The 57,671-nt window shown below is 34.4% G+C and carries 47 protein-coding genes and 1 tRNA gene (2 of these 48 running past the window's edge); 30 read left to right on the plus strand and 18 right to left on the minus strand.

Features of this window, described 5'->3' with window-relative positions; genetic code table 11:
- The 3 genes from AC6CHH_RS08700 to AC6CHH_RS08710 form a co-directional block, all read left to right on the plus strand.
- On the plus strand, nucleotides 1–1,821 hold the 3' portion of the coding sequence (locus AC6CHH_RS08700) for a DUF3858 domain-containing protein (protein ID WP_498281856.1). 150 nt of this gene lie to the left of the window's left edge; 1,821 of the gene's 1,971 nt are visible here — the last part of the coding sequence; its start codon lies off the left edge, out of view; it ends in the stop codon at nucleotides 1,819–1,821.
- Nucleotides 1,818–3,725 (plus strand): DUF3857 domain-containing protein, encoded by a 1,908-nt coding sequence (locus tag AC6CHH_RS08705; protein ID WP_498281858.1) that lies wholly within the window; start codon nucleotides 1,818–1,820, stop codon nucleotides 3,723–3,725. The genes AC6CHH_RS08700 and AC6CHH_RS08705 overlap by 4 nt, the downstream gene beginning before the upstream one ends.
- 31 nt (nucleotides 3,726–3,756) lie before the next feature.
- A tRNA-Ala gene (locus tag AC6CHH_RS08710) sits at nucleotides 3,757–3,830 on the plus strand.
- A gap of 432 nt (nucleotides 3,831–4,262) precedes the next feature.
- Here AC6CHH_RS08710 and rpmA read toward each other — a convergent pair.
- From rpmA to glmM, 3 genes are all read right to left on the minus strand, one after another.
- Complete coding sequence (gene rpmA / locus AC6CHH_RS08715) at nucleotides 4,263–4,529, minus strand: 50S ribosomal protein L27 (RefSeq protein WP_498281860.1); 267 nt, start codon at nucleotides 4,527–4,529, stop codon at nucleotides 4,263–4,265.
- Nucleotides 4,530–4,572: 43 nt separating this feature from the next.
- A complete protein-coding gene (rplU, locus tag AC6CHH_RS08720; protein ID WP_498281862.1) occupies nucleotides 4,573–4,884 on the minus strand; it encodes a 50S ribosomal protein L21 in 312 nt (103 codons plus the stop codon).
- 346 nt (nucleotides 4,885–5,230) lie between these two features.
- A complete protein-coding gene (gene glmM, locus AC6CHH_RS08725; protein WP_498281864.1) occupies nucleotides 5,231–6,613 on the minus strand; it encodes a phosphoglucosamine mutase in 1,383 nt (460 codons plus the stop codon).
- Nucleotides 6,614–6,798: 185 nt separating this feature from the next.
- Here glmM and AC6CHH_RS08730 point away from each other — a divergent pair, with 185 nt between their 5' ends.
- Together AC6CHH_RS08730 and AC6CHH_RS08735 are read left to right on the plus strand one after the other, a co-directional pair.
- Complete coding sequence (locus AC6CHH_RS08730; protein ID WP_498281866.1) at nucleotides 6,799–7,398, plus strand: phosphatase PAP2 family protein; 600 nt, start codon at nucleotides 6,799–6,801, stop codon at nucleotides 7,396–7,398.
- A complete protein-coding gene (locus AC6CHH_RS08735; protein WP_498281868.1) occupies nucleotides 7,395–8,216 on the plus strand; it encodes a ZIP family metal transporter in 822 nt (273 codons plus the stop codon). The genes AC6CHH_RS08730 and AC6CHH_RS08735 overlap by 4 nt, the downstream gene beginning before the upstream one ends.
- A 6-nt stretch (nucleotides 8,217–8,222) precedes the next feature.
- Here AC6CHH_RS08735 and AC6CHH_RS08740 read toward each other — a convergent pair whose 3' ends face one another.
- On the minus strand, nucleotides 8,223–8,693 hold the full coding sequence (locus tag AC6CHH_RS08740; protein ID WP_498281870.1) for a MarR family winged helix-turn-helix transcriptional regulator: 471 nt from the start codon (nucleotides 8,691–8,693) through the stop codon (nucleotides 8,223–8,225).
- Nucleotides 8,694–8,800: 107 nt separating this feature from the next.
- Here AC6CHH_RS08740 and AC6CHH_RS08745 point away from each other — a divergent pair, with 107 nt between their 5' ends.
- From AC6CHH_RS08745 to AC6CHH_RS08760, 4 genes are all read left to right on the plus strand, one after another.
- A complete protein-coding gene (locus AC6CHH_RS08745; protein ID WP_498281872.1) occupies nucleotides 8,801–9,040 on the plus strand; it encodes a FeoA family protein in 240 nt (79 codons plus the stop codon).
- Entirely contained in the window at nucleotides 9,040–11,142 is a 2,103-nt protein-coding gene (gene feoB, locus AC6CHH_RS08750; protein ID WP_498281874.1) for a ferrous iron transport protein B, read from the plus strand. Before AC6CHH_RS08745 ends, feoB begins: the two co-directional genes overlap by 1 nt.
- Nucleotides 11,142–11,288 carry a FeoB-associated Cys-rich membrane protein gene (locus AC6CHH_RS08755; RefSeq protein ID WP_498281876.1) on the plus strand — a complete coding sequence of 49 codons (147 nt, stop codon included), beginning with the start codon at nucleotides 11,142–11,144 and terminating at the stop codon, nucleotides 11,286–11,288. The genes feoB and AC6CHH_RS08755 overlap by 1 nt, the downstream gene beginning before the upstream one ends.
- A 264-nt stretch (nucleotides 11,289–11,552) precedes the next feature.
- The gene (locus AC6CHH_RS08760) at nucleotides 11,553–12,977 is read left to right on the plus strand and encodes an amino acid permease (RefSeq protein WP_498281878.1); all 1,425 of its coding nucleotides are present in this window, start codon (nucleotides 11,553–11,555) and stop codon (nucleotides 12,975–12,977) included.
- Between the two features lie 299 nt (nucleotides 12,978–13,276).
- On the opposite strand, the gene asnB is transcribed toward AC6CHH_RS08760, so the two are convergent.
- The 3 genes from asnB to AC6CHH_RS08775 all read right to left on the minus strand — a co-directional run bounded on the left by asnB (nucleotide 13,277) and on the right by AC6CHH_RS08775 (nucleotide 18,294).
- Nucleotides 13,277–14,971, minus strand: coding sequence for an asparagine synthase B (gene asnB, locus AC6CHH_RS08765; RefSeq protein WP_498281880.1), 1,695 nt, complete (start codon nucleotides 14,969–14,971; stop codon nucleotides 13,277–13,279).
- A 553-nt stretch (nucleotides 14,972–15,524) separates the two neighbouring features.
- Nucleotides 15,525–17,363 (minus strand): UbiD family decarboxylase, encoded by a 1,839-nt coding sequence (locus tag AC6CHH_RS08770; RefSeq protein WP_498281882.1) that lies wholly within the window; start codon nucleotides 17,361–17,363, stop codon nucleotides 15,525–15,527.
- 58 nt (nucleotides 17,364–17,421) lie between these two features.
- Nucleotides 17,422–18,294 carry an SDR family oxidoreductase gene (locus AC6CHH_RS08775; RefSeq protein ID WP_498281884.1) on the minus strand — a complete coding sequence of 291 codons (873 nt, stop codon included), beginning with the start codon at nucleotides 18,292–18,294 and terminating at the stop codon, nucleotides 17,422–17,424.
- A gap of 210 nt (nucleotides 18,295–18,504) precedes the next feature.
- Here AC6CHH_RS08775 and AC6CHH_RS08780 point away from each other — a divergent pair, with 210 nt between their 5' ends.
- From AC6CHH_RS08780 to AC6CHH_RS08795, 4 genes are all read left to right on the plus strand, one after another.
- Nucleotides 18,505–19,743, plus strand: coding sequence for a deoxyribodipyrimidine photo-lyase (locus tag AC6CHH_RS08780; protein WP_498281886.1), 1,239 nt, complete (start codon nucleotides 18,505–18,507; stop codon nucleotides 19,741–19,743).
- Between the two features lie 183 nt (nucleotides 19,744–19,926).
- The gene (locus AC6CHH_RS08785; RefSeq protein ID WP_498281888.1) at nucleotides 19,927–22,665 is read left to right on the plus strand and encodes a 2-oxoglutarate dehydrogenase E1 component; all 2,739 of its coding nucleotides are present in this window, start codon (nucleotides 19,927–19,929) and stop codon (nucleotides 22,663–22,665) included.
- 64 nt (nucleotides 22,666–22,729) lie between these two features.
- Nucleotides 22,730–23,959, plus strand: coding sequence for a 2-oxoglutarate dehydrogenase complex dihydrolipoyllysine-residue succinyltransferase (gene odhB, locus AC6CHH_RS08790; RefSeq protein ID WP_498281890.1), 1,230 nt, complete (start codon nucleotides 22,730–22,732; stop codon nucleotides 23,957–23,959).
- 99 nt (nucleotides 23,960–24,058) lie between these two features.
- Entirely contained in the window at nucleotides 24,059–25,078 is a 1,020-nt protein-coding gene (locus AC6CHH_RS08795; RefSeq protein ID WP_498281892.1) for a lipid A deacylase, read from the plus strand.
- Between the two features lie 2 nt (nucleotides 25,079–25,080).
- Here AC6CHH_RS08795 and AC6CHH_RS08800 read toward each other — a convergent pair whose 3' ends face one another.
- Together AC6CHH_RS08800 and AC6CHH_RS08805 are read right to left on the minus strand one after the other, a co-directional pair.
- Nucleotides 25,081–27,003, minus strand: coding sequence for an LTA synthase family protein (locus AC6CHH_RS08800; protein WP_498281894.1), 1,923 nt, complete (start codon nucleotides 27,001–27,003; stop codon nucleotides 25,081–25,083).
- An 11-nt stretch (nucleotides 27,004–27,014) separates the two neighbouring features.
- Nucleotides 27,015–28,895, minus strand: a complete 1,881-nt coding sequence (locus AC6CHH_RS08805; protein WP_498281896.1) for an LTA synthase family protein — start codon at nucleotides 28,893–28,895, stop codon at nucleotides 27,015–27,017.
- 167 nt (nucleotides 28,896–29,062) lie between these two features.
- On the opposite strand from AC6CHH_RS08805, the gene AC6CHH_RS08810 reads away from it, so the two are divergent.
- Nucleotides 29,063–31,678: a valine--tRNA ligase gene (locus tag AC6CHH_RS08810; protein WP_498281956.1), complete on the plus strand. Its 2,616-nt coding sequence runs from the start codon at nucleotides 29,063–29,065 to the stop codon at nucleotides 31,676–31,678.
- A gap of 77 nt (nucleotides 31,679–31,755) precedes the next feature.
- Here AC6CHH_RS08810 and AC6CHH_RS08815 read toward each other — a convergent pair whose 3' ends face one another.
- Both AC6CHH_RS08815 and folB read right to left on the minus strand, forming a co-directional pair.
- Nucleotides 31,756–32,199, minus strand: coding sequence for an Hsp20/alpha crystallin family protein (locus AC6CHH_RS08815; RefSeq protein ID WP_498281898.1), 444 nt, complete (start codon nucleotides 32,197–32,199; stop codon nucleotides 31,756–31,758).
- Between the two features lie 167 nt (nucleotides 32,200–32,366).
- Nucleotides 32,367–32,741: a dihydroneopterin aldolase gene (folB, locus tag AC6CHH_RS08820; protein WP_498281900.1), complete on the minus strand. Its 375-nt coding sequence runs from the start codon at nucleotides 32,739–32,741 to the stop codon at nucleotides 32,367–32,369.
- 76 nt (nucleotides 32,742–32,817) lie between these two features.
- On the opposite strand from folB, the gene AC6CHH_RS08825 reads away from it, so the two are divergent.
- On the plus strand, nucleotides 32,818–33,552 hold the full coding sequence (locus AC6CHH_RS08825; RefSeq protein WP_498281902.1) for a 3-keto-disaccharide hydrolase: 735 nt from the start codon (nucleotides 32,818–32,820) through the stop codon (nucleotides 33,550–33,552).
- A 53-nt stretch (nucleotides 33,553–33,605) separates the two neighbouring features.
- On the opposite strand, the gene AC6CHH_RS08830 is transcribed toward AC6CHH_RS08825, so the two are convergent.
- The 3 genes from AC6CHH_RS08830 to AC6CHH_RS08840 all read right to left on the minus strand — a co-directional run bounded on the left by AC6CHH_RS08830 (nucleotide 33,606) and on the right by AC6CHH_RS08840 (nucleotide 36,631).
- Nucleotides 33,606–35,114 (minus strand): GNAT family N-acetyltransferase, encoded by a 1,509-nt coding sequence (locus tag AC6CHH_RS08830; RefSeq protein ID WP_498281904.1) that lies wholly within the window; start codon nucleotides 35,112–35,114, stop codon nucleotides 33,606–33,608.
- Between the two features lie 72 nt (nucleotides 35,115–35,186).
- The gene (locus tag AC6CHH_RS08835) at nucleotides 35,187–35,504 is read right to left on the minus strand and encodes a DUF3467 domain-containing protein (RefSeq protein WP_498281906.1); all 318 of its coding nucleotides are present in this window, start codon (nucleotides 35,502–35,504) and stop codon (nucleotides 35,187–35,189) included.
- 11 nt (nucleotides 35,505–35,515) lie between these two features.
- Nucleotides 35,516–36,631, minus strand: coding sequence for a M42 family metallopeptidase (locus AC6CHH_RS08840; protein ID WP_498281908.1), 1,116 nt, complete (start codon nucleotides 36,629–36,631; stop codon nucleotides 35,516–35,518).
- Between the two features lie 93 nt (nucleotides 36,632–36,724).
- Here AC6CHH_RS08840 and lgt point away from each other — a divergent pair, with 93 nt between their 5' ends.
- Nucleotides 36,725–37,549, plus strand: a complete 825-nt coding sequence (lgt, locus tag AC6CHH_RS08845; RefSeq protein ID WP_498281910.1) for a prolipoprotein diacylglyceryl transferase — start codon at nucleotides 36,725–36,727, stop codon at nucleotides 37,547–37,549.
- A gap of 46 nt (nucleotides 37,550–37,595) precedes the next feature.
- Complete coding sequence (locus AC6CHH_RS08850; RefSeq protein ID WP_498281912.1) at nucleotides 37,596–38,792, plus strand: multidrug effflux MFS transporter; 1,197 nt, start codon at nucleotides 37,596–37,598, stop codon at nucleotides 38,790–38,792.
- 147 nt (nucleotides 38,793–38,939) lie between these two features.
- On the opposite strand, the gene aroQ is transcribed toward AC6CHH_RS08850, so the two are convergent.
- Both aroQ and AC6CHH_RS08860 read right to left on the minus strand, forming a co-directional pair.
- On the minus strand, nucleotides 38,940–39,368 hold the full coding sequence (aroQ, locus tag AC6CHH_RS08855; RefSeq protein WP_498281914.1) for a type II 3-dehydroquinate dehydratase: 429 nt from the start codon (nucleotides 39,366–39,368) through the stop codon (nucleotides 38,940–38,942).
- A gap of 33 nt (nucleotides 39,369–39,401) precedes the next feature.
- A complete protein-coding gene (locus AC6CHH_RS08860) occupies nucleotides 39,402–41,042 on the minus strand; it encodes a gliding motility protein RemB (RefSeq protein ID WP_498281916.1) in 1,641 nt (546 codons plus the stop codon).
- Between the two features lie 196 nt (nucleotides 41,043–41,238).
- Here AC6CHH_RS08860 and AC6CHH_RS08865 point away from each other — a divergent pair, with 196 nt between their 5' ends.
- Both AC6CHH_RS08865 and murI read left to right on the plus strand, forming a co-directional pair.
- Entirely contained in the window at nucleotides 41,239–42,657 is a 1,419-nt protein-coding gene (locus AC6CHH_RS08865) for a glycoside hydrolase family 125 protein (protein WP_498281918.1), read from the plus strand.
- 57 nt (nucleotides 42,658–42,714) lie between these two features.
- Complete coding sequence (gene murI / locus AC6CHH_RS08870; protein WP_498281920.1) at nucleotides 42,715–43,539, plus strand: glutamate racemase; 825 nt, start codon at nucleotides 42,715–42,717, stop codon at nucleotides 43,537–43,539.
- Between the two features lie 68 nt (nucleotides 43,540–43,607).
- On the opposite strand, the gene AC6CHH_RS08875 is transcribed toward murI, so the two are convergent.
- Entirely contained in the window at nucleotides 43,608–44,030 is a 423-nt protein-coding gene (locus tag AC6CHH_RS08875; RefSeq protein WP_498281922.1) for a SufE family protein, read from the minus strand.
- 10 nt (nucleotides 44,031–44,040) lie between these two features.
- Nucleotides 44,041–45,264 carry an aminotransferase class V-fold PLP-dependent enzyme gene (locus tag AC6CHH_RS08880; RefSeq protein ID WP_498281924.1) on the minus strand — a complete coding sequence of 408 codons (1,224 nt, stop codon included), beginning with the start codon at nucleotides 45,262–45,264 and terminating at the stop codon, nucleotides 44,041–44,043.
- A gap of 204 nt (nucleotides 45,265–45,468) precedes the next feature.
- On the opposite strand from AC6CHH_RS08880, the gene AC6CHH_RS08885 reads away from it, so the two are divergent.
- From AC6CHH_RS08885 to mrdA, 11 genes are all read left to right on the plus strand, one after another.
- Nucleotides 45,469–46,464, plus strand: a complete 996-nt coding sequence (locus AC6CHH_RS08885; protein ID WP_498281926.1) for an acyl-ACP desaturase — start codon at nucleotides 45,469–45,471, stop codon at nucleotides 46,462–46,464.
- Nucleotides 46,465–46,582: 118 nt separating this feature from the next.
- A complete protein-coding gene (locus AC6CHH_RS08890) occupies nucleotides 46,583–47,023 on the plus strand; it encodes a MarR family winged helix-turn-helix transcriptional regulator (RefSeq protein WP_498281928.1) in 441 nt (146 codons plus the stop codon).
- Nucleotides 47,023–48,027, plus strand: a complete 1,005-nt coding sequence (locus AC6CHH_RS08895; RefSeq protein WP_498281958.1) for an NAD(P)/FAD-dependent oxidoreductase — start codon at nucleotides 47,023–47,025, stop codon at nucleotides 48,025–48,027. Before AC6CHH_RS08890 ends, AC6CHH_RS08895 begins: the two co-directional genes overlap by 1 nt.
- 3 nt (nucleotides 48,028–48,030) lie before the next feature.
- A complete protein-coding gene (locus AC6CHH_RS08900; protein WP_498281930.1) occupies nucleotides 48,031–48,360 on the plus strand; it encodes a 2Fe-2S iron-sulfur cluster-binding protein in 330 nt (109 codons plus the stop codon).
- 187 nt (nucleotides 48,361–48,547) lie between these two features.
- Entirely contained in the window at nucleotides 48,548–49,864 is a 1,317-nt protein-coding gene (locus AC6CHH_RS08905; RefSeq protein WP_498281932.1) for an NAD(P)/FAD-dependent oxidoreductase, read from the plus strand.
- Between the two features lie 402 nt (nucleotides 49,865–50,266).
- Complete coding sequence (locus AC6CHH_RS08910) at nucleotides 50,267–51,946, plus strand: helix-hairpin-helix domain-containing protein (RefSeq protein WP_498281934.1); 1,680 nt, start codon at nucleotides 50,267–50,269, stop codon at nucleotides 51,944–51,946.
- 36 nt (nucleotides 51,947–51,982) lie between these two features.
- Nucleotides 51,983–53,635 (plus strand): M1 family metallopeptidase, encoded by a 1,653-nt coding sequence (locus AC6CHH_RS08915; protein ID WP_498281936.1) that lies wholly within the window; start codon nucleotides 51,983–51,985, stop codon nucleotides 53,633–53,635.
- Between the two features lie 147 nt (nucleotides 53,636–53,782).
- Complete coding sequence (locus AC6CHH_RS08920; RefSeq protein WP_498281938.1) at nucleotides 53,783–54,805, plus strand: rod shape-determining protein; 1,023 nt, start codon at nucleotides 53,783–53,785, stop codon at nucleotides 54,803–54,805.
- Nucleotides 54,806–54,888: 83 nt separating this feature from the next.
- Nucleotides 54,889–55,725, plus strand: coding sequence for a rod shape-determining protein MreC (gene mreC, locus AC6CHH_RS08925; RefSeq protein WP_498281940.1), 837 nt, complete (start codon nucleotides 54,889–54,891; stop codon nucleotides 55,723–55,725).
- Nucleotides 55,718–56,245: a rod shape-determining protein MreD gene (locus AC6CHH_RS08930; RefSeq protein ID WP_498281942.1), complete on the plus strand. Its 528-nt coding sequence runs from the start codon at nucleotides 55,718–55,720 to the stop codon at nucleotides 56,243–56,245. Before mreC ends, AC6CHH_RS08930 begins: the two co-directional genes overlap by 8 nt.
- Nucleotides 56,246–56,265: 20 nt before the next feature.
- A protein-coding gene (mrdA, locus tag AC6CHH_RS08935; protein ID WP_498281944.1) for a penicillin-binding protein 2 crosses the window boundary here: on the plus strand, nucleotides 56,266–57,671 show its 5' portion. Its footprint extends 577 nt past the window's final position; only the first 1,406 of its 1,983 coding nucleotides appear in the window; its start codon is at nucleotides 56,266–56,268; its stop codon lies beyond the right edge, outside the window.

Raw genomic sequence — 57,671 nt, forward strand, 5'->3', positions numbered from 1 at the left:
CATGGCCGAACTGAATTAGAACATTCGGAAAATGACCGAAACTTGAAAGTCGTTCATAGGATGCATGTAAGGATAAAGATTCTCGATAAAGAAGGTAGTGATGAGGCTAATATATCTATACCTTTATTTAAAAGAGGTGCAGATTTTGACAATATTAGAGATCTTAAGGGGCGAACCTACAACTATGAAAACGGTAAATTAGTAGTTGATGAGTTAGATAGGTCTGCCATATTTAATGAAAAAGTTTCAGAATATCGAAATCTTACCAAATTTACATTACCCAATATCAAGGACAACTCCATTATAGAATATAGTTATACTTTATTTACGACAAATGTATTTAATTATCATACCTGGTATTTTCAATCTAACATCCCTAAAATTTACAGCGAATATGTAGCGATAATTCCTGCAATATTTGATTATAATGTTAATTTAAAGGGCTTTTATCGTTTAAGTGATCAAAAATCATCCGTATTACATCAACATTTTTTATTCAATGGAGTTAGAAACGATTGCTCGAAACTTTCTTACATCATGCGAAATGTTCCAGCCTTCAAAGAGGAAGCATACATGCTTGCTCCAATAAATTACATCTCTTCTATAAACTTTGAATTAAAAACATTTTTCGATCCTACAGGAGTTCGAAAAAATTACACAAAAAGTTGGAAAGACATTGATACTGAGCTCTACCACGATAAATCCTTCGGAGGGCAATATAGAAATAAAGGAATCTTTAAAGATCTTTTGCCAGCAATGATTGGTAAATCCGAATCTAAGCTCGATCAAGCCAAAGCAATTTATGAATATGTGCAAAATAATATTAAATGGAATAATTATTTAGGCAAATATTCTCAGAATGGGATCAAAAAAGCACTAGAATCAAAAAAAGGAAATGTGGCTGATATAAATCTTGGATTGATAGCAGCCTTGTCGGCTGCAGATATTGAAGCCTATCCGGTTATTATTTCAACTCGAGAAAATGGTATCCCAAGTTTCTTATACCCAGTAATTTCTGAATTTAATTCTGTTATTTGCTTGGCAAAAATTGACAGCCAGGAGTTTTTATTAGATGCATCACATAAATTACTGCCTTTTGGTGAATTATCGATTCAATCAATAAATGACAGAGGCAGGGTAATTTATTCCAAGGAAAAATCAGATTGGATTAAGCTTTTAAATAAAAATCATGCTAATAACACCTATCACATATTCGCCCAATTAGATTCCTCTGGAATCCTTAAAGGCACGATAAAAATTGAATATAGTGGATTGAAAGCCCTTTCAAAAAGAACAGAAATTGAGGAATACCCTTCCTTTGAAGAATATGAGGAAAACAGAATCGAAAAAGTAACGTCATTAAAACTATTAAAAAGTGAGGCAGAGAACCTGAACAACCTAGGGTTTGATTTAATTGAAAAATTAGAATTTGAAATGGATTTGAGAGATAATTTTAATAAAAGCAGAATTTTATTAAACCCGATATTATTTGAAAGAACAACTAAAAATCCTTTTTCATTGCAAGAACGTAACTATCATGTTGATTTAGGTTCTCCACAAACTGAAATTTATAATATCAACATCAAATTACCAGAAGGATTTAAAATATCAGATTCACCTAAAAACATCGCATTAACTTTACCAGAGGGATCTGCAAAATTTAGTTATAGATCCTTATTTGAAAACAATATCCTTATGCTAAAAGTGGAGACTTATTTAAATAAGGCATTGTATTCTCCAGAGGAGTATTTTCATTTAAAGGAATTCTTCTCAATGATTATCCAACAACAAAAAACCGACTTTCAATTTAAACAGATATGATTAAACAGATTATCTTTTTCTGCATTTCATTACTTTCATTTTGTCCAAATGCTTTGGCCCAGTTCCAGGTTTCAGAGATTCCGAAAGAACTTCTTAGTCGTGCGGTAGCAACCATACGGCAACAGGACATTCAACTTGAATTGAAATCTGCTAACCAATTAATCGAAACAGGGAAAAAAGTTATTACGATACACAATAAATCAGGATCCGATTATGCTGACTTATTGTTCTACTATAACAAATCAAATCAAATCAAAGAGATTAAAGGAGAAATTCTCGATGAAGAAGGAACAGTAATCAAAAAATTTAATTTAAAAAATTTTAAAGACTATAGTGCAAATAGTGAAACGAATTTATTTGATGACTATAGAATTAAAAATTTTGACGCTAGCATACAAAGTTATCCGTATACTATTTCTTTTTCTTATGAAATTCGACACACTCAAAGTCTCGTTCTTCCAATTTGGAGGCCAAATTTAAGACGGGATATTTCTGTTGAAAAGAGCACATATCGGGTTATAACCTCACCAGAAGTTCAGCTAAGAATTAATAGCAAAAATTTCAAAGGGAAGCCGGAAATTCAAGCCGACGAAAAAAACAAGACTTATTCATGGTCAATAGAAAATTTAATGGCTAGCCGTATTGAGCCATACAGTCCAAGTTTATTGACTACTGGAATTTCCATCGAAGTTGTTCCTGAAGAATTTGAATACTTTAAACACAAAGGCAAAATAACTGATTGGAATTCATTTGGTCTATGGATGAATAATAATCTCTTAATGAATAAGAGAGAGCTTCCAGAAGAGACTGTGGCAAAAATCATTTCCTTGACCAAGGATTTATCTTCTAAAAAAGAAAAAGCAAAGGTACTTTATGAATACCTTCAACAAAAAACTCGATACATCAGCGTACAAATTGGAATCGGTGGTTTTGAACCATTTTCTGCCTCAGAGGTGGATCGTTTAGGATACGGGGATTGTAAGGCATTGGTGAATTATATGAAAGCCATGTTAGATGTAATAGATATTCCATCATACTATTGCCATGTTGAGGCTGGAAACTATAAAACAGATATTGATCCAGATTTCGCAAATCTAATCGATGGCAATCACGTTATATTGTGTCTGCCCTTTGAAAATGATACTACCTGGTTAGAGTGTACAAACCAAAATATTCCATTTGGTTATATTGGGGATTTCACAGACGATAGGTTGGTTTTAGCTTGCACAGAGGAAGGTGGGAAGATTATGCGGACCACAGCCTACAAGTATACAGACAACCTTCAGTTACGTCATTCCAATCTTAAAATGGATGAAAATGGAAATATAAGCGGAGATATAGTCACCGAATTTAAAGGAACTCAGTTTGAGTCTCATTTTGGCAATGTAAAACGAAATATCGATGAACAAAAGAAAGCTCTAAGAAAATTATATGATATAAATAGAATTTCTTTTAATACCATCAGTTATAAAATCAAGGATACAGATACTCTTTCATTAGTAGAAAAATTGTCATTAAACATTGAGAATTATGGGATCAAAAACAACGATAATATCACTGTTTTCCCAAACACGTTCAATCAATCCTCTACTATTCCCGATATTCGAAACCGAGTAAATAAGGTTAAAATTAATCGAGGATTCACTGATGTAGATATTACAGAAATTGAACTTCCAAACAATGTTTCTCCTTTAATTATCCCGATAAATAAAAAATTAGATGTGCCAATGGGAAGTTATGAGTTTACTGTAAAAATTCAAGACGGAAAAATGCTTTGTTTTAGAAAACTCCAAATCCGTGAAGGAGAATTTCCAGCTGAAAGTTATGAAGATTTTAGTAAATTTATGTTAGATGTTTCTCTAATCGATGGAACAAAATATAATTTAGCTCTGAAGAAAAAATGAGAAAACAATTCCCTATATTTGCCTGCGATAAGGGGGATTAGCTCAGTTGGCTAGAGCGCTTGCCTGGCAGGCAAGAGGTCACCGGTTCGAATCCGGTATTCTCCACTATAATGACTTCTAAAAAGGGTAACTATTTCATAATTACCCTTTTTATCTCCCTTCAATATTTTTTTGGAATCGATTATTTGGCTACAACTCAAGCATGCTTAGCATAAGAACTACTATTCCATTTTTCAATTAACTATTTCTAAACGTTTATACCCTATCAAGATCGTTCGTTTTATACTCTCTATTTTATATAGAACATAATAAGAAAAAACGAATTAAAATAAGCCTTCCTTCCTTTACATTGAGAAGATCCAATTAAACCATTGTAACCCAACTAATGGGTTCATTATCTTCCCCTCGCTAATTCGAAACAATCTGTTAGAATAAACCATTTATCAAAATAATTATCGAATAAAGTTTGTGTATTTACACAGAAAAGCCTGCTTGATATATCAAGCAGGCTTTTCTGTGTAAAATATATTTTAAACCTTAGTTATTTTCTTCTGCAGGAACTACAGAAACATAAGATTTATTGTTTGCTTTTTTACGAAAAACTACTGTTCCAGCAACTAAAGCATATAAAGTATGATCTTTGCCTATTCCAACATTAGTTTCTGGATTATGAAGAGTACCACGTTGACGAACGATTATATTTCCAGGGATAGCTTTTTGACCACCAAAAATCTTGATACCTAACCTCTTGCTGTGTGACTCACGGCCGTTCTTGGAACTACCCGCACCTTTTTTGTGTGCCATTTCTTTATCTTAATTTATGACTTGCGTCAGATTAAAAATTCAATTATAAACTGATACCAGTAATCTGGATTTTTGTGAAGTGTTGACGGTGACCGTTTTTCTTCTTGTAACCTTTACGACGTTTCTTCTTGAAAACGATAATTTTTTCACCTTTCAAATGTGACAAAATAGTAGCTGAAACTTTAGCACCTGCGATACTTGGAGTACCTACAGTAAACTTACCACTGTCTTCTGCTAACAATACATTGTCAAATTCAATACTAGCGCCCTCATCTCCTTGTAAACGGTGTACATAAAGAAATTGGTCTTTTGCAACCTTAAATTGCTGTCCTGCTATATTTACTATTGCGTACATTGTTATTTAATATATGTTAATATTTAATGAATTGCAAAGATAAGATATATTTTTTATTCGGCAAAACAAATTTCAAATATCTTAGCAAGCACAAGTTTCGACTCCAGTACATGATGAAATACTGTTAAAAAACACACTACAAAATAAGATTAATATACTTGTGAACTAAAGTAGTTGTGCTGATCTTCAAATTATTAATCTATACATGAGGATAATAGTTTATTAAAATCGTTTTCCTTAATTAAGTTCGAAGAATTAAATGATCATTTCAGACAAATGGAAAATCCTCCAGCCAATTAAAGTTTAAATTGTTTGAAGGATTTAAATATTGATCGTTAGCTGTTAATTAACCCACAATTTCGTTAATTTCATTCATAATTTTACTGGCAATTGCTTCTGCAGCTTCAGGACTTGGTCCTTCAGAATATATACGGATAATGGGTTCAGTATTAGATTTTCTTAAATGTACCCATTCATTTGGGAAATCAATTTTTAACCCATCTATAGTAGAATGATTCTCCGAGGCATACTTCTCCTGCATTTTTGCTAATAAATTATCTATATCTAATTCTGGAGTTAGGGTAATTTTATTTTTAGACATATAATATTGCGGTAATTCGGCTCGATATTCTGAACATTTCTTACCAAGGTTGGCTAAATGGGTTAAAAACAAAGCCACTCCTACCAATGCATCACGACCATAATGAGAATCTGGATAAATAACACCCCCATTTCCTTCTCCTCCAATTACTGCGTTCACTTCTTTCATTTTACTGACAACGTTTACTTCACCAACTGCGGCAGCAAAATATTTACCTCCATGTTTTTCGGTGACATCACGGAGGGCACGAGTGGAAGAAAGGTTTGATACGGTATTACCTTTTTTATGGGATAGTAAAAAATCAGAAACGGCAACTAATGTATATTCTTCACCAAAAAGTTCACCATTTTCCATCATAAAAACCAATCTATCTACATCGGGGTCGACGGCAATACCCAAATCGGCATTATTATCTTTTACGGCTTTAGATAAATCGATAAGATGCTCTTTTAATGGTTCAGGGTTATGAGGGAACAGTCCATTTGGTTCACAGTGAATTTTAAAAATAGTTTCCACTCCTAAAGCTTTTAATAACTCTGGAATAAAGAAACCACCAGTGCTGTTCACTGCGTCTACTGCTATTTTAAAATTAGCCTTCTTTATAGCTTCAACATCCACATATTCCAAAGCTAATACAGCATCAATGTGTTTTTTCAGATACGAATCGTCCTTGGTAACTTTGCCTAAATTTTCAACTTGAGCAAAATCAAAATTTAAACTTTCTCCAAGGATTAGAACTTCTTTCCCTTTTTCATCATCGATGAATTCTCCTTCTGCGTTTAGTAACTTTAGAGCATTCCATTGTCCTGGATTGTGTGAAGCGGTAAGAATTATTCCGCCAGCAGCCTGTTCCAAAGGAACAGCTATTTCTACTGTGGGAGTAGTTGATAGTCCCAAATCGATCACATCAACTCCTATGCTTTGTAGAGTCCCAATTACTAAATTCGCAACCATTTCACCAGATACTCTTGCATCGCGACCTACGACTATTTTCTTGTTTTTTGAATTTTCTGTAATAATTTTACCATATGCAGCAGTAAACTTCACGATATCAACAGGTGTTAAATTATCACCTGGCCTACCTCCAATGGTACCTCTAATTCCTGAAATTGATTTTATTAATGCCATAAATTATTTGTTTAATGGTTGTAAATTTAACGGAATTATATAATTATTATGGATTTTAATTCTTTTTTTCAAACTAATCACTATATTTGTTGCAACAATGTTTCGTTTGCAATTAACGAATGGATATTGCTTTTTTTTTATAGATTTGATTAAGGAAAAATTCCTATCCTTCTATTTAATTAACTATGTTAGAAAAAATAATTCAATTAGATCAAGACTTCTTTCTATTAATCAATCAAGGATTAAGCAATCTAGTTTTTGACTGGCTATTGCCAATATTAAGAAATCCATATACTTGGTCTCCTCTATATTTATTTCTGATCATTTTTTTCATAAAGCATTACGGTAAAACAGGAATTCTGATTGTAGCATGTACACTAGTAACATTTGGAATTTCAGATTTTACTTCCTCGCAATTGATAAAAAAATCTGTCAAACGAGTTAGACCGTGTAATGATGTCGTTTTCAAAAGCGAAGTTAACTTAAGAGCTCGATGTGGCTCTGGATTTAGTTTTACTTCATCCCATGCAACAAACCATTTTGCTATGGCGTTTTTCTGGATAGTTTTATTTCGTCGCAAATGGAAACATGCAATGTGGTTATCTATCCTTTGGGCAGCATCGATATCATTCTCTCAAATTTACGTAGGAGTCCATTATCCCTTAGATATTCTCTCGGGCGCAATAATAGGAATTCTCATTGGCTTGGGAACCGGATATTTATTTAAACGTTTTTATCCAAAATTTTTTGAATTGCCTATTTCTTCAACAACCAAACCTGCATGAGTAGCTTCTTAATTATTTCAATTTTATTTATATCTGCTTTATGTAGTGGTATTGGTGTATTTTTTATTAAAAGAGATAATACACAACTACTCAAACTAATCTTATCCTTTAGCGGAGCCTATTTATTTGCTATTACAGTACTGCACCTTATACCCGAGGTATATTCAAGTCATCAGACATCCGGAGAAGTTATTGGTCTTTATATTCTGGGAGGTTTTCTATTCCAATTGGTGTTAGAACACTTCTCTCAAGGGATAGAGCATGGTCATATTCATCACGGACAACAGGGACATAAGCACCAAGCATTTCCTATCGCCATATTGATTAGCCTATGTCTCCATGCATTCTTAGAGGGATTCCCATTAGCCTCAGGACATCGGAATGAACTAGTTTTTGGAATTGCAATTCACCATATTCCCGCTGCTTTTGCATTAGGAAGTTTATTAATCAACACGAACATTAAAAAACAGAGTATAATATTATTTATTGCCATCTTTGCAGCTATGACACCACTTGGTTTTTTGACAAGTAAAGGGATTAGCTTAGGTGAAATAGGAAATGTAGCGAAATATTTTGATAAGATTATGGCTGTAGTAATCGGTATCTTTTTACACATTTCAACAACCATATTATTTGAATCAGGGTCAGCGGATCATCACACTTTTAACAAAAAGAAAATGTTGGCTGTGGTATTAGGGGTTTTGGTCTCTTTAGCCAACTTTTTATTTCACGACCATGAGCACAGCCATCATGGCCATACGACCGATCAAACTCAAGAACATAAACATCAAGAACATCATGAGAATCATAAACACTAATTTGATTCAATCTAACCGGTCCATTGGACCTCTTAATTTATCTAATAATTCACTGAGTTGAATACATTCCTCTGAAGAGAGATTATTCGGAAGTATATCATCCAGCATCATATCGTTTTCAATTTCTTCTAATAATTTCAGTCCACTTTCGGTAATCAATAAATCAACAGCGCGTTTATCGTCTTTGTTCTTTTCTCTTGAAACCAGCCCTTTATTCACAATTCTGTCAACAAGTCTGCTAATATCAGGGGTCCTAGTTAATAATCGCTCTTTTAGCAAGTTGTTCGTAACTGCTTTTGGAAATTGGCCTCGTAGCACTCGCAAAACATTAAATTGTTGCAGTGTAATTTGCTTTGAACCAGCCCTTTTTTCCAACATCACATTCAACCAGTTACTCGTATAAATAACATTTATTGTAGCGCGATGCCATGGACTTGCAAATTGTCTAACTTTAATTAGTTCTTCAATTTTTGGCATATTTTAATAATACATTAGTGTGACTCAATGTGCAATTTAAAAGATTTTAATTATATATATTTGTCATTATTGATTTTTTTTAAAAAACTGCTAAACTACTTATTCAAATGCAGCAAAATATTAGCCTAGACAAATTAAAAATTGGCGACGTTGTAAAAATCCATTCATTTAAATCCCTTGATATCCCGGCTAAATTTTTCGAATTAGGATTTTATCCGGGCTCCCTAATAGAAATCAAACATAAAGCTCCCGTGAATGGGCCTATTTGTGTTAACATTCTAGAAAACAACGCCCTAGTAGCCATTCGAAAATCAGAAGCCAAGTTGATAATCACAGAATCATTATAATGAAAAAAGCCAATATTGTACTTTTAGGAAACCCTAATGTAGGTAAAACCTCATTATTTAATAGACTCACAAAATTAAACCAGAAAGTAGGTAATTATCCTGGAATTACAGTTGAAAAAAGAGAAGGAACTTTAAAAGCAAACAACAAATCATATCATATTATTGATTTACCGGGAACATACACCCTTTTCCCAAACTCTTTGGATGAGGAAATAGTATTTAAAGTAATCACAGAAAAAAACGGCGACTTATATCCAGATTTAGTTATAGTTGTTGCTGAACCGGCAAACATTAAAAGATCTGTCATACTTTATCAACAGGCAAGAGAGTTAGGAGTTCCTGCAATTTTTGTGATCAATATGATGGATGAAATTCAAAGTAAAGGAATTCATATCGACTTCAACAAACTTGAATCATACCTTAAAACGAAAATATACCAAACGAATGCAAGAACAGGAAAGGGTATAGATAAGCTAATAGCTGATCTTGATTTACAACCGCCGCCCTACTTTGGTTCTCTGGAAATCAGTAAAGATTATCAGCCTGCTATGCAGGAAGCAAAAAAACTTTTCCCATTAGAAACTGAATATTTAACCTGGCAATATCTTGCACAAGAAAAAATAAATTATCTCTCAAATGATCTGAATCATAGCTTAGAGCAAATTAGACAGAAATACGATCTTCGTGTTAACGAGATGCAAAAATATGAATCAGTAAATAGACATAATGAAACGACTAAAATATTAGAAAAGATAATCAGTAAGTCTCAAAATGATATTTTAAATGCGACCTCAAAAATTGATAAAATTTTACTTCATCCAATTTTAGGATATATAATATTCTTTGGTTTATTATTTTTAATTTTCCAAGCTATTTTCAGTTGGTCTGGACCTCTAATGGATTGGATCGATGGAACTTTTGGAACCTTAACTGATTATCTCAGTAGGGTCATCCCTGAAGGTCCTTTAGCGTCTTTATTTATAAATGGGATTATTGCTGGGATTGGAGGAATTGTCATTTTCGTTCCACAAATTGTAATACTTTTCTTATTCCTATCTTTAATGGAGGAATCGGGATACATGAGCCGTGTTGTGTTTCTAATGGACAGGTGGTTAAGACCATTTGGATTAAATGGTAAATCTGTTATCCCATTAATGTCTGGAGCTGCTTGTGCTATTCCAGCAGTTATGGCTGCTCGAAATATTGAAAATCCGAAGGAACGGCTATTAACTATGCTGGTAACACCCTTTATGACCTGTTCAGCAAGATTACCTATCTATATCGTTATAATTGGTCTTATAATTCCCGAGCAAAATTTTCTTGGATTTAATCTTCAAGGTATCACTTTATTCATTATGTATCTTTTAGGAATTTTCGGAGCTTTAGGTTCTGCCCTATTGTTAAATAAAATAATAAAAAGTGTAAGATCATCTTTTTTAATTTTTGAATTACCCACTTATAAGTCTCCAGATTGGAAGAATGTAGTCACTAATGTTTGGGATAAAGCTTCTGGATTTTTGTTTGATGCAGGTAAAATTATATTAATGATTTCAGTTGTTTTATGGGTTTTAGGTAATTTTGGTCCCAATAGTAAATTTTACAACGCCCAAGAAATTGTGGAAAGGAACAACAGTGACTTAAAAAATGAAGATTTAAGCCGAGAGGTTGCCTCCTATCAACTTGAACATTCGTTTTTGGGTTATATTGGTATGGGAATAGAACCTATTGTACGTCCTTTAGGCTACGACTGGAAAATGGGAATAGGGTTAATATCATCTTTTGCAGCTCGCGAAGTATTTGTTGGCACCATGGCCGTTGTATATAGTTTAGGAGAGGATGTTGATTTAGAAGATCAAAGTCAGAAAAACGGTCTATTGACACGTATGCATGGCGAAATTAATGCGAATACTGGAAAACCTGCCTATAATTTTGCATCGGGTATATCATTATTACTCTTCTACGCCTTTGCAATGCAATGTATGGCGACTATTGCCGTTGTACGAAAAGAGACTGGATCTTGGAAATGGACATTAGCACAAACAGTTTTTATGACAGGTTTAGCTTATATTGCCTCATTCATAGCATATCAAATTTTAAAATAATGGAATTAATCATTCAATACATTATCATTTTTGGTTTATTTTTATTTGCACTCTACAATATTTTTAAACCCTTTTTTAAAAAGAAAAATTCAGGGGGCTGTTCAAAGTGTAGCAGTTGTGACACACCCACTACCCAGAAAAATTAAAATATTATTATACACTATTCAAAAGCTCCCTTCTGGAAAAAGGGAGCTTTTGAATTTTGCCGCAATACATAGAAACATCCGAGATATATTCTAATTTCAACTACCTAATTCAGCATTGAGATATAAATTGTATCTTTCTGCAGAAAATTTATGTAATCTAGAATCTTATATATTATTTTCGCCTTAAAATCACAATTATAATCAATTACATGTTCGACTCATCATTGGATTGATTATAATTTTTATAGAATTAACCTTATTAAAGTGCAAAAGAAAAACGAAAAAGAACTTAAAAGAGGCTTAAGTAATAGACATATTCAATTAATTGCACTAGGAGGAGCGATTGGAACTGGATTATTTTTAGGTGTAGGTAAGGCTGCTATATTAGCTGGACCTTCTGTTATTTTAGGATATGCAATTGCTGGATTAATTGCTTTTTTTATCATGAGACAATTAGGTGAGATGGTGGTTGAAGAACCAATATCAGGCAGCTTTAGCTCATTTGCCAATAAATATTGGGGACCATTTGCAGGTTTTTCTTCTGGTTGGAACTACTGGATTCTATACATATTGGTCAGTATGGCTGAACTCACTGCAATTGGAAAATATGTGCATTTCTGGTGGCCAGAAATTCCTTTATGGACGTCCTCCTTATTCTTTTTTCTAATAATAAATGCAATAAATCTTGCCTCTGTTAAGGTATATGGTGAAACAGAATTCTGGTTCTCCATAATTAAAGTAATTGCTATTATAGCTATGATCGTATTTGGTGTTTATCTCTTAGGGTCCGGAAGCGGTGGAGAAAATGCAACAGTGGCTAACCTTTACAATGATGGAGGGTTCTTTCCTCATGGCTTATTAACAGGAGATTCAACTATTGGATATTCGGGTTTATTGGCAGCCATTGTTATTATTATGTTCTCCTTTGGAGGATTAGAACTAGTTGGAATAACTGCTGCTGAAGCAGAAAACCCAGAAAAGAATATTCCAAAGGCAACTAACCAAGTCTTATGGCGGATATTAGTGTTTTATGTAGGCGCTCTCTTTGTGTTATTTGCACTGATGCCATGGAGGTATATAACGGCAGATACGAGTCCATTTGTTGAGGTTTTTGCTAGCTTAAAAGGATTTGAATTCGAAATATTTGGAAATACCGTGTATTTCACATCCATTATAGCAAATGGCCTTAATATCATCGTATTAACCGCAGCTTTGTCCGTATATAATAGTTGTGTCTACAGTAATTCTCGAATGCTGTACGGTTTAGCAGAACAAGGTAACGCTCCTAAATTTTTAAAGAAATTAAACAAAAATCATTCTCCTGTTGCTGCTATTTTAGTCTCTGCTGGGATTGTGGCGATAACTGTGATTATTAATAAATTAATTCCAGAACAAGCTTTAGACATATTAATGTCATTGGTTGTCTCAGCTTTAATTATTAATTGGATTATGATTACTCTTACTCATATATTTTTTCGAAAAGAAAAAGACAGACAAGGAATTAAAACAAAGTTCCCTACTATTCTATATCCTTTTACCAACTATATAAGCTTAGTATTCTTATTTGGCGTTTTACTGATGATGTGGTTTACTGGACTAAAAATTTCTGTTGAACTGATTCCTTTTTGGTTGGGTATTCTTTGGGTAAGTTACCTGTTGGTAAAAAGGAATAAGGCGAAACAGCATTAGAATCACTAAGGATGAGTTCAAGTGTGTCATCAATGTATCAAAGCCTTAAAATATCGCAGAGCTAAACATACGTTATTTAAGAGGGAAGAAAAGTACGTAATTACGTTTTATTCTTGTTATTTCTTCCATTTACCTGAGCTGATGAGGTTTAGTTTATAAAATTTGTCGCCTACATCACTCAATAGATCTTAGTAGTACGGGTCTATACATAACAGCCAATTTGATATTACCGTAGGTAAGATCGTAACAAACTCAAAGAGGTAGATTTAATCTACCTCTCCTACTATCTTTTAAATCTTTTACTTCGTTAAGATGTCCTTCTGGGATTTTTGATAACTTTCATTATGAACGGATGCTACTGCACGCCCCGAAGGATCATTCGTATTTTGGAATGATTCATCCCAAGCTAGTGCCTCAGGTGTACTACAAGCGACAGATTTCACAGAAGGCACAGTAGTAGCAGCAGCATCTGAAGGGAAATACGAATCAAAAATACTCCGGTACAAGTATTCTTCCTTGTTCTTGGGTGGATTAATTGGAAACCTTTTTTCTCTGGATAGAAACTCGACATCAGTCACCTTCTGTTCCGCTTGGTCTTTTAATTCATCAATCCAAGAATAACCAACACCATCTGAAAATTGTTCTTTTTGTCTCCAAGCAATACTTTCGGGCAAATAATCTTCAAATGCCTTACGTACTACCCATTTTTCCATTTTCCCATCTTTAATCATTTTGTCGGAAGGATTAATTGTCATGGCTATATCCATAAACTCTTTATCCAGAAAAGGAACCCTACCTTCTACGCCCCAAGCCGCTAAAGATTTATTTGCACGAAGGCAATCGTACAAATAAAGCTTATTCAACTTACGAACAGTTTCCTCATGAAATTCCTTCGCATTTGGGGCTTTATGAAAATACAAATAACCACCAAATAATTCATCTGATCCTTCACCAGAAAGGACCATCTTTATACCCATTGATTTTATAACTCGAGCTAAAAGATACATTGGGGTTGATGCGCGAATCGTTGTAACGTCATAAGTTTCTAAATGATATATAACGTCTCGTATCGCATCAAGCCCCTCTTGAATCGTAAAATTAACTTCATGATGAATAGTTCCAATATGATCTGCTGCTTTCTGAGCAGCAATTAAGTCAGGAGCACCCTTTAAGCCTACTGCAAAAGAATGAAGCTGAGGATACCAAGCCTCTTCTTCATCAAGAGATTCAATTCTACGAGCCGCAAACTTTTTAGTAATTGCTGCGATAACAGATGAGTCTAACCCTCCGGATAATAAAACACCATAAGGGACATCAGACATTAATTGATGATAAACTGCATCTTCTAATCCCTTACGTAATTTGGCAATATCGGTTTCATTTTCTTGAACCTGTTCATAAGATTGCCAATCTCGGTGATACCATCTTTCTGGGGTTAAACTAATTTTACTGTATAGGTAATGTCCCGGAGGAAATTGTTCAATTTTATAACAGTATCCTTCTAACGATTTTAGTTCAGAGGACACGAAAATTTGTCCCAAATTATCAGTTCCATAGTATAAAGGAATGATACCCATATGATCCCTTCCAATAAAAAATGAATCATCACGTCCGTCATAAAGGGCAAAACCAAATATTCCATTTAATTCTTCCACAAAACTTGGACCTTTCTCTAAATATAATGCTAAAATCACTTCAGAGTCAGATTGGGTCGTAAAATTATAATTAGGTAATGAACTTCGTAATTCTTGGTGATTATAAATTTCTCCATTGACGGCTAGAACCACTTTTCCATCGGGACTATATAATGGCTGACTTCCAGATTTAGGATCTACAATTGCTAAACGCTCATGAGCTAAAATTGCCCGTTCCGAACTAAATATCCCGGACCAATCTGGTCCACGATGTCTTATTCTTTTGGACATTTCCAACACTTGCGGTCTCAACACTTCTACTGGTTGTTTAATTTCAAATGCACCAACAATTCCACACATATTATTTCAATTTTAATAATTAAATACTGTTTCTATCGAATTCGTTCACAAATTAAAGAATTAAAAAACTAATTTCATAACATTTGTTTAAATTTATTATAATAATAGCAACAATTAACCATTTTTATTAAATATTTAATATACAAACATGTTTTTTATTAAAATATACAGTTTAAACAGGAACCAGGCTTTTTGTGAAATGCATAGGATAACAAACACCCAAAAAAGGACTAAGCATTAAAAATCAAACTAAGCTCACTTTCACTTAATAAATTATAAACTGAAGGATTGTTATTGGAGGGTATTCTTTTTGAGCGAAACCATTTGAAAAGAATATATTAAGAAGGTACACTATTTCAAACCCATTAGTTTACGCTCAGAAATCAATTTTAATACTGTGCGTTAGACAAAGCTATGATAATCAAGGGTTCTATAAGCTTTGCAAAAAAATGAAAATAAAATAAATTGATTGACTAATCAGCTCATATAAAACCAAGATTAGACCACAAAAATAATCTTATGTAAATAATCAAATGCAGAATTCCTGTGGTCATTATATGATACCGTGAAGAGGTCCTCCTTTTGCCCCTAATAGGTCAATTTTATTTTCCACCCTCTTATCCTTAACTAATTCGGGAGCGTGATGTGGTTTACTTCTTGAATCAATAATTAAGGGGCCATGGCAACCCCAATGTTTATTAGAATTAAAACTATCGATACCATATATATCAAACGCTGGATTACTTCGTGTAAACGTTACCCAAACAAAATTATTCAAATTCTCCGCTACAAAGCCTGCATCATCTGCTAAAACAAGACATTGTATTCCATTCCAATTTAGCCCCTTAACTGAATTGGCCCATTCACTTATGGATTTACAGGCTTGTTGATAAGATGTAAAGGACTCTCCTTCCAATACGATTATTCCAGGCAAGGCTAACTTTGCCTGATTAAACGGTCTAGGCAAATCAAAATCAGGAGGAAGTTCTGTGATTAATTTTCTTTTAATATTTCCCGTTGCAGCTATTGTCACTTTAGAGCCTGTATTCAACCCATCACCGGAGTAATCTAGTGTATCGATAGTTGTATTAGTCAAGAAATGTAAATCTCTACTTAAATCCACCCGCTCAAATATATGGGTAAAGAAATCCTTAACATTATGAATATCTAATTTTGGATTATCCTGATAAGCAGAAATAAAAAGAAATTTGGCTAAACTAAGTTGGTTTGTTCCAAGTATTTGATTTGCAATGGTTAAAAGTTCCTGAGGTCGATCAACGGTTTGGTAAGGAGTATATCGTTCACTACCGATAGCGAATAATAACGGGTGAACGCCTGCAGCATCAACAGCATGCACTGCATGCAATCCACCAATTTGTTGCGGAATTGCATTTCCTGTAATTTCATGGATCAATGCACCAAAACTAGTGTCTTCTTGGGGTGGTCTGCCTACAACAGTAAATGACCATATAGGGTTTTTGCGATGGTATACCTTGTGTACTTTCATCACAGGAAAAGGATGAACCAAAGAATAATAACCAATATGATCTCCAAAGGGACCCTCTGGTTTGTTCTGATTTGGATAAACCGTTCCGGTAATCACAAAATCTGCATCGGCAGAAATACAAAACCCGTCCTGATCGTAAAAATAACGAAACCTTCTATTTCCAAGTGCACCAGCAAACAACATCTCCGATAGTCCCTCAGGGAGCGGCATTACGGCCGAGAGCGGATGAGAAGGAGGTCCTCCGACAAAAACACTAACTTTTAATGGTTTACCTAACTGATTGGCTTTAGCTTGGTGAATCCCTATTCCTCTATGTAATTGATAATGTAGCCCGATTTCTTCATTTTGATTATATTCATTACCTCCAAGCTGTATTCGATACATACCTAAGTTGGCATTTAAAATTCCAGGTTTGGCAATGTCTTCGGTATACACCTGAGGCATGGTTACAAATGGACCTCCATCCATCGGCCAATTTACTATCTGCGGTAATTCACTAATCTTTGTTTGACCATAAAGGATTGGAGCACCCATTTTTTTCCTCCATGGTAAAGCACCTAATGCCACCATGGATGAGCCTGCATAGTGAAAAGGTTTTTTAAGAACGGCCATTGGATTCATTTTCACATCGACCAAATTCTTCACATGATCCAATGTATCCCGAAACATAAACTTGGAGCGATCTAATGTACCAAAAAGATTAGAGACAGCCGGAAATTTAGATCCTCTGATATTTTCAAAAAGCAAGGCTGGACCTTGAACATCATATACACGCATATGAATTGATGCCATTTCCAAATAAGGGTCTACCTCCTCTTTAATCCGTATTAGATGTCCGTTTCTTTCTAGATCGACCACACATTCTTGCAAACTTTTGTATCCCATAGTAATTAGCGAAGTGAATACAAATGTAATCTAAACCCATCAATAAATAAAGTTAATCCTACTGATCAAGACGTATAGTTTGTTCTAGCGGAGTAAAAGAAAATAACATATTTTTTTTCCATGTAGAATTGTCAATTGGATACTCCTTTTTCAATAATCTAATAAATTCAAAATGATCCTCTTTTTGAATATGATATATTCTCGCAAAAAACAGACGCATGATAAATCCTGGAATTTTAAAACTTTTTACAGAGGCCTCAGGATACAATATTTTTTTATACATTCTGTAAATCTCTTGGATTGTAATCGTTTTTGGCCCGCCTATTTCAATGAGACAATTTTTAAAATTATTATCCCAGTCTACATTGTAAATCCACCGCAATAAATCAAGAGCTGAAATTGGATTAAATTTGATTTTTGCGAATCTATTATTATAAGCTAAGAATTTTCCGTTGATTAATTGATGCATATACTTGTCCAAAACGCTGCCTTTTCCAATCGCCATATTTTTTAATACCAATGTATACGCCAAACCTGAATTTTCCAGAATTATTTGAATGTGATGAACATATGGTTTATCCAGGACCCGAGCAATATAGACAATACGATTACAACCGTTCCGTTTTGCAAGAATGATAAAATTCTCTAAAGTTATAATCTCTAAATTTAGATTAATTAGTTCTCCTAAAGTCGGCACTAAGGATATATATATAGCTAAATCTATCCCCGGTTTAATTTCAAAATGATCAAATTCTTTACCTTTCCTTAATAAATCAATTTTATCAATACTTGAGGTGGGTTGTTCGTTAATTCTAGACTTAAAAAATTCCAAATCTCTGACAATACCATGTACATTAAAATCCTCTTTATTTAAGTTACAAACAGCTCTTTTCCCTAAATATGAATTGAGGCCGGACAACAACACTTCCATCACTATAATTTCTTAGTAAACGTTTCTATCATGCAATCTTAACATTGGATTCACATAGAATGTTTCTGTTAATTTAAAATATTACATAAATAATCGATAGTAAAAAAAAACATTATGTCTTGAACATGTAAAAATTAACCCCCTAAGCCTTGTGAACCATCTTTAATAGGTTATATTTGTTCCTGTCGCAATATCGAGGGATAAAAAAACATGAGTAAAAAAGTAGTTCTTATTTGGTTTCGTAATGATTTACGATTGCATGATAATGAAATATTAGTAGAGGCAATTACTAAATCAGATTTTATTATACCCGTTTATTGTTTCGATCCCAGATATTTCCAACAAAATAAATTTGACCAGAAGAATACGGGTATAAATCGAGCGCAGTTTATTCTCGAATCAGTTCAGGAACTAAAAAATAATTTACAGGGCCTTAATAGTGATTTAATGACATTTGTGGGGTATCCCGAGGAAATTCTCCCCGCTTTGTGTATTAAATATGCGGTAGATGAAGTATATCATCACCGTGAGGTGGCCTCTAGAGAAACTCGAATTTCTGAGCAGGTTGAAGCGGCCCTTTGGGAATACAAAATTAATTTAAAACATTTTATAGGCCATACATTATATCATAAAGAAGATCTTCCATTCCCCATCAAAGATATTCCAGACATGTATAATGTTTTCAGAAAGAAGATTGAACGAGAAAGTTCAGTAAGGGATGCATTAGAAAGACCAACACAAATAAACTCTCCTTCGCATTTGGAAAATACCTCCTTACCAAATTTAATTGATCTAGGATTTGCTAACCAAGAAATGCAAAATCAGTCAACAGATCTATTATTGGGAGGCGAATCCGAAGGATTAATCAAATTAAAAGCTTTATTAAATCCTGATTATGTTGGGAAGGAAAATTACACAATAATTTCACCCTATATTGCAGCAGGAGCACTGTCTCCAATTTTTGTTTATCATCAAATGCAGCAATCAGGGCTTTCTCAGAATAAAAAGAGATATGAAAGATTATTAAGCATGCTCCTCTGGAGGGATTACTTCAGGTTTATGTTAAAAAAATATCCAAATATTTTTTTTAAACTAAACGGCAAAGAACCTGAAGATACCTGTATCCTGAATCTTAATGAGGAAAAACTAGAAAAATGGAAAAAAGGAAGTACAGGCGAAAAAGCCATTGATGATGCAATTTTGAACCTAAAAGTAAAAGGAAATCTAACTTATGCAGAAAGGAAAATGGTATCCCAATACTTTATGCAAGAAGTAAGTACTAATTGGTTAGTCGGAGCTTCATTTTTCGAGGAATATCTTTTAGACTTTGCTCCAGCGAGCACATATGGTTTCTGGTCTCACATTGCAGGGAAGGGAACTAGTAAAAAAGAAAATTCATGGCCAAATTGGCAAGAACTTATGAAAAAGACACCTCTCTTCAAAAAATAACAAGATCAATTTACAAAGGACCAATTCCTAAATAATTCCATCTTATTAAAAACTGACTATAATTTATTTCTTATCTTGCATTTGTTAAAAAAACATCTTAAATCATCGTATTTAATACATGTATTATGAGGAAAAGTAAGTTTATTATTTATAAATTTGGCAAAATTTTATCACCCAATCCACATGGACAAATTGACATATTTGAGTAATGCTGATTCGAGTTATATCGACGGTTTATATCAAGCATACAAAGCGGATCCAAACGCTGTAGACTTTGGATGGCAAAAGTTTTTTGAAGGATTCGAATTTGGACAGACCTCTGAGGGAGTACCAGTAGACGTTGAAAATGTTTCAGAACATGCCTTGAAAGAAATAAATGTATTAAACATGATCCATGGATATAGAGATCGTGGACACCTATTTACGCAAACAAATCCAGTTCGTGAACGTAGGAAATACTATCCAGGGAAAGAACTTGAGACCTTCGGATTATCTGAATCTGACATGAATACAGTTTTCAATGCAGGTGTTGAAATTGGTTTAGGTCCAGCCAAATTAAGTGAAATCCGTCAACTAATTGAAGAAACTTATTGTCGCTCTATTGGAGTTGAATTTAAATATATTCGTAATCCTGAAAAAATAAAATGGTTGCAAGACCATATGGAAGCGGACAGAAACCAGCCAACCTACAATCCTGAACAAAAAAAGCGAATTTTTAAAAAATTAAATCGAGCAGTTGTTTTTGAAAGTTTTTTAGGAACAAAATTCCTTGGACAAAAACGATTCTCTTTGGAAGGTGCTGAGAGCTTAATTCCTGCTTTAGATTCGGTTATTGAAAAAGGATCAAGTTTAGGAATTCAAGAATTTATGATTGGAATGGCTCATAGAGGTCGTTTAAATGTCTTGGCCAATATTATGGGGAAACCATATAAAACAATTTTCTCTGAATTTGAGGGAAAAATGTATGCCGAGGAAGATCCTGAATTGCAATTTGGTGGTGATGTAAAATATCATTTAGGTTATTCATCAGACATAACAACAGATAATGGAAAACATATTCATTTATCACTAGCGCCTAATCCTTCACATCTAGAGACTGTCGCCCCTATTGTGGAAGGAATTACGCGCTCAAAGATTGATATAAAATATGATGGTGATTCCTCTAAAATTGCTCCTATATTAATTCACGGGGATGCTGCAATCGCGGGTCAAGGTGTGGTCTATGAAGTAACCCAAATGTCAAAATTAGAGGGCTATCGCACTGGAGGGACTATTCATATCGTAATTAATAACCAGGTAGGATTCACGACCAACTACAAAGATGCACGTTCGGGCACCTATTGTACTGATGTAGCAAAAATTACCTCATCACCAGTTTTCCATGTAAATGGTGATGATGCTGAGGCAGTTGTTCATGCAATAAATCTGGCTGTTGAGTATCGTCAAAAATATAAAACTGATGTTTTCATTGACTTATTATGTTACCGCAGATATGGACATAATGAAGCGGATGAACCAAAGTTTACTCAACCTTTGTTATATAAAGCAATTGAAAAGCATCCAAATCCAAAAGATGTTTATGCAAAAAAATTAATTGAAGAAAAAACAGCTGATACTGAATACATAAAGACGACTGAAAAAGAATTTAAAGAATATCTACAGGAACAACTGAATCTTGCAAAAAAAGTAGTTAATCTAGAAGAGGAAATTCCAATGTTCGGTGGAGCTTGGAAAGGCTTACATGCTGCTAAACGAAATGAAAATCAGGCCGAAGCAACCACAAAAGTTACTTCCGCAAAATTCTTGAAATTAGCAGGTGAAATCACCAGCTTGCCTAAAGACAAAAAGTTTTTTAGAAAAATATCTAAATTATTCGAAGATCGTTCTAACATGGTTAAGGACGACAACTACGACTGGGCAATGGGAGAGTTGATGGCATATGCTACATTATTGGATGAAGGGAAACGAGTTCGTATTTCAGGCCAAGATGTTCAGCGCGGTACATTTTCACATCGTCACGCTGTATTAACCTTAGAAGATTCTGAAGAAAAATATGTTCCCCTTGCAAACGTAAATGGAGGTGAACGTTTCAATATTTATAATTCTCTACTTTCAGAATACGGTGTTTTGGGATTTGAATATGGTTATGCCTCTGCAAATCCACAAGCATTGACTGTTTGGGAAGCTCAATTTGGAGACTTTTACAATGGTGCTCAAATTATTGTTGACCAATATTTATCAAGTGCTGAAACAAAATGGAAACGCTCAAATGGGTTGGTGATGCTGTTGCCTCATGGTATGGAAGGTCAAGGTCCAGAACATTCCTCAGGTCGTATCGAACGCTTCTTAGAACTTTCCGCAAATGATAATATGATTATCGCCAACTGTACAACACCAGCTAATTACTTCCACTTACTTCGACGTCAATTAACGCGTGACTTTCGTAAACCGTTAATAGTTTTTACACCAAAGAGTTTATTGCGTCATCCAAAAGTTGTTTCAAAACTTGATGATTTCACAAAAGTTAACTTTAAGGAAGTATTAGATGACGACTATGCAAAAGAAGCTTCGGTAAAACGTGTGTTGTTTTGCTCTGGTAAAATTTATTATGATTTACTTGAAAAACAGCAATCTGATAAACGTACAGATGTTGCTATTGTGAGAATTGAACAATTATACCCTGCACCGATTGAACAGATAAAAGCTCTCCATAAAAAATATAAAAAAGCGAAAGAATTTATCTGGGTACAAGAAGAAAATGAGAACATGGGTGCTTGGCCATATTTTTGTCGTAAATTCAGAAAATCTGATATTGAATTTACCGAGTGTTACTCGAGATCAGAAAGCGGAAGCCCAGCAACAGGTTATATGAAAAAACACATTGCACAACAGGAGTCAATAGTTAATAAATCATTTGAATAAACAATTTGTTTAACCATACGTTGTATTTTAATATAAATCCAAAGATGGTTTAAAAGAAAAATATATGAGCTTAGATATCAAAGTCCCTTCGGTTGGGGAGTCAATAACCGAAGTAACCTTGGCCCAATGGCTAAAACAAGATGGTGATTTCGTTGAGATGGACGAAAATATTGCCGAACTAGAATCAGATAAAGCAACTTTTGAATTACCGGCAGAAAAAGCTGGTATATTGCGAATTGTTGCTCAAGAAGGTGACACATTGGAAATTGGCGCAGTAGTTTGCACAATTGAGGATGGTGATGCTCCGGCTGCCACTTCAGAGAAAAAAGAAAACGCTCCTACTACTCCTGAACCCTCAAAGTCTGAAGCTGATGGAGAAAAACCGGAAAATTATGCTGCGGGGACTGCTTCGCCGGCTGCTTCAAAAATCTTGAGAGAAAAAGGTATTGATTCATCAAATATTAAAGGAACTGGTAAAGACGGTAGAATTACCAAAGAAGATGCTGAAAAAGCTCAAGTTGTTCCACCTAAAGCTGCTCCATCTGCAGCAACCCCGTCTCAACCGCAAATCGCAACTCCTGCTGCTGTGGGAGCTCGCAATGAACGCCGCGAAAAGATGAGCTCTTTGCGTAAAACAATTGCAAAACGTTTAGTTGCAGTTAAGAGCGAAACGGCTATGCTGACGACTTTCAATGAAGTTAACATGCAACCGATCATGGATTTAAGATCCAAATATAAAGATTCATTTAAAGAGAAACATGGAATCGGGCTAGGATTTATGTCTTTCTTCACTAAAGCAGTCACAACAGCTTTAAAAGAATGGCCTTCCGTAAATGCGCGTATCGAAGAAAATGAGATCGTTTATTCTGATTTTGCAGACGTTTCAATCGCAGTTTCTGCACCTAAAGGTTTGGTCGTACCAATTATTAGAAATGCCGATAGTATGGCGCTACACCAAATTGAAAAAGCAATCGCTGAATTAGCTGGAAAAGCACGTGATAATAAGTTGACAATTGAAGAAATGACAGGAGGAACATTTACCATTACAAATGGAGGAGTTTTTGGCTCAATGATGTCAACCCCAATCATCAACTCCCCTCAATCAGCTATCTTAGGAATGCATAACATTATTCAACGCCCGATTGCTGAGAATGGTCAGGTCGTAATACGTCCAATGATGTACATCGCTCTTTCATACGATCATCGTATTATTGATGGTCGTGAATCGGTAAGTTTCTTAGTACGAGTTAAACAATTGTTAGAGGATCCAGCTAGGTTATTATTAGAAGTATAAACTCTACAAAATAAATATTTATAAAAGGTCATCCAGTAAAACAGGTGACCTTTTATTTTTTTGATTACATTTGACTATTCATGATATTTTAAATTTCAAATGCAACCAGGTAGATCTTATTATTTCTCATTATTCTTACTTTGCTTCACATTTTTTTGTTCGAGTTCAGTAAAAGCACAAAAATTAGGATTAGGAGTAGATTTTTTTGGATATGCAGACAACCGTGAATATACTGCTCCCTATACTATACAAAAGACATTTTTTGGTACAACCATTTCTCCTAATTTCTATTTTGAAATTGAAAAAAAGCATCGAATCTATGGAGGAATTCATATCAATCAAGGATTCGGAATAAATACTGAAAATAAAACAAAAATAAATCCAATAGCCTATTATAATTTCAAAAACAAAACTATCGATTTTGCAATAGGATTCATCCCAAGACACTTGCGACTTAAACATATTCCAAAAATTATTTTAAACGACACATTAATGTACGATCGTCCCAACATGGAGGGTATGTATTTTGAATACAATGGCGCCAACTTTAATCAGATTGTTTATATTGATTGGATCAGTAAACAAAGCCATAATAATAGAGAACAATTTGTTACTGGGATTTCAGGCAAATATAAATCTGGAAATTTTTATATAAAAAACAACGGTTTATTATATCATAATGCGTTAACAAGCAACGATAGTTTGGATGAACATATACAGGATAATGCTGTGGTTATGGTTGACCTGGGTTTGGATCTGAGCAACGAAACTGTTCTAGACAGTCTGAGTCTACAAGCGGGGGTGGCAGTTGGTTTTGACAGAGTACGAAATGTTTATGATATGCAAATATCTCCTGGGTTTATAGCTAATATTTACCTGGGGTATAAAAGGTTCTTTCTAGATAATACGTTATATCTAGGTAAACCATTAAACCTTCCCAAGGGTGATTCTTTTTATCATCGTTCCAGATACAACCGAATCGATCTAGGATGGATACCTTTTAAATCAGAACGGTTAGAAGGAAAATTCACAGCTTCCTTTCATTTATCTAAAGGCCACCTAGATAACCAACAATCATTTACCCTTCGGTATAATTTTACGAAAGAAATTTGGGATTAAAATTATTCGACCAATCGATTTTGAATCATCCTGTTATTATATTGTTGGATAAATGCTTTCAAATATCTAAGAAGTGAATCTTTAACTTGGATTTCATTCTTCGAAATATCATTTAGCAATAAAGGGTCCTTTCTTAAATTGTATATTGATTTTACTTGTTTGTTATCATAGCTCATAAAATAGTCATCTTTATAAAAGTTATAAGTGCTCCCAATATTATTAACTAAAAAATTATCCTTATTAGTGCTGTCGAGGGCGTCACTTCCAAATGAAAAATAAGGTTTTTTATAATTTAAATAATTCAATACGGTGGGCATTATATCAATTTGTTGCACCAGTTTGTCAGATTGACCTCTTAATTTTCCTGCTGGATAATAAAAAACGATAGGAATTGCAAAAGAATTTGCCATTGTATTGTATTCAGGAAACTCGCTCATGCTAGCATGATCGGCACAGATAACGAAAAGGGTGTTCTTAAACCAACTACTTTTAGAAGCAGTATCAAAAAATCTCTTCAGCGCATAATCCGAGTATCCAAGTGGCTCATGGAGCGGAAGAGTTCCTTTGGGAAACTTACCTTTATATTTTTCAGGAACCTTAAAGGGATGATGAGACGATAGAGAAAAAAAACTGGTAAAAAACGGCTCCTTAAATTTTCCAATTTCTTGAGCCATATATTGCATAAATGGTTCATCCCATATGCCCCAAATTCCATCAAAATCCTTATCGTTATTATATTCATTTTTTCCGTAATAGTGCTTGACCCCTGCTAGCTTTAAATAAGCAGAAAACCCCATGCTTCCATTCGGTGCTCCATGAAAAAAAGATGTTTCATACCCCTGTTCCCCAAGAAGTTTGGCTAAACTTGTTGTTTTATTTCCAGAGTATATTGATAACACAAAGGGTTCGCCTATTGATGGAATTCCGGTGATTATTGATGGTAAGGCATCTATAGACTTTCTACCATTTGCAAACGATCGACTGAACGTGTAAGATTCGGCAATTAATGAATCCAAAAAAGGAGTATAGCCTACATAACTTCCTTGATTCAAGTGTTTATTATAAAAACCAATATGTTCCTTTCCAAAACTTTCCAATATTAAAATTACAACATTGAGATTCTTAAATTCCCCTGTATCTTTTGGCTGATGAATAGTTGGATAAATAGATTTTAATTCAGCCTCTGAAAAATAATGTTCTTCCTTTAGACTTACGGCCTTTAGTGTTTTAAGAATCGAAAATGGTGTGTTCAGAACAATATTCATTTCTTCAGGCGATTTGACATAGTCTCCTGCATTACTTAACGTAATTGGTCTGGTGCTATGGGCCCATCCCCCACGCACTCCACCAATAAATAAAAACGCTATAAATAAAACTAAGATAAATTGAACACCGTAAAATCTCCAGGTTTTTTTCTTTATTGATTCTATTTTAATCCAAGAATAGCTTCTGGCTAGAAACCAAATTATGGCAATAAAAAATAGAAGTAAAAACCAATAATCAATTAAAAAATCAAAAAATAATTTAAACAAGTTTTCTTCATTAGCGAACTGGCTGAACACTGTGCCTGTTGTCCTCTTTAAGGTAAACGGATAATAAGCAAAATCAATTAAATTTAAAGCTATTCCCACACCATTGCAAAATACAAAAAGCCATTTTGCAAATTTCCGATAATGATGATTATCCATAATTGGGCTTGGAATGGACACTACAAGAATGTAGAGTATATTTAAATATAACAGCGCTGCGATATCAAAGATAATCCCGCCTTTGAGCATCACAATAAGATCACCCGTAGAAACTTGAGGAAACTGATTATAGTTAAAGCAATAAAACCCTATCCGCAGCAAAGTATAGATAAGTAAGAGAATAGAGAATCGTAGTGCTAATGTTGTTATTGAAGCAAACCAACCTTTAAATTTCATTTTTTACTTTTTTAGTACTTCATAAAAGCTTCATATACTTTTTCATAATAGGCTTTCGATAGATTAAGTAAACTATCATTTTTAATTTTCGGATAGTTACCATCTTTCAAATAATTGATCGAATTCCCAATTCGATCATAAGAAAGAACTTGGTCCGGAGTCACAATACCAAACCCATCTTTCGAATTATAAAATGCGGAAGAAGATGTTGTTGGATTAAGCAAATCACGACTCCATGGATATCGTTTTGTGGGTATATTTAGCTGCTTTAACAAAGTAGTAGCCAAATCGGTTTGATTTCCAATTTTACCAATTCTCAAGCCCTTATATTCTTCCTTAATAACTTCACCAAAGAATAATAAAGGAATGTGGAAACGCTTTGCATTGGAAATTTCCCATTTCTCGGCAGGCAATCGATGACCATGATCTGCAACTAATATGAATAATGTATTGCTATACCAATTTTCCTGCTTCGCTTTTTCTATAAAATTGAAAACAGATTCATCAGTATAATAAGCAGTACTTTTAAATTTATTTACATTATTATCTTTACCAAACTTATAATCTCCTTTTAATTCAAAGGGTTCATGATTTACAAGGGTAAAAATGCTACTGAAAAAAGGTTCTTTTTCAGTCCTTAGATCTTTCAACATCCTGTCAAAAACTATATGATCATAAACCCCCCAGGAGGTTCTTGGTGAGATTGGGCTAAAATTTGAATTATCCACAATACGATCTATTCCATGGGTGAACATAAATGATTTCATATTATAAAATTCACTTTGGCCTCCGTGATAAAACGAACTATGAAATCCGCTCTCCCCTAGCTCCTGACTTATCGCGGACAAATTTTCATGTTTGTCTATGTATTTTATAATGCTCTCTGGGCCTTGGGCAGGGAATCCCGAAAAAATACCTATAATTCCTTTGTCTGATCGATCTGAGGCTGCATAAATGTGATCAAAAAATACTCCTTGTTTTATTAATTCATCAATGTGAGGTGTTATCCCACTTTTACCTCCCATAGCCTCTATTAAATCGCCGACATAACTCTCTAAAATAATCAAGACAACATTGGGCCTATCTGTTTTTAGTACTTTCCTACTCGAATCTGGATTATTTAAAAAAATTGGTTTTAAAATTTCTTTAGTTCTAAGTGAATCTTGAAAATAAGTATAAGGAGAACGCATGCGTTGGTTTCGAGTAAAATACTCTCTCAAGAGTGCCCATTGTGTATTCACCGCAGCATGATTATAAAATGAATTTTGAGAAAAATAAGCCCTACTTGGATTTAATGGGGCTCTACCATATCCCCCACGGATAAAAGTAAATAGCAATACAGCACCCAAACAGAAAATAATTATAGATCTCCAAAGTGAATGAGATGATTGAAATTTTAGACTTTTAAACAATTTCAAAAATAACAAATAGCCAATAACTGTTGTAAGAATCAAGCCCAATACAGGTATAAAGATAGGGCTGGATCCGGCAGAGGAAAAGGCTCCCATCGCATCTTCAAAAATCGAGTCTATTGCCCTTTTAGAGATTTTATCCCCCCATTCTCTATAAATATTCACATTGATGAATGTAGTTGTAAAAAATAACATCAACATAATCAAGGTGTATACGTTGAATATTGCTTTTTGAAAATTTATTTTGGAGGAAATTTTTGATAGAAAATAAAATAAAAATGGTATTGTACTTATATAGGATACAACCGATAAATCAAGGGCAAATCCATGATAATAAATCAAGAGTACATCCATTAAATTAGTCCAATCAATTTTATCAAAAAAACTAATTATAAAAATTAACCGATCCAAAAAGCAAATGAGTAGCCAGAAACCAAAATAGTAAACAAATACTTTCAAATCAGAAATAGAATTCTGCATGTCTTGAGATTATTTTAACATCAAATTTACATTAATTTAACAATGGAAAACACTTTAATAATGATAATTTTCTAAACATTTAATTCTTGAGATATAATTGTGGTTTAGCAATGGGAAATAACCGCTTAAATCCTTATTTTTGTACTCCTTTTAGAATTGAGAATACAATGAGCATAGCAAAAACATATAATCCAAAAGAGGTTGAAAATAAATGGTATTCGTACTGGATGAAAAATGGTTTTTTCCGTTCCACTCCAGATGAACGTGAGCCTTATACAATTGTCATGCCCCCGCCAAATGTAACAGGAGTATTACATATGGGCCACATGTTAAATAATACGATTCAAGATGTTTTGATCCGCAGAGCCAGAATGCAAGGAAAAAATGCATGTTGGGTACCTGGAACTGATCATGCTTCTATTGCCACTGAGGCTAAGGTCGTTGCTATGCTTAAAGAAAAGGGAATTGACAAAAAAACGATAAGTCGCGAAGAATTTCTCAAATATGCTTGGGAATGGAAAGAAAAATATGGTGGTATTATTCTTAAGCAATTAGAGAAACTAGGCGCTTCCTGTGATTGGGAAAGAACAAAATTCACAATGGATCCTGATCTATCGGAGGCGGTTATCGATACCTTCATTAAGTATCATAAAGAAGGTTATATATATCGTGGTATACGAATGGTAAACTGGGACCCACAAGGAAAAACGGCACTTTCTGATGAGGAAGTAATTCGTAAAGAAGTTAACCAAAAATTATATTATATACGTTATCAAATTAAGGACAGTGATGAGCATATCGTAGTTGCAACAACTCGTCCAGAAACAATTATGGCCGATTCAGCCATATGCGTAAATCCATCAGATGAGCGTTACACGAACCTTCTAGGCAAGAAAGTTTTGATACCTTTAATCAACCGTGAAATCCCTATTATTCAAGATGAATATGTAGAAACGGAGTTTGGAACTGGATGCTTGAAAGTAACTCCTGCTCACGATTTAAATGACTATGAGCTTGGTCAAAAGCACAATCTTGAAATCATAGACATTTTGAATGATGACGGTACCTTAAATGAAAAAGCTATAATTTTAGTTGGAGAAGACCGATTTATTGCGCGAAAAAAAATCGCAAAACTTTTAGAGGAATCTAAGCATATTGAGAAAATAGAAGATTATAAATCACAGATCGGTTTTTCAGAACGTACAGATGCAGCTATAGAGCCTAAACTTTCTATGCAATGGTTCTTAAAGATGGATAAGTTAGCAAAACCCGCATTAACATATGTTGAAGATGGAACTATAAAGTTAATCCCCGATAAATTTTTTGCATCCTATAAGCATTGGATGGAAAACGTTAAAGATTGGTGTATATCTCGCCAATTATGGTGGGGACATCGTATCCCAGCTTGGTACAATCAAAATAATGACTGGGTAGTTGCAAAAACTGAAGAAGAAGCAGCATTAGAATTGGAAAGACAAGGAAAACCAAATCAAAACCTTCGTCAAGAAGATGATGTGTTAGATACTTGGTTCTCATCTGGGCTATGGCCACTTTCTGTATTTAACGGGGTAACAGAACCTGAAAATCCCGAATTCAAATACTATTATCCAACTAACGATCTGGTAACAGCACCTGAAATTTTATTTTTTTGGATTGCTCGGATGATTATCATGGGACATGATTATACACAGGCCCCTCCCTTTAGAAACGTTTATTTGACAGGAATAGTTCGGGATAAATTAGGTCGAAAAATGTCCAAATCACTTGGAAATTCGCCCGATCCTATTGAATTGATGGAGAAATATGGTACTGACGGGGTTCGAGTAGGAATGTTATTGTCCTCTCCTGCCGGAAATGACCTTATGTTTGATGTCTCTTACTGTGAACAGGGTAGAAATTTTGCTAATAAAATTTGGAATGCGTTTAGATTAGTAAAAGGTTGGGAAATAATCGATGCAGTATCTTCCAATGAACAAAAGACAGCAGCAGATTGGTTTGAAAATAGATTCAATCAAGCAGTTTCTGAAATTGAAGAACATTTCGCTCATTACCGTCTTTCAGATGCACTAATGACAATTTATAAGTTAATATGGGACGATTATTGTGCATGGTATTTAGAACTTGTAAAACCAGCGTACCAATCCCCTATTGAAAGCGAAACTTTAGAAAAAGTAAAAGAGTTATTTCAAAGGGTTTTAACTTTAGCACATCCTTTCATGCCTTTTTTAACTGAAGAGTTATGGCATGATGAACTATTTGGTGTCCGCCAAGAAAATGACTGCATAATTATTGCACCCTTTCCTCAAGCCAAGGAATTCGACGAAAAGCTTATTAAAGAATTTGCAACAGTACAACAAATCATTTCGGAGGTTCGGAATATACGTAATTCGAAAGGAATTTCACCGCGCGTTCCCTTACCGTTAGCAATTAATTCAACTTCAATTGATTTCAGAAAATATCAGAAAAGCATCGAAAAACTAGCAAACATAGAAGATCTTAAATTTGTGAATGATAAAGTTTCTGGCGCTTTAACTTTTTTAGCAGGAAGGGTAGAATGTTTTGTCACATTAGAAAAAAACATTGATGTTGATGCAGAAAAGGAACGCATCAATAAAGACATCATATACTTAAAAGGCTTCCTACTGGCTGTCGACAAAAAACTTATGAATGAGCGTTTCATACAAAATGCTAAACCGGAAATCATTCAAAATGAACAAAATAAAAAAACAGACGCGCTAACTAAAATAAAAATATTAGAAGAGAGTTTGATTAGTTTAGGTTGATAACTATATGATATTCCAAAAAAAATAGGGTAGCAGAACCGCTACCCTATTTTTGTAATCAACCAAAACTAATGTTTTTATTTTACTTCAATTAACCTTTTAGCAACTATTGCTTCTTCCTTTTTAGCAATCGAAATAGCGAGCACTCCGTCTTGGTAAGTTGCATCAATATTGCCATAATCTACCACCTCAGGTAAGGTAAACGATCTTGAAAATGAACTATAATTGAACTCTTTTTTACTATAGAACTTCCCTTCTTGGGATTTCTCCTCTTGTTTCTCAACAGCAATGCTTAAAACATTTTTATCAACGTTTATCTTAAAATCAGATTTCTGCAATCCCGGAGCAGCTAATTCAATTTTGAAACCTTCGGCGGATTCGGTTATATTCACTGCCGGAACACGGGTAACCAGACGATCAGAAATAAAAGAATCATTGAACAAATTGTCAAACACACTATTTACATATGGATTTACCGCATCCATATTGTATGATTTACCTGGTAATTTTAATAAAGCCATTTTAATTTTCTCCTTATAAGTTTAAAAAGTTTTTAATTTTTATAAGATTCATTACAATGAATATACCATTGCGTTTTACGCACCACAAACTAGACAAAATGACACTATTTTAGATTAATTCAAGACAAAATGACACTAAACTATTTCTTTCGCTCACTAAGACAATCTCAATTGTTATCCTTGGAATACAATAAGGAAACAACTGAATTTGCGACATCGCCTCCAAATGGGGGGTTCACTTTACGGATAGATATTTCTACTGTCTGAACATGATCATATTCTTCAATAATTTTGTTAAGTATATCCTCCGCCGCAGACTCCAATAACTTTCTTTTAGGACTCATTATTTGCATCAGTATTTGATAAAGTTCCTCGTAATTTATTGTGTTCACGATATCCTCTGAGTCAGGATTTTGAAATGGATAACTAACTGTAGTTGTAACATAAAATTCGTTTCCTAAAATTTGCTCTTCCTCATAATACCCTATTGGAGAATAAAACCGAACATTCTCTAATGAAATTTTCTGGGTAATAATTGCCATTTTGATAAAATTTTTAATGATTTTTTACTTAAAAATAATCATTATTCTTATATTAACATAAATAAAACTTAAACCAATGTCAAAACATTACATTTTATTAGCATTCGTAGGCAGTATTTCTATTGCTTCGGCTCAAACCAAATTCCAACCCCAAGATACAGAATTCTACACACCTGTTCCTAAAGTTGTCACAACCTATTCAAATGCAGCACCTTCCGATGCGATTGTATTGTTTGATGGAAAGAGCCTTGATCAGTGGGCAAGTGAGAAAGACAGCATCAGCTCTCCTTCTTGGACAATTGAAAACAATACGCTTACTGTTAAACCCGGCGCAGGTGGAATCGTAACCAAAAAGAAATTTGAAGATTTCCAATTGCACCTCGAATGGAAAAGTCCAGAGGTAATAAAGGGAGAAGGTCAAGGCAGAGGAAATAGCGGATTATTTTTACAAGGGCTATATGAGGTTCAAGTTTTAGACAACAATAACAACAAGACATACACCAATGGCCAGGCAGGCAGTATTTATAAACAAAATCCTCCACTAGTTGAGGCCAGAAAGAAGGCCGGAGAATGGCATACATATGATATTCTTTATACTGCTCCACGTTTTAATAAAGACGGACATTTAATTAAAAGAGGACTTGTAACTATCATTCATAATGGAGTGGTTGTACAATATAACACCGAACTTCAGGGCACGACAGAATACATTGGTTTACCAAAAATGATTCCTCATGGTCCAGGTCCAATAACACTGCAAGATCATGGAGATTTAGTATCATTCCGAAATATTTGGATACGAGAATTATAAAGCAAAGAGACCCGATTTGGGTCTCTTTGCTTTATGATAATCGACGAGGATATTTATTTCAATAAATTGACTTCATATAAATCATTCCTTCTATCCCTTAAAGTCCTTACTGTGCCATACTCGTGAAGATCTCGTAATGCGTACAGATCGACATCAGCAATCAGTACCATTTCCGTATTAGGAGTTGCCTCAGCTTTTATAGCATTATTTGGGAATGCAAAATCTGAAGGAGTAAACACAGCCGATTGAGAATATTGTATGTCCATATTATTTACTCTAGGGAGATTGCCAACGGAGCCTGCAATTGCAACGTAACATTCATTTTCGATTGCTCTCGCCTGAGCACACGATCGCACGCGAATATACCCATTTTGCGTATCGGTCATATAGGGCACAAATAGTATTTTCATACCTTGGTCTGCTAATATCCTACTCAATTCCGGAAATTCTACATCGTAACATATTAAAAGACCAACTTTTCCACAATCGGTATCGAATGCTCTTACTTCGCTCCCTCCTGCTAATCCATAATATTTAATTTCGTTAGGTGTAATGTGAATTTTTTTAAATGAATCCAAACTACCATTTCGATGACATAGATAGCTTACATTATACAATTTACCTCTTTCCATGAGTGGCATTGAACCTGCAATAATATTCACATTATATGACACCGCAAACTGTTGAATTTTTTCAATTATATCTTTAGTGTGTTCAGCTAGCTTCTCCATAGCTAAGCGCTCAGGTAGCTCATTAAAAGGGCTCATTAAGGGAGAATTAAAAAATTCAGGAAACATGACAAAATCAGCACTATAATCACTTACTGTATCTACAAAAAACTCCACCTGGTCATAAAAATCTTCCAAACCTTTATACAATCGCATTTGCCATTGAACAAGTCCTAACCGAATTGTTTGTTTAGATGCCGAATTAGATCTAGCATCAGGTTCATAATAGATATTATTCCATTCTAACAAAGTAGCAACTTCCATAGATTCTTTATCTTCTGGAAGATAGTTTTTAATAATCTTCTTAACATGAAAATCATTAGATAATTGGAATGTTAAGGTAGGATCATATATTTCTTTCCTTTTTACTTTTTCGATGTAAGTCCTAGGTGTCATATTATCGGCATAATTATGATAATTAGGGATACGACCACCAGCAATAATTCTTTGTAGATTCATTTGCTCACATAGCTCCTTTCGCGCATCATATAATCTTCTACCAAGTCTTAATGCACGAAAATCAGGATGAACAAAAACTTCAATACCATATAATGTATCGCCATCTAAATCATGCTTATCAAATTTACCGTCATCAATGATAGCATAGTACTTATCATATATATTTGACTTTTGGGAGTTTAAAATTAAAGATAGTGAACAAGCTACAACCTTTCCATCAACCTCAACCGCAATTTGCCCTTCTGGAAAAATATCGATCAAATCAACAATATTTTCTCGAGTCCATACGTCACCTAATCCTTGATATGCTTCAGTCATAGAATTCTTTAAATCCTTATAATCCTTCTTACTTAGGTTTCTTACATTAATATCCATAATTGAATTGATTGGTTAAATGAAGGTGATCATATTTTACCATTTATTTCCTATAACATAGTAAAAATAATTTTAGGCTTCACCCTTAGCGCCACCAAAATTTAAAGGAAAAGGAACATCTCTTGAGTTGATTTCTCCATTTTGGCCCTCAAAGCGGTTTATATTATCTTGCAGAGCCTTCAATAATTGTTTGGCATGTTCAGGAGTTAAAATAATTCTTGATTTGACCTTTGCCTTGGGGACTCCAGGCATAAGTCTGATAAAATCAACAACAAATTCAGAATTAGAGTGTGTTATAATTGCTAAATTAGAATATACTCCTTCAGCAATATCTTCTGTTAGTTCAATACTAATCTCCTGGTCTTCCGGGGCTTTCATCTTATTATTCATTTTTAAGTTGATTATTTAATAAATGTTCTAAAATCTTGGTCTTTTCGTATAGATAGGATCATTTCATATATTAACCGAATGACATTATCGACATCCTCCTTATGTATCATCTCCACCGTGGTATGCATATAACGCAATGGCAAGGATATTAGTGCAGATGGCACTCCGGCATTTGAGTAAGCAAATGCATCTGTATCTGTACCTGTATACCTAGAACACGCTTGTCTTTGTATTGGTATATTATTTTTTTGAGCAACTTCAACCAACTGCTTGTTCAGATTAATTTGGACTGCCGGTGCGTAAGAAACTACAGGCCCTTTTCCACAAGCTAAATCACCTTGAGTAATTTTGTTTATCATTGGAGTTCCTGTATCATGAGTAACGTCTGTAACAATAGCAAGGTTAGGTTTAATGTGATTCGCTATCATTTCAGCACCCTTTAATCCAATTTCTTCCTGTACTGAATTCACGATATACAATCCAAATGGTAGCTTTTTTTTATTTTCCTTAAGAATCCGAGCAACCTCGGCTATCATAAAACCACCGGCCCTATTATCTAATGCCCGCCCTACATAATACCGGTTATTAAGAATCATAAATTCATCTTCATAAGTAATTACACAGCCGACGTGAATACCAAGTTCTTCAACCTCTTGCTTTGAGGTACATCCACAGTCTAGAAATATATTTTTTAAAGTAGGTGCCTCTTCTTTTTCTCCAGATCGTGTATGAATTGCAGGCCAACCAAAAACTGCCTTCACAATCCCTTTATCAGTATGAATGTTAACTCGTTTTGAAGGAGCAATCTGGTGGTCAGATCCACCATTACGAACTACATAGATCAACCCTTCATTCGAAATATAATTAACAAACCATGAAATTTCATCAGCATGAGCTTCAATAACAACTTTATAGGTTGCTTTTGGATTTATAATCCCAACAGCTGTTCCATAGTTATCAATGTAGGTTTCATCAACATAGGGTTTCAAATAGTCCAACCAAAGTCTTTGTCCAGCCCATTCGAAGCCCGTTGGAGATGGGTTATTAATATATTTTTCAAAAAATGCTAATGAGTTCCCAGTTACTATTGACTCATTGGAAGAATCTTTTATTGTCTTTTTAGCCATAATATTAAATTAATACTCGCAAAATAAGTATTTCCTTAATTTTCGCAAAAATAAAAACCGAAAGCTTATCTTTACATTACATTATTATAACATATGGTAGATATTTTAAGTTTTATCAATTGGGGACCTAAACCTGAAATCTTTAATATAGGTAGCTTCGGTGTTCGATATTATTCTATTTGTTGGCTATTAGCATTTCTTGCATCCTACCTTATAATGCTCAAAGTTTTTCTTAAGGAAGGTAAATCACAAGAATTATTAGACCAATTGACAATTTACATTTTTGTAGGCACATTGGTTGGTGCTCGATTAGGCCATTGTTTTTTTTACGATTGGGCTTACTACAAAGATCATTTTATAGAGATTTTCATCCCATTTCAAAAGGTTAATGATTCCTGGCAATTAACTGGATTCACTGGGCTAGCTAGTCATGGAGGAGCTATTGGAATTTTGGTTGCGACATGGCTATTTTCTAGAAAAACAAAAACAAACTTTACTTGGCTTGCTGACCGTTTGGTTTTAGTTGTACCCGTTGCGGGAGCTTTTATTCGTATAGGCAATTTTTTTAATTCGGAAATTATTGGAAATCCTTCTGATCTTCCTTGGGCGGTGGTTTTTAATCATTATGACCAGATTCCTAGACATCCAGCACAATTATATGAAGCCATAGCGTATGCTTTAATTTTTATAATTCTTTGGAGTATTTATCAAAAGAGCAAAAAACCTAAATCGGGTAAACTTTTTGGCATTTTCATGATTTTATTATTTTCAGCACGCTTTTTAATTGAATACGTAAAAATAGACCAAGTTGCATTCGAAGAAGGAATGTTTATAAATATGGGGCAAATTCTAAGTATTCCATTTATAATTCTAGGCATTATAATCCTTCTAAAATCTAAGGAAAACAAAAAATCATAATTCAAACGCTCTACTAATAAGTAGGGCGTTTTTTATCTTCCTACTTATGTCTGTATTAAAAACAAATAGAAAACTAACCTTATTAATATTAGGGTTACTCTCGGCAATTGGTCCATTTTCTATTGATCTTTACCTTCCTGCTTTTGACAATATTGCTTTAGACTTTAACACCTCAGTTGAAAAAGTACAGCTTTCCTTAACAAGTTTTTTTATTGGCATTGCCTTTGGCCAACTGATATATGGCCCTTTATTGGATAAATATGGGCGAAAAAGACCTTTACTAGTTGGTTTAGGAATTTATTTCGTTGCATCGATACTTTGTATTTCTACTAGGGATATTAATCACTTGATTATTTTACGCTTTCTACAAGCCTTAGGAAGTTGTGGAGGTATGGTAGGAGCGAGAGCAATGGTGACAGATTATTACGATAGCAGAGAGTCTGCAAGGGTATTTAGCTTATTAATGCTTGTCATTGGTATATCCCCCATTTTAGCTCCGAGCATTGGCGCATTTATGCTTAATCACTTGGACTGGCATTTTATTTTTTTAGCTTTAGCAATCATGGCATTTTTTATATTCCTGGGTACTAATTTTAAGTTACCCGAAAGCTACCAAGGGAATAAACAGTTATCTCTGGCTCCAAAATCTATTCTCCGTAATTTCTGGGAAGTATTTAGTAATAAGACATTTATAGCCTATTGTTTAATTGGTTCAATTGCCTCTTCAGGAACATATGCCTATTTAGCGGGTTCTTCTTTTGTGATGCAACAATATTTTGGATTGAGCAAAAGTGAATATGGATTGGCATTCGCTTTTGTGGCTTCCGCCATGATTATTGCAACTCAACTCAACAGAAGATTTCTAAAAAAATGGACTAGTGCTCAAATCAGTAGGGTTGCTAACATTTGGCAAGCCTTTATTGGCCTCTGCATGGTACTGGCCTTAATAACTCAAACACTCTCTTTGCCTGTTATTTTAGGTCTCATTTTTTTCTTTTTATTCGGATATGGCTTTATATTTCCCAATACGTCGGCTATCGCTTTATCCCCAATTAAGAACTTAGCTGGAAGTGCCTCTGCTTTATTAGGCTGCATTCAAATGGCAATTGGAGCATTAGCTTCTGGATTGGTTAGTCTTTTACACAATGGTACTCCATGGCCAATGTTGATAGTAATGTGTTCTGGGGCCGTAATTTCTCTAATTCTCCATTTATCGATAAGAAATAGACTTCAGATAGAGTAAAAAAATATAGAATATCATTAAAAAGAGACCCCCAAAAATACATCATATTTTTGAGGGTCTCTTTTTAAACATTAACTCAACCCTTCCCATCCCAATTTTATATTGGCTGGAAATATGGGTATATAACCAGAATACAACCTCGCTGGTTTAATTTTCTTTATTAGTTAAACTTTCTATAGCCAATCTATAACTATCCAATCCAAATCCTAAAATAACACCTTTACAGTTCTTAGATAAAAATGAATGATGTCTGAAGCTTTCTCTTTGATGAACATTTGAAATATGAACCTCTACTACAGGTGTCGTAATGGCTGCAATTGCATCTGCAATTGCAACTGAAGTATGTGTATATCCTGCAGCATTTAGCACTATACCATCAAAAGTAAATCCAACTTCATGTAATTTATCAATAATTGCCCCCTCTAAATTACTTTGAAAGTAATGTAGATTTATATCGTCAAATTTCTCTTTCAAACTATCTAGATAAGTATCAAAAGATCTATCTCCATAAATACTTTTCTCACGGACTCCAAGTAAGTTTAAATTGGGACCATTTAGAATTAATATCTGTTTCATTTTCTATGTATATTTTTTAAAGATAAGATATTCTTAAAAATCTCCATAAAAATTGCGGAAACTAGATCTAAGTCCAATGTTAATTACCCCAGATTTCTGAGTCGCTATCCCCTCAGTTTTATTATATCTCTGCGTGTATCCAACTTCAAATCGAAGGTTATATTTAGGATTTAAAACATATGCAGCTTTTAAATCCGCGTAATACAAATCATTTTGAACCCCTTGGCCAATTTTATTTCCGTATCTATTAGGATAACTATTATAAGATTGAAAGATATCGCCCCCATAATTCACAGAATTACCCATTAAATCAACTGGATCAGTGCCATATCTACTATAGACGCCTTGTAATGAAAAATCAAATCGATTCCAGGAGTAATTTGCAAAACCAATCAATTCTCTGAAATTTGCTCCTCGAGGATGAGCTAAAGGCTCACCTCTGTTGCTGTAATTAGATATGGAAACAAAATGTTGGTAAGTATATGGTCGTACCATGTTGTATTCACCTAAAATATTTAAATTCTTTATCCCGAAAATATTAAAGGCCTTAGCCCCTAACTGCGCACCCCATTTGTTATGTACGTATCCATTATTTGCAAAAAATTCTTTAGCAGTAAACTCACCTAAAAGAAATTGGCCATATAAAGTCGCATTATCTAACACTTTATATTTAGCGTTTAAACCTAAAAACATTTTATCTGGGGATGAAATGTTGTTATTTTCTACTGGTCTTAAAAATAAAACAGGATTCAAATAATTATAATCAAATCCCCGGTATCCAGCTTGATTTCGGTTCGACCATATAACGGATTGGAAAAATCCAACAGATAAACGATTCGTAACATTGTAATCTAAATATTGAAAGGCTCCCCATTTAATACCATCGCCAAAACGTCCACCTGAATCCAGTGAGTCAACACGAGGATTCCTCGGATCGTTCATATAGGCCCAAATAGAAGTATATTGAACATTTCCGATTTTACCAGTAAACTTTAAATGTGAATAATTGGAAGAAAAATCTGATAATAAGACAGATCGATATCCGTCTCCTATATGATTTTTATCATAGCCTAAGGTAACTTGAAAATAGTCGCTAAAATCATAGGTAAAATTAGCTGTTGCATACATCCAATCCTTTGTGCGTTCCATTTCATCTTTGGACATAGCCTGTCCGGGAACAACCAAACTATTCTGTATGTATTTATCTAAATATTCTGGAAAAACAGCTTGATTTTCAAAAAAGTTACCATAAAACGTAAATTTATCTTTAATGGTAACTCCCGCTTGAATTCCACGAGTATTTAACCATGTTGTGCGTTTATCTTCATTAATTAACTCAGAACCAATTACGAAATCAGGTAGAACATCCAAATAAAAAGTATGGTCTTCTTTTTCAACTTCAATTAAGTGTTCATTAAAAACTTTTCTCATAAACCAATTATCCGATGATATAGGATTTAGAGACTGTACAGAGTCCATTTTTTCCAACATCCTTCCCTTAAATAAATAAGGTTTTGAGGAAGTATGATATCGTGTGTTGGGTGAATATAATTCCTCATTATATTTCTGATAATGTTGAAAAGAATAAGGTTGATTTCTAACTTGAGCTTGGTTTTTCCCGCACCACGCAAAAGAAAGTAATCCGGTTATAACGTATGGTATGGCATGTTTCATATTTTTGATTTCGAAGAGTTTGCTCAATACTAGCAAATTTTATTCCTAAAACTTAATTTATATGTATTTATATTTTTGGCTAGAATCATTTTGAAGTTAAAAATATGCTAAATCGTTTTGTCTATATTAAAATATATCCAACACAAATTTGTATATTGCTTGAAATAATAAGTTTAATAACCATTGAAATTAAGATATGAAGCGTAGAACCTTTATTCAAAACTCAGCTCTAGTAGGAGCAGGAATACTTGCTAACAAATTTTCATTTGCCAGCAATCAATCAAATTTCCCGATTGTCCGGGTTGCTGAAAAAGATCGTCATTTTACCAGTAAATTGGTAGAAGATACAATTAAAGAGTTTCAGAAAAATGTTGCCGATAAAGAACTGGGCTGGATGTTTGGTAATTGCTTACCGAACACCTTAGACACAACCATATATGACCAAACAAAAGGTAGTCGACATCTCACGTACGTCATCACTGGTGATATAGATGCAATGTGGCTTCGGGACAGTAGTGCACAAGTATGGCCTTATATTCCCTTTATCAGAAAAGAGAAGGATCTTCAAAATCTAATTTTGGGTTTAATTAATAAACAATCTGAATGTATTAATATTGATCCGTACGCCAATGCATTTTACAGTGATCCGAACAAAAAAGGAGAATGGTTTACAGACCATACTAATATGAAGCCTGGGATGCACGAACGAAAATGGGAAATTGACTCTCTTTGTTATCCTATTCGTTTAGCTTATCGATATTGGAAAGAAACCGGAGATACTACTCCTTTTGATGAAATTTGGGTCAAAGCGCAAGAAAAAACCCTCCAAACTTTTATTGAGCAACAGCGTAAAGAAAATTTAGGCCCTTATAAATTTGAGAGAACAACATCTAGAGGATCTGATACACTTCAAGTAGATGGATATGGATACCCTGTAAAACCAGTTGGATTAATTGTTTCTAGTTTCCGCCCATCAGACGATAGCAGTATATTTGGTTTTCTAATTCCATCCAATTTATTTGCGATAACAAGTTTAAGGCAGTCCGCTGAAATCTTGAGGAAAGTTAAGAAAAACATAGTTTTGGCAGAAAAAATGGAGACATTAGCAAATGAGGTGGATGCTGCAGTAAAAAAATATGGAATAATTGATCACCCAAACTTTGGAAGAGTTTACGCCTTTGAGGTTGATGGATTTGGCAGTTATTTAATGATGGACGATGCAAATGTACCGAGTTTGCTTGCATTACCTTATTTAGGTGCTGTTGACATCAATGACGAAGTTTACCAGAGAACTAGAGCTTACATTCTTTCCCCAAACAATCCCTTCTTCTTCAAAGGTAAATTTGCTGAAGGTATTGGTGGGCCCCATATTGGCAGAGATATGATTTGGCCAATGTCTATCATCATGCGTGCCTTTACCTCAAATGATGATCAAGAAATTCGTGAATGTATACAAACATTGAAACGAACACATGGGGACACGGGTTTTATGCATGAATCATTCCATAAGGATGATCCAAAGAAATTTACGCGTCATTGGTTCGCCTGGACAAATACACTATTTGGAGAATTAATGTGGAAAATTTACAAAGAAAAACCATCTTTGCTTAAGTAAAGGTACATCTTATAAATATAGCAATAAGGTGGTCAACCTTCTTGCTATATTTGCTTTATGATAGAAAATCAACACATTGGACCGATCGGAATTTTCGATTCAGGATATGGAGGATTGACAGTCTTTAAAGAAATTTTAAAGCACTTACCCCAATATGATTACATTTATTTGGGGGATAACGCCCGCGTACCGTATGGTACACGCTCATTTGAAACTGTTTATGAATTTACAAAAGAGTGCGTTTTCAAATTATTCGATTTAGGATGCAATTTAGTTATTTTGGCTTGCAATACAGCTTCAGCCAAAGCATTAAGAACAATTCAACAGAATGATCTACCTGAAGGAAAAAAGGTGCTTGGTGTCATCCGTCCTACCTCTGAAATTATTAACCAGTACACTAAAAAAAATAAGATAGGCATCCTTGCCACTCAAGGGACAGTTGCTTCACAATCTTATGTTATAGAAATAAACAAATTTTTTCCAGACATTGAAGTTTTTCAACATGCTTGCCCTTTTTGGGTCCCACTTGTAGAAAACAATGAATTGCGAAGTGACGGAGCACATTTTTTTGTGCAACAAGACATATATGAATTGTTATCAAAATCAAATGATATCGATGCAATACTTTTAGCATGTACTCACTATCCATTATTGCTTCCTATAATTGAGAAATTTGTACCTGAAGGCATGACGATTATATCTCAGGGTCAATTGGTTGCAAAAAGTTTGGTAGATTATTTAAACCGACATCCTGAAGTCGAACAGAAATGTGCTAAAAATGGAAATATTCAGTTTTTCACAACAGATGACGCTAGCGAATTTGATAAAAAAGCAGAAATATTTTTTGGTAAGAAAATTATATCATCAACTATTAAGGTGTAACACAACCATTTTAGTTGGAGGAAAGACCTATTTCTCTCATTTTAGTTCGCTCTCACATTCGTGGAGTATTAAGAATTTCTAGCCTGGAGTGCTATCGCATATAATTTCATTTGTTTTACCATGGAAAGCAATCCATTTGCGCGAGTTGGAGAAAGGTGTTCCTTTAGTCCAATTTGCTCTATAAAATACAAATCTGCATCGGCTATTTGTTTTGGAGTATGACCTGATAAAACTTTCACCATTAAGCTCACTAATCCTTTTGTAATCACAGCATCGCTATCCGCTGTAAAAAATAATTTTCCTTCTTTTAGTTCAGGGTATAGCCAAACTTTCGATTGGCATCCTTTGATAATGAATTGATCTAATTTATTTGACTTATCAATTAAAGGTAATTCTTTGCCGATTTGGATAATAAATTCATATTTCTCCATCCAATCCTGATAAAAAGCAAAATCTTCAATTAATTCGTCTTGTATTTCATTTATTGTCATATCCTAATTATTATACCAACATTGCCACCGCTCGTTTTACTCCAGCAACTAAGGTGTCAATTTCTTCTTTTGTATTGTATACAGCTAAGCTTGCACGAATGGTACCAGGAATCCCAAATTGTTCCATAACTGGTTGAGCACAGTGGTGACCGGTCCGAACCGCTATTCCTAACTTATCCAAAAGCACACCAATATCATAGGGATGAGTTCCCTCTACTATAAAAGAGATTACGGATGATTTTTCTTTAGCAGTGCCTATGAAACGAATCCCTTCCACTTCAGAAAGTTTTCTAGTCGCATACTCTAGCAACTCATCCTCATATTTTTTAATATTTTCTATACCAATTTCGTTTATAAAATCTATCGCAGCATTCAAAGTAATTCCGGCTTCAATATTAGGAGTTCCAGCTTCAAACTTAAACGGTAATTCGTTGTAGGTTGTTTTCTCAAAAGTCACGTCTTTTATCATGTCTCCCCCACCCTGGTACGGAGGAATTTTATTCAACCACTTTTCCTTGCCATATAACACTCCTATTCCAGTCGGACCATACATTTTATGACCAGAAAAAACTAAAAAATCGACATCTAATTCCTGTACATCGATTTTAATATGTTGAATTGCTTGTGCTGCATCAATTAATACAGGAACGTCATGCTGGTGTGCTAATTCAATAATTTCCTTTACAGGATTAATTGTACCCAAAGCATTAGAAACGTAGTTCACAGAAACCATTTTTGTCCTTGGTCCAAGTAGTTCCCTGTACCTTTCCATGTCTAGTTCTCCGTGAGTGTTCATTGGAATTATTTTCAACATTGCACCCTTGGCCTCACATAACATTTGCCAAGGAACTATGTTTGAATGATGTTCCATTGCAGAAATAATTATCTCATCACCTGTTGAAACGAATGCCTCTCCATAACAACTTGAAATAAGATTGATACCGTCTGTTGTACCTTTTGTAATGATTATTTCGTAATCTTCTTTGGCATGAATGAACTCTTGTATTTTTTTACGGGTGACTTCAAATGCATCAGTTGAGATTTGACTCAAATAATGAACTCCACGGTGAACATTGCTATTCATTTCCGAATAGTAATAAACGATCGAATCGATTACCGTTTGGGGTTTTTGAGTCGTAGCACCATTATCTAAATAGATCAATGGTTGACCATTCACTTTACGTTTTAAGATTGGAAAAACCTTTCTTATTTTATCTATATCAATTGTATTCAATTTCTGAGACTTTATGTATAAGTTTTACAAAGTTAATATATAATAAAAACAATTCGGGTATAAATAAGTGATTTGGATGTAAAAATCAAAGCAAATTAAGTTATTCGCGGTTACATAACAAGAACATAAATTATGTTAAGATATCCGCTGTTCTAAAAAAATATTAAACCTTTTAAATTAAGTTTAATTATCTTTGTTCTAATTATGCAAGAACTACCTTTAAATATACCAGAAGGCTCTCGAAAAGAGGTTATGACCTATTTAGAACCATTCATGTTGAATGAAATGTCTGAATATCTTAAACCTGCAGAAGAAATGTGGCAGCCAGCAGATTTCTTGCCGGATTCCTCTAGAAGCACCTTTTTCGATGAGGTAAGAGATTTACAAGAAAGTGCAAAAGAATTACCATATGACCTTCTCGCTGTTTTGATAGGTGATACAGTCACCGAAGAAGCTCTACCTACTTACGAATCATGGTTAACTATGGTCGAGGAAGTGAACAAAAGTGAACAAGGTGGATGGATGAAATGGGTGCGCGCATGGACAGCAGAAGAGAATCGGCATGGAGACTTGCTGAACAAATATTTATATCTCTCTGGACGTATTGATATGAAGCAATTTGAGATTTCAACACAGTATCTCATACAAGATGGTTTTGAAATTGGAACTGGTGCAGACCCGTACCGGAACTTTATCTACACTTCGTTTCAGGAATTAGCAACCAATGTTTCGCATAGACGCGTTGCAGGATTATCAAAAAAAAGCGGTGATAAATTATTGGCAAAAATGTGCGGAGTGATTGCCTCAGATGAAGCAAGACACGCTAAGGCATATATGTCTTTTATTTCTCATGCTATGGCTGTCGACCCAACTGAGGTTATGTTAGCCTTTGAAGATATGATGCGTAAGAAAATTGTAATGCCTGCTCATTTTTTAAGAGAATCAGGCGAACCTCAGGGTGGCGCTTTTGATCACTTTTCTAATGCGGCACAGCGTTTAGGAATATATACGGCGTTGGACTATGTAGATATATTAAAAGAATTAATTGCCGATTGGCAAATCGACAAAGTAAGCGGTCTAAATGATAAGGGTGAAAAGGCCCGAGACTACTTAATGAAACTTCCCGATCGATTAACAAAATTAGCTGACAGACTCAAGATCCCCGAATTAGAGTATAAATTTAAGTGGATTTATGGATAAATAGAAAAAGCTAACCAATTAAGACGGTTAGCTTTTTTTATTCAATCACTTTATTTTGGTAAATAATTGATTTTTCATTTAAACTTCTTTAAATTTACTTGTCACACTAATAATTGTTATGCTAAAAGAAAAATTCGATAGGTATTCGTTTGTTCTCGATCGAACAGCAAGGAGGGTTAAACAGTTTGCCCAAACGTCCTTCTCACACAATGGAATTGACCTTACAGTAGATCAATGGGCTGTAATCAAAACCCTGAAAGAACATCAAAATTTAACTCATAAACAATTAGCAGAAAAATGTGGTAAAGACCAACCTACCTTGACTAGAATTATAGATATATTAATAAAAAAGGGACATGTCACACGTATTCAACATCTCTCAGATCGTAGGAGTCTGCAAGTACAACTCACGCAATCCGGTGTAAATCAGGTAGATACATTATCTCCGCTTGTGACAAAATTTAGAATGCAAGCATGGGAAAACTTAAGTGATGAAGATTTCCAGAATTTTACAAGAATATTAAATACAATTTATAATAATTTAAAAACAACTGAATGATGATTTCAACAGACATATGTATTATTGGAGCAGGGCCAGTTGGTTTATTCGCGGTATTTGAGACCGGGTTATTAAAAATGAGATGTCATTTAATAGACGCTTTACCCCAAATTGGTGGGCAGTTATCTGAAATATATCCGCATAAGCCAATTTATGATATACCTGGATACCCTAGCATAAATGCACAACAATTAATAGATAATCAAATGGAACAAATTGCTCCATTCAAGCCTACTTTTTCCCTGGGAGAGCGTGTAGAAGAGTTAAATAAACAAAATGATGGGTCATTCATCGTTAAAGGTTCATTAGGAACACGTATACATTGTAAAGTAGTTGTAATTGCAGGTGGATTAGGATGTTTTGAACCCAGGAAACCGGAAATTGAAAATTTAGAAAAATTTGAAAATGAAAATGTGCACTATATGGTACGCAATCCCGAGAAATTCCGAAATAAACGCATCTTGATCGCCGGTGGAGGTGATTCCGCATTAGACTGGACTATCTTTCTTAGCGATATTGCAAAAGAAATTACATTAGTTCATCGAAACGATAATTTCAGAGGTACTCCGGATTCAGCCGAGAAGATATTCAATTTAGCCAAAAGGGGCAAAATAAACTTATTGTTGTCCCATAATCTCAACGAATTAAGGGGAAATGGACATTTGCAAAGTATTCTTTTGATTAATAAAAATAAGGAAGAAGTTCAAATAAATGTTGATCATTTTATTCCCTTGTATGGATTGAGTCCAAAATTAGGTCCAATTGCAAATTGGGGGTTAACAATTGACAAAAATGCAATAGAGGTTAATACTCATGATTATTCAACAAATATTGAAAGAGTTTACGCCATTGGGGATATTAATACGTATCCCGGTAAACTAAAACTTATTCTTTGTGGCTATCATGAAGCGGCATTAATGGCTCAAAGCGCTTTTAAATTTGTATATCCTGAGCAAAAATTAAGTTTTAAGTACACAACTGTTAACGGCATCAATACATTTTAAAGTATGGAAGATCTTATCACTATAAATATTGAAGATAGAGATGGAACTAAACGAGAAATTATAGTTCCTACTGATGTTAATTTAAGTTTAATGGAAATTTTGAGAGCTTCAGAATATGATATCTTGGCAACTTGTGGAGGCATGGCATTATGTGCAACATGCCATGTGAGAATTGTCTCTGGCGGTGAATTTCTTACAGAAGCTCAAGATCAGGAACTAGATATGCTGGATACTTTACCAGATGCAGATGAACAAAGCAGACTTGCTTGCCAAATTCGATTAAATAATTCGAATGATGGATTAACAATAAAAATAAAAGGTAGTTTACTTTAAACAAATACAATAGTGTACTTTTTACACTTAGAACCCTGTAAACAAACACCTGAATACAAGGTAAATAGAACAACAATTAAGTGTAAAAATTTCAATTAAACTAAAAATAACGCAAATATATTACGAATACTGATAGAAAATGTCGGATATTTGTATCATATTTTAAAATCTTATAACAAGATAGCATATGTTACTAAATCGTTCTGAAAGAAGCTTTCCTAGAGTTATTGTAATTGGTGCAGGATTCGGTGGAGTTGAAGTTGCTCGTCAATTGAAAAACAAGGAAGTTGAAGTATTATTAATTGATCGAAACAATTACCATACTTTTCAACCATTAATGTATCAAGTTGCAACTGGCACATTAGCATCGGATTCTATTTCCTTCCCCTTGCGAAAGATGTTTAAAAACCAGAATAATTTTCGCTTTAGATTGGCAGACGTTTTAAGTATTGATACGGAAGCCAAGATTGTACATACATCTGTTGCAGATTATGATTATGATTATCTCGTTATTGCAACAGGTGCTACTTCAAATTTTTTTGGGAATAAAGAGGTTGAAAAATATGCTTTACCAATGAAAAATATCGTTGAGGCATTAAATATTCGAAGTTATACTCTACAAAATCTTGAGGAAGCTGTGCTTCGTAAAAACACGTCAGACCGAGAACGATATTTAAACTTCGTTATAGTTGGTGGTGGTCCCACTGGTGTTGAGCTTTCTGGTGCAATTGCAGAGTACCAAAAACATATGTTGATGATAGACTATCCTGAACTTTCACCTTACGAAATGAAAGTTTTCTTAGTAGAAGGAACTAGTAAAATTTTAGGGGCCTTGTCTGAAAAATCATCTCGTGACGCAGAACGCTATCTTGAAGAATTAGGAGTTAAAACAATTTTAAATACTGTAGTTACGGATTATGATGGAAATACAGTGACCCTCTCTTCAGGTGAAAAAATACCTACCAAAACAGTTATATGGGGTGCTGGAGTAATGGGGCAAATGCCTGAAGGTATTAATAAACAAGTAATTGAAAGAGGTAACCGAATCCGGATTGATGAACAATGTCGGATTGAGGGTTCAAATGCCCTTTTCGCAATTGGTGATGTTTCTGCAATGATAACAGCAGATAATCCCAGGGGATTACCTGGGGTGGCACCTGTGGCCCAGCAACAGGGAAAATATGTAGCTCGTCATATTTTAAATCAACTAAATGAAGGGAAAGAAATTGAGAATTTTAAATATTTTGATAAAGGTTCAATGGCAACGGTCGGTCGCAATCGAGCAGTCGTGGACATGGGGAACCTTCATTTAAAGGGTTTTATTGCTTGGTTAACTTGGATGTTTGTCCATTTGATTTCTATTTTTGGATTTAGAAATAGGATGGTAACCTTTGTAAATTGGTCTGTAAAGTTTCTTACAAAAAATTCTGGCATAAGGCTGATCATACATAAATATCACCGAGCAGAACCCACATTGAATGGTCCTGAAGATATCAAAGAATGACAATTTTACAGAAAAAGGGGGTGTTATCTACTATTTTACCTTTTTTCCACAAAAACGCAAGTATGGGTTAAACCTTCAATTAATAAAAGAACAACTCGTTAAAGTTGAATCTTTCATTTAAAAAAAAGAATTTATCTTTATTTGCGATATACTCTCAATCAACAAAATTTGGTTAATGAGGAATCCTTGAATAGCTCACCATCCCAACAATTATCCTAGGTTCCAATTTATAGCTTAAAAGAAATCCATTTTGTGTATCATTAACAATGATGCCTTTTATCAATTGTGTGATTATTATATTTTTTATTGACCTAAATTAAGCAGCGCTGAGAAATCTCAGATCGAATGATTCATATCTAAATACTGATTTGTATTTTTGATAACCAACAAAAAGAACAGAACATGGAGAATAAAGACATAGCCAAAGTATTTAAATTGTGCGCGCAACTTATGGAATTACATAACGAAAATCCATTCCGCATCAAAGCTATGACAAATGCCTCATTTAGAATTGATAAATTACCTTTCTCAGCGAGTCAAGCAAGTATAGAAGAATTAAGTGAACAACCTCTTATTGGTAAAAGCACAGCACAAAAGGTTAAGCAAATTGTGAGTTCAGGCACGTTTATCGAACTTGAGGAGTATTTAGCGAAAACGCCTGAAGGAGTACTAGAAATGCTCAAAATAAAGGGTTTGGGACCAAAAAAAATACTGATCATTTGGAAAGAGTTAGAAATTGAATCTATTGGGGAATTATACTATGCTTGTAATGAAAACAGACTTGTGTTAGCCAAAGGTTTTGGATTAAAAACACAAATTGAAATAAAAAAAGCAATTGAGTTCTCAATAGCTAGTCAAGGTTGGTTTCTGTTTGCAAAGGTTTCACAATCCGCAACTGAAATAAAACAGCAGTTGGAAGAATATCTTCCGCAGGGACGAGTTAGCTTCACCGGTGACTTTAGGAGGAAACTTGAAGTGTTACAAAAAGTAGAACTCATTGTTGATGTAAATAATGAAATCCTTTTGAAAGCAGTGCAATCTTTAGCTTACGAGTTGGACATAAACCAACAAGCGGATAAGATTCGTTTTAGAGACAGTAATGGAATTCCTTTTGAAATCCTTTCTAGTTCTCCAATCAATTTTGCTAAAGATCTTTTGATTAGCACAGGATCTTCTTCACACATAAATGAATTAAATAAAATAGGAGAAATAATTTTAAGCAATTCAGAATCGGAAATTTATTCATCTTTAGATTTAGATTTTATTGAACCAGAACTCAGGGAAGGCAACAACGAAATTCAATTAGCAAAACTGAATAAATTACCAACCTTAATTGAATATCGGGATTTAATCGGATCCTTACATAACCACTCTACTTACAGCGATGGTGTTCATACCTTGAAGGAAATGGCAATATATTGTAAGCAAGACTTGGGATTGAACTATTTAGGAATTTGTGATCATTCCAAAACTGCAGTCTATGCTAGAGGGCTTAGCGTTGACCAATTGGAGTCGCAGTGGGAGGAAATTAACCTCTTAAATAAAGAATTAGCTCCGTTTAAAATATTTAAAGGAATTGAATCTGATATATTGTCAGATGGTTCATTAGATTATTCAGACGATATTTTAGCCAAGTTCGACTTTGTAGTTGCATCTATACACAGTAATTTGAAGATGGATGAACAAAAAGCAACCCAGAGAATAATTAAGGCAATAGAAAACCCCTATACTACGATTTTAGGACATCCAACAGGTCGATTATTATTATCCAGAAAAGGTTATCCAATAGACTTTAAAAAAGTTATTGACGCCTGTGCAACAAATCAAGTTGCTATAGAAGTTAATGCAAATCCGCTACGTCTAGATTTGGATTGGAGATGGCATCAGTATGCTTTAGAAAAAGGTGTTCTGTTATCGATAAACCCCGATGCACACAGAAAAGAAGGCTTTCTGGACATGGAATATGGAATATTTGTAGCAAGGAAAGGCGGTCTAACTAAGGAAAAATGCTTAAATGCATTTAATTTAGAACAAATAGAGAAATATTTTAAAACTAGAAAAGAAACAAAAACTAATCAATAATTAAGCAATCCATTTAAAATTTAATAGAAGAAAATAATGAGATCCATTTTATTAGGAATGTTATTGAGTATTTTTATCCAAGTCAGCAATGGACAATTAATGACTACTAAAACAATATATGGTAGAGCTGACTCGCTTAGGGGTGAACTTACTCCTTTGCGTTCCTGCTATGATGTACAATATTATCATTTGGATATAAAAGTAGATATAGAGAATAAATTTATTTCTGGAAGCAATCAATTCAAGTTTAAAGTTATCGATCGTTTTAACCGGTTACAATTTGATTTGTTTGACAATCTCTCGATTGATAAAATTGAATACAAAGGAAAGTCCCTTAAATTCAAGAGAGAGTTCAATGCAGTATTTGTTAATTTCCCTGAATATTTAGAGGTAGGGAAAACTGATTCATTCACTGTACATTACTCAGGTAATCCAGTGCAAGCAACTCGTGCACCATGGGACGGGGGGTTTGACTGGAAGAAGGATAGCAAAGGGAAACCATGGATTGCAACTGCATGCCAAGGATTGGGAGCAAGTGTTTGGTGGCCAAACAAGGACCATCAATCTGACGAACCTGACAGCATGATGATTTCCGTTGCTGTGCCAAGTCAGGTGATGAATGTCTCTAACGGGAAACTAATAAAAAAAGAAAATATTGGTAAAGGCTATACCAAATATCATTGGAAGGTCCGTAATCCCATTAACAATTATAATGTTGCGTTAAATATAGGAGATTATGCTCATTTCAGTGAGACATACCCAGGTGAAAACGGGCCGTTATCAGTTGATTATTATGTTCTAAAAGAAAATTCTTCTAAAATTGATTTCTTAAAAAAGAATGCTAACCAAACCTTAGAAGCTTTTGAACATTGGTTTGGTCCATACCCGTTTTATGAAGATGGATATAAACTTGTAGAAACAGCGCATTTAGGAATGGAACATCAAAGCGCAATTGCATATGGTAATCAGTTTGAAAATGGGTATTTGGGCCATGATGGTTCGAGAACAGGCTGGGGCCTTAAGTGGGATTTTATTGTAGTTCACGAATCCGGCCACGAGTGGTTTGGCAACAACATTACAGCAAAAGATTTGGGTGACATGTGGATTCATGAGAGTTTTACAAATTATTCAGAAGCGTTGTTCATTAATTATTTTTACGGTAAACAGGCCAGCCAAGCCTATATTAATGGAAATCGCAGAGGAATACAAAATGACAAACCTTTACAAGGCCCCTACAATGTTAACAAGGAAGGCTCAGGTGACATGTATAACAAAGGAGGTGTTCTACATAATATGATTAGAACAATAATTGATGATGATGATAAATGGAGAAAAATTCTGAGAGGGTTAAATGAAGAATTTCATTTAAAAACGGTTAGCTATAAGGATATTGTAGATTATATGACATTACATGTTGGGTTCGATATGTCCCGAATATTTAGTCAGTATGTACAAAAAACCAGCATACCCACTTTAGAGATCATAGAAAATAAACCAGGAGTATTTATGGTGCGCTGGATTTCGGAAGTAAAAAACTTTGATATGCCTGTTCATATTTTTGATAAGAGTGGTAAAAGAGTTTTAATTAAACCAAATACAGGATTTAAGATGATGAGATTCGATGGTCTCACCAAAGAATCCATTAAAGTGGATACTTTCAATTATTATATTGGTGTTTCAATACAATAAAGCGAAACTAAATACGTTCGCAATACGGATGAAAAAAAAATAAAATGCATCAATTAAAAGATCATTTTTATGCACATGGGTTTACATAAAAACCATTTTTTTTCATTAGGTTTGCATTTAAAATATATACTTTACTCAGACAACTAAATGGGGCTTTTTAATTGGTTTACGCAAGAAGTTGCAATAGACTTGGGCACAGCTAACACCCTGATCATTCACAATGATAAAGTAGTGGTTGATGAACCCTCGATCGTAGCATTTGATCGCACAACAAATAAGGTTATCGCAATTGGACGACAAGCGATGCAAATGGAGGGAAAAACGCACGATAATATAAGAACAGTGAGACCATTAAGAGATGGTGTTATTGCAGATTTCACAGCTGCTGAACATCTCATCCGTGGAATGGTAAAACTGATTAACAAAGGTAAAAGCTGGTTCTTTCCTTCTTTAAGAATGGTCGTTTGCATACCATCTGGAATTACAGAAGTAGAAAAGCGCGCTGTACGTGATTCTGCTGAAATAGCAGGTGCTAAAGAAGTGTACTTGATCCATGAACCAATGGCAGCTGCTGTTGGAATTGGTATTGATGTAGAAGAGCCTGTCGGAAATATGATTATTGACATAGGTGGAGGTACCACCGAGATTGCAGTTATTGCATTATCAGGAATTGTATGTGATCAATCTATCCGCGTTGCTGGAGATAATTTCGACTCAGATATTGTTCAATATATCAGACGTCAACACAACATTATGATAGGTGATCGTACAGCTGAAAAAATAAAAATTGAAGTTGGTGCAGCTTTACCCGAATTAACAGACCCTCCATTAGATTTCGCCGTACAAGGTCGCGATTTAATGACCGGTATTCCAAAGCAGATCACTGTTTCATATACCGAAATTGCACATTGTTTGGATAAATCAATTTCAAAAATTGAAGAAGCAATTTTGAAAGCCTTGGAAATCACTCCTCCCGAACTATCGGCTGATATCTATCAAACTGGCATTTATTTAACTGGTGGTGGTGCCTTGTTAAGAGGTTTAGATAAAAGAATTCAGGCTAAAACAAAATTACCTGTACATGTTGCTGAAGACCCATTGCGCGCGGTGGTGCGTGGAACAGGTATTGCTTTAAAGAACATAGGACGATTTAAGTTCCTAATGCAATAAATAAATTTAATCAATGATAATGTTCAGTGCGCGATATAATATTCTATGATGTTATATCGCGCAGCTATTAAAGGAGAAAAATAATGAAAAACCTATGGCTTTTCTTAGTAAGATACAATGCCTTCTTTTGGTTTATTCTATTTTTTACTATCTCCCTGTTTTTGGTTGTTCAAAATAACCGATTCCAGCGATCTGCCTATATTAACTCATCCAATGTACTTGTTGGTTCATTTTACGACAATCTAAATTCCTGGAAAAGTTATCTTGCTCTGGATGAAACTAATAAAAATTTAGCCCAAGAGAATGCCCAACTTAGAGAGAAGTTACAAAATCTTATTCTAACAGATACTTTAGATTCCCTGCACCTTGACGACTCTTTAGAAACCAATAGATACATTTTCACCATGGCTGAAGTGGTCAATAATAGTACCCACCAAAAAAGCAACTTTTTAACAATAAATAAAGGTGTTAAGGACGGAATAGAAAAAGGCCTAGGAGTCATCACATCCAATGGTGTTGTTGGTATCGTATTAAATGTTTCTGATCATTTTAGTACAATTCAGTCATTGTTACATCCTGATACCCGAATCTCTGTAACCTTAGATACCCTGAATGTATTTGGGTCTTTAGTTTGGGGAGACAATGTAGATCCCAGATTCGCACTGGTAAGAGATATACCAAATCATGTAAAAATAATGAAAGGCCAAAAAGTATACACCTCTGGTTTCTCATTGTTTCCAAAGAAAATTGAAGTTGGACAGGTGGTGGAAACTGGCTTAACATCAGGTGAAAGCTTCTTAGACGTCCGAATAAAATTGAACACAAACTTCAGCACAATTAACCATGTTTATGTCGTGAAAGATCTATTAGAAGATGAAAAAAATAATTTAGAAGCCATTACAGAGGATAATAATGAGTAAAATTCTAATTTTTAATGTTATACGATTTGTAACCCTAATCGCTTTACAGGCTGTTTTATTCAAAAACATTGGATATTACAACTTAGCTTCTCCTTTCCCGTACATCCTTATCATTCTTTTATACCCTATTAGCACTCCGAACTTTATACTTTTTGTTCTGGCTTTTGCTACTGGATTAACCGTTGATGCCTTTTATGACTCAATTGGAGTTCATGCTGCGGCTTGCGTTGCACTAGCTTGGTTCAGAATATTTTTTCATAAAATTACATTGGATGTTGATGCGCAAAACTCTTTTGATACACCTTCCTTAGGTAATATGGGAGCTAAATGGTTTATATCCTATATTTCCATAGGAACCCTTATTCATCACATTGTTTTATTACATGTTGAATACTTTAGTTTCTCAAATTACTTAAGTACCTTGCTCAGTATATTGTTAAGCAGTATTTTTACTATCTTATTAATCATGCTAATCAGCTTATTGGGGTATAAAAGGAAATCTCGACTATTAAGTAATTAAAAAACTATGACCTTATACTCATGAATAATAGTTACTTCAACCGTAAGTTTGTCATCCAAGGAATTTTTATTGCAATAGCAATTATTATTGTATCTCGACTATTCTATATCCAGATAATCGATGATAGTTATTTGCTTTCGGCGAATAACAATGTGATGCGAAAAGTTATAGTTTATCCTGCCCGAGGTGTTATTTTAGACAGAAATGGTAAAGTTATCGTCCAAAATGAACCCGTATATGACTTATTGGTAACTCCAAGAGAAGTGAAAGACCTAGACACTTTATTACTTTGTAAATTGATTGGAATTGACAAGGAAGATTTTAATAAAAGAATGCAAAAAGCTAAAGCACATTCTCCCTTTAGAGCATCCCCTTTTATGAAACAAATTTCCTCCTCGATTTATGCCAAATTACAGGAACATCTTTATAAATTTCGAGGTTTTTATACGCAAAATAGAACAGTAAGGAATTATCCAGATAGCATTGCAAGCCAATTCCTTGGTTATATTCAGGAAGTGAATGACAAGGATATAGAAAAGTCAAATGGGTTTTACAGACCTGGAGATTATATTGGTGCAAGTGGTGTTGAGCGAGCATATGAAGATTTATTACGCGGCAAACGTGGTGTAAAGAATCAAATGGTTGACGCATTAAATCGACCTCAAGGGAGGTTTATGGAGGGTAAATATGATACTGTTGCTGTAACAGGAGATGGCTTGGTATCCTCCTTAGATCTAGATTTACAAATTCTGGCTGAAAAAATGATGAAGAACAAATTAGGTTCAATCGTTGCCATCGAACCATCATCAGGAGAGATTTTAACTATTGTAAGTAGTCCTTCCTATGATCCAAATTTAATGGTGGGCCGAAATCTAGGAAATAATTACATGGAGTTATTGAACGATAAGACAAAGCCATTATTTAACAGACCCATTCAGGCCTCTTACCCTCCTGGTTCCATTTTTAAGGTGGTATCAGCATTAACAGCCCAACAAGCCGGAGTTATTGATGATCAAACAGTTTTCTATTGTCCTGGAGGCTATAGATATGGTCGAGGGCGAGCTGTAATGCGTTGCACCCATGTTGATGGAGCGACAAGTTTGGTGAAATCAATCAAAATGTCCTGCAATACCTATTACGGTTATGTGTATGCAAAGATGATCGATTCAAGGGGGATGAGCGGTCCAAAAGCCTATGATCTTTGGAGAGAATCATTAGGCAAATTCGGTTTGGGTCATACCTTAGGAATTGATTTACCCGGTGAGAGGCCTGGATTAGTCCCTACTTCTGATTTCTATACCAAACGTTATGGAAGTGCATCTTGGAGGTCAGGTTTTAATATATCCCTTTCGATAGGTCAGGGTGAATTAGGTATCACTCCTCTGCAAATGGCCAATGTCATGTCGATAGTTGCCAATAGAGGTTA

This window comes from Sphingobacterium sp. GQ94 (genome assembly GCF_059758715.1).

Excerpts from the sequence above, each read along its gene's own strand:
- murI (WP_498281920.1), top strand. The coding sequence starts at position 42,715 with ATGATAGAAAATCAACACATTGGACCGATCGGAATTTTCGATTCAGGA.
- AC6CHH_RS08885 (WP_498281926.1), top strand. The coding sequence starts at position 45,469 with ATGCAAGAACTACCTTTAAATATACCAGAAGGCTCTCGAAAAGAGGTT.
- AC6CHH_RS08825 (WP_498281902.1), top strand. The coding sequence starts at position 32,818 with ATGTCAAAACATTACATTTTATTAGCATTCGTAGGCAGTATTTCTATT.
- rpmA (WP_498281860.1), bottom strand. The coding sequence starts at position 4,529 with ATGGCACACAAAAAAGGTGCGGGTAGTTCCAAGAACGGCCGTGAGTCA.
- AC6CHH_RS08745 (WP_498281872.1), top strand. The coding sequence starts at position 8,801 with ATGCAGCAAAATATTAGCCTAGACAAATTAAAAATTGGCGACGTTGTA.
- lgt (WP_498281910.1), top strand. The coding sequence starts at position 36,725 with ATGGTAGATATTTTAAGTTTTATCAATTGGGGACCTAAACCTGAAATC.
- AC6CHH_RS08905 (WP_498281932.1), top strand. The coding sequence starts at position 48,548 with ATGTTACTAAATCGTTCTGAAAGAAGCTTTCCTAGAGTTATTGTAATT.
- AC6CHH_RS08780 (WP_498281886.1), top strand. The coding sequence starts at position 18,505 with ATGAGTAAAAAAGTAGTTCTTATTTGGTTTCGTAATGATTTACGATTG.
- AC6CHH_RS08775 (WP_498281884.1), bottom strand. The coding sequence starts at position 18,294 with ATGGAAGTGTTGTTGTCCGGCCTCAATTCATATTTAGGGAAAAGAGCT.
- AC6CHH_RS08840 (WP_498281908.1), bottom strand. The coding sequence starts at position 36,631 with ATGGCTAAAAAGACAATAAAAGATTCTTCCAATGAGTCAATAGTAACT.
- AC6CHH_RS08795 (WP_498281892.1), top strand. The coding sequence starts at position 24,059 with ATGCAACCAGGTAGATCTTATTATTTCTCATTATTCTTACTTTGCTTC.
- AC6CHH_RS08755 (WP_498281876.1), top strand. The coding sequence starts at position 11,142 with ATGGAATTAATCATTCAATACATTATCATTTTTGGTTTATTTTTATTT.
- AC6CHH_RS08890 (WP_498281928.1), top strand. The coding sequence starts at position 46,583 with ATGCTAAAAGAAAAATTCGATAGGTATTCGTTTGTTCTCGATCGAACA.
- AC6CHH_RS08730 (WP_498281866.1), top strand. The coding sequence starts at position 6,799 with ATGTTAGAAAAAATAATTCAATTAGATCAAGACTTCTTTCTATTAATC.
- AC6CHH_RS08805 (WP_498281896.1), bottom strand. The coding sequence starts at position 28,895 with ATGCAGAATTCTATTTCTGATTTGAAAGTATTTGTTTACTATTTTGGT.
- AC6CHH_RS08865 (WP_498281918.1), top strand. The coding sequence starts at position 41,239 with ATGAAGCGTAGAACCTTTATTCAAAACTCAGCTCTAGTAGGAGCAGGA.
- AC6CHH_RS08800 (WP_498281894.1), bottom strand. The coding sequence starts at position 27,003 with ATGAAATTTAAAGGTTGGTTTGCTTCAATAACAACATTAGCACTACGA.
- AC6CHH_RS08785 (WP_498281888.1), top strand. The coding sequence starts at position 19,927 with ATGGACAAATTGACATATTTGAGTAATGCTGATTCGAGTTATATCGAC.
- asnB (WP_498281880.1), bottom strand. The coding sequence starts at position 14,971 with ATGTGTGGAATTGTTGGTGCATTTGAAATTAAACAACCAGTAGAAGTG.
- AC6CHH_RS08930 (WP_498281942.1), top strand. The coding sequence starts at position 55,718 with ATGAGTAAAATTCTAATTTTTAATGTTATACGATTTGTAACCCTAATC.
- AC6CHH_RS08920 (WP_498281938.1), top strand. The coding sequence starts at position 53,783 with ATGGGGCTTTTTAATTGGTTTACGCAAGAAGTTGCAATAGACTTGGGC.
- AC6CHH_RS08860 (WP_498281916.1), bottom strand. The coding sequence starts at position 41,042 with ATGAAACATGCCATACCATACGTTATAACCGGATTACTTTCTTTTGCG.
- AC6CHH_RS08740 (WP_498281870.1), bottom strand. The coding sequence starts at position 8,693 with ATGCCAAAAATTGAAGAACTAATTAAAGTTAGACAATTTGCAAGTCCA.
- AC6CHH_RS08735 (WP_498281868.1), top strand. The coding sequence starts at position 7,395 with ATGAGTAGCTTCTTAATTATTTCAATTTTATTTATATCTGCTTTATGT.
- AC6CHH_RS08815 (WP_498281898.1), bottom strand. The coding sequence starts at position 32,199 with ATGGCTTTATTAAAATTACCAGGTAAATCATACAATATGGATGCGGTA.
- AC6CHH_RS08910 (WP_498281934.1), top strand. The coding sequence starts at position 50,267 with ATGGAGAATAAAGACATAGCCAAAGTATTTAAATTGTGCGCGCAACTT.
- glmM (WP_498281864.1), bottom strand. The coding sequence starts at position 6,613 with ATGGCATTAATAAAATCAATTTCAGGAATTAGAGGTACCATTGGAGGT.
- aroQ (WP_498281914.1), bottom strand. The coding sequence starts at position 39,368 with ATGAAACAGATATTAATTCTAAATGGTCCCAATTTAAACTTACTTGGA.
- AC6CHH_RS08705 (WP_498281858.1), top strand. The coding sequence starts at position 1,818 with ATGATTAAACAGATTATCTTTTTCTGCATTTCATTACTTTCATTTTGT.
- rplU (WP_498281862.1), bottom strand. The coding sequence starts at position 4,884 with ATGTACGCAATAGTAAATATAGCAGGACAGCAATTTAAGGTTGCAAAA.
- AC6CHH_RS08835 (WP_498281906.1), bottom strand. The coding sequence starts at position 35,504 with ATGAATAATAAGATGAAAGCCCCGGAAGACCAGGAGATTAGTATTGAA.
- AC6CHH_RS08875 (WP_498281922.1), bottom strand. The coding sequence starts at position 44,030 with ATGACAATAAATGAAATACAAGACGAATTAATTGAAGATTTTGCTTTT.
- AC6CHH_RS08915 (WP_498281936.1), top strand. The coding sequence starts at position 51,983 with ATGAGATCCATTTTATTAGGAATGTTATTGAGTATTTTTATCCAAGTC.
- mreC (WP_498281940.1), top strand. The coding sequence starts at position 54,889 with ATGAAAAACCTATGGCTTTTCTTAGTAAGATACAATGCCTTCTTTTGG.
- odhB (WP_498281890.1), top strand. The coding sequence starts at position 22,730 with ATGAGCTTAGATATCAAAGTCCCTTCGGTTGGGGAGTCAATAACCGAA.
- feoB (WP_498281874.1), top strand. The coding sequence starts at position 9,040 with ATGAAAAAAGCCAATATTGTACTTTTAGGAAACCCTAATGTAGGTAAA.
- AC6CHH_RS08770 (WP_498281882.1), bottom strand. The coding sequence starts at position 17,363 with ATGGGATACAAAAGTTTGCAAGAATGTGTGGTCGATCTAGAAAGAAAC.
- AC6CHH_RS08810 (WP_498281956.1), top strand. The coding sequence starts at position 29,063 with ATGAGCATAGCAAAAACATATAATCCAAAAGAGGTTGAAAATAAATGG.
- AC6CHH_RS08895 (WP_498281958.1), top strand. The coding sequence starts at position 47,023 with ATGATTTCAACAGACATATGTATTATTGGAGCAGGGCCAGTTGGTTTA.
- AC6CHH_RS08850 (WP_498281912.1), top strand. The coding sequence starts at position 37,596 with ATGTCTGTATTAAAAACAAATAGAAAACTAACCTTATTAATATTAGGG.
- AC6CHH_RS08900 (WP_498281930.1), top strand. The coding sequence starts at position 48,031 with ATGGAAGATCTTATCACTATAAATATTGAAGATAGAGATGGAACTAAA.
- AC6CHH_RS08830 (WP_498281904.1), bottom strand. The coding sequence starts at position 35,114 with ATGGATATTAATGTAAGAAACCTAAGTAAGAAGGATTATAAGGATTTA.
- folB (WP_498281900.1), bottom strand. The coding sequence starts at position 32,741 with ATGGCAATTATTACCCAGAAAATTTCATTAGAGAATGTTCGGTTTTAT.